The organism is Vogesella indigofera (assembly GCF_003633895.1).
GTDB lineage: Bacteria > Pseudomonadota > Gammaproteobacteria > Burkholderiales > Chromobacteriaceae > Vogesella > Vogesella indigofera.
The window spans coordinates 1-45,591 of record NZ_RBID01000005.1; the positions used below are offsets into that span (position 1 = coordinate 1).

The window sequence follows — 45,591 nt, forward strand, 5'->3', positions numbered from 1 at the left end:
CCGGATACCGCCAGCAGTGTTTGCGGCACGCTACCGCCAGCAGCGGGCCACCGAACTATCAAGCAGTACCACTACCATGCAAACCTAGGACTTCTCTCCTTATCGCTGGTATGGCTGGCGGGGGCAGATCAAGATGTAGCAACTTCCGCAGGATCTATTCAACAACTTTGAAGAAAAGTCAGATTTTTGCAGGAACTCTACGCCTCTTCAGCTTCGTGGCAAGCACACAAAAAGAAGAAAAGCCTTACTTGGCAAGGACAGTAGTTTTCACTAACTTTGCTTCCCTACACGAAGCGGAGATGGTGAAATGCCGCAACTGGCGCACGCTTCATTGCTCCGCATCGAGTTCCAGCTGACCAATCAAGACCAAGCCTCGTTTGGCCCGACGCCAGTTTGAAAAGGCGTCGCGGCAGGCCCGTCACGACCTTTCCCATGCCCCTGAAACCCCGTGCGACGATGACTGTGACCGCGCAGGCTCAGGTTTTTGGCGCGCATCGTGAAGGCCTGCAGGCTGCGATTCAGCGGCGACAACGGCGTTACACGCCAGAGGAAAGCGCCTTTGCACGCTGAATCCGATTCGGGCGACAAGACCCGCCTGGCCCAGGCCGTACTGTGATCGCGCCTCAGACTTCCCAGTATTCCTTTTCCCTGCCCTGCGCGCCCGGGCTGAGCTGCTCGCGCAGACTGCGCAGTTTTTCCGGCTCACCACGCACGCGGAACCAGCTACCGTCTTCCTCGGTACGCTCTTCCAGCACCTGGCAGTGGCTGTAGATGTCACCGCGCAACTGTTGAGCCGACCACGGCAGCAGCAGCTCGTCTTCCACCAGATCCTGCTGGAAGAAGGAGACGATGGCCGCGTGCAGGCTGGCCACTTCCTCCGGACGACGCGCACTCATCACCACGCAGCCCGGATAGCGCTGCTGCAGTTCAGCAGTCCAGGCCGCCTGCGCGGCTTCATCACCGACATGGTCGATCTTGTTGAATACGCGAATGCGCGGCACTTCGTCGGCGCCGATTTCGTGCAGCACTTCGTCGGTCACTTCCAGCTGGCGCAGAAAACCGGGATCGCTGGCATCAATCACATGCAGCAACAGCGCCGCATCCAGCGCTTCTTCCAGCGTCGACTTGAACGAGGCCACCAGTCCGTGAGGCAGGTTCTTGATGAAGCCGACCGTATCGCTGACCAGCACGCGCGGCACGCTTTCCGGGTAGAGGGCACGCACCGTGGTATCCAGCGTGGCGAACAGCTTGTTGGCCACCAGCACCTCGCTGCCGGTCAGCGCCCGCATCAGCGTGGACTTGCCGGCATTGGTATAGCCCACCAGCGACACCCCGCCCAGCCCCAGTCCCTGACGTTCCAGACGCCGGGCGCGCTGGGTCTTGCGCTCCAGCTCCATGGCGATGATTTCGCGCTGCAGCTCGGCGATACGGTCACGCACCTTGCGACGGTCCAGCTCGGTATGCGATTCACCTGCACCACGACCGCCCACGCCGCTACGCTGCCGGCCTTGCGGACCGGCCAGTTTGGCCGCTTCGCGCAGGCGCGGAGCCATATAGCCGAGGCGGGCGATTTCCACCTGCGCGCGTGCCGCGCGCGAGCAGGCATTGCGATGGAAAATCTCCAGAATGACCATGGTGCGGTCCATCACCGGACACCCCACGGCCAGCTCCAGATTGCGCGCCTGCGACGGCGAGATTTCGTGGTCCACCAGCAACACGTCGAACTCGACAGCATCGGAGTCCGGCGCTGGCGATCCGGTTTCCAGATCGTCGCTGCGGACACCGCGATTGACGAAGGTGCTGACTTCTTCCAGCTTGCCCACGCCCAGGTAGGCGGTGCGATCGAAGCTGCTGCGCTTTTGCACAAAGGTCTGCACCACCTGGAAACCCAGCGTCTTGGCCAGTTCGCTCAGTTCGGCGAGTGAGGCCTCGAACTCGACATCACTGACATCCGGCAACTGGACCGATGCCACCAGGGCGTAGCGGGGCTTCTCTTTGACTTCTGTTTGCATGAGCAGATGGCTTCAACTTGATGGCTAACCGAGCATAGTACTCACAAATGGCCCCATCCGTTGCGCGAATGCGTGACCGGCCATCGTCAGCCATCAAATCCGGGTGGTGTGGAGAGAGGTCCGCCCATCGCTGCCGCCGGCTCATCGGCCAGCCACGGCCGGAGGGCTACTTGCCGCGATACTCGATGCGCGCGGCCATTTCCTCGATCGCCAGCGCCAGCGCACCCGCCGCATCGCCGGCGACATCGGCGTAGTCGGTCCATTCGCCGTAACGCAGCTGCCAGCCACCCGCCCCGGCGCCCTCTACCCGCAGGATGTACTCCGGCACGGAGAACTGCTCGCCGGCCGCGGTGGTCAGCAGGCGGTACTGCACCGCATCGCCCCAGCCGTTCATGACCGGCGCTCCGCCGGAACAGGCGCCATGCATGGCAGCCCGAAGAGATTGAAATAGTTCATCGGTCGATTCTAGCAAGCCGCCACCGAGCCGGCTGCCGCGGTGGCGTGATGTCTGTTATGCCGCGACGCGACCCGTGCTAGCGCACTACCGGCAACTCGTCCCAGCAGGTGGTCCAGCGCGGCGAGCGTTGCTCCTGCCGCATCCGCCAGTCCGCGCTGACCGCTTCCGACGCCAGTTTCAGCGTGCCGCTGCCATAGTGGCGGTTTACCTGATCCAGCGTTTGCAGCAAGGCGGCGCGCCGCGGATCGGTGCTGACGGCAAACAGGTCCGGCTGCCGCGCCTGGGCGGCGCCGATTTCCAGCAGCACCACGCCAGCCTTCTTGTAGCCGTAGCCGGGCTGGTAGATCGCCTCCAGTCCGACCAGTGCCGCCTTGACCAGCGCCAGCGTGTCGGCGGTGGGGCCAGGCAACGGCACCACCGTCCAACCGCGTTGCGCTGTCGCATCACCAAACGGGTTGCCACGGATGCTGACGCCGACCAGCTGCGCCACACTGTGCTGCTGGCGCAGCTTCTCGCCAACGCGGGTGGCGTGGTGGGTGATCGCCGCCGCCAGCGTGCACTTGTCGCTCACCATGCGCGCAAACGAGCGCGACGAGATCAGCTGCTGCCGTGGCGCGGCGATGTCGTCTAGTTCGAGACAGGACACGCCGTTGAGCTCGGCCACGGTGCGCTCCAGCACGACGCCGAAATGGCGCTGGATCAACGGCGGCGCGGCCCGCCGCAAGTCCAGCGCACTGTGGATGCCAAGACGGGCGAGCTTGTCCGCGCTGCGCCGGCCCACGCCCCAGACCCGGTTTGCGGCCAACCTTGCCAGCAGTTTTTCCTGCCAGTCGCGCGCAAGCCAGTCCCAGGCGAACACGCCGTTGCAGCGCGGATGGGTCTTGGCCACGCTGTTGGCCAGCTTGGCCAGCGTCTTGCTGCTGCCGATGCCGACACAGGTGGGAATGCCGACACGCTGCAACACGTCGGCGCGCAGGCGGGCCGCGTGATCGCGCAATTCGGGGATGCCGTCGAGTGTGATGAAGCTCTCGTCGATGGAGTAGATCTCCTGCGCCATGCCCCAGCGCGCCACGACCTGCATCATCCGTTGCGACATGTCGCCATACAGCGCGTAATTGCTGGAAAACACCGCCACGCCGTGACGGCGGCACTGCGCCGCGATCTGGTAGTACGGCACAAAAGCATCAATGCCGAGTGCCTTGGCCTCGGCCGAGCGCGCGACGACGCAGCCGTCGTTGTTGCTGAGCACGATGATGGGCTTGCCGGCCAGATCGGGTCGGAACACCCGCTCGCACGAGGTGTAGAAACTGTTGCCGTCGACCAGCGCAAAGGTGCTCATGTGAAGCGCTTGACGCAGGCGGTGACCACGCCCCAGATGCACAGCTCCTGCTCGCCACCCAGCTCCAGCGGCGCATAGGCGGCATTCTCCGCCAGCAGCGCCACGCGGCTATCGCGGCGGTGCAGACGCTTGACCGTGAACGCGCCGTCGATGGCGGCCAGCACGATGTGGCCGTGCTGCGGCGGCAGACCGCGATCGACCACCAGCAGGTCGCCGTGATGGATGCCGGCATCGGCCATGGAATCGCCGGCCACCCGCACCATGAACGAGGACGCCGCATCACGGATCAGGTAACGGTTGAGATCCAGCGAGCTGTCCCTGTAGTCGTCGGCCGGCGACGGGAAGCCGGCCGGCACGCTGGCGCCAAACAGCGGCACGCTCTGAGGCAGCGGCGTGGCGACAGGTAAATAAAGCTGCATGCGAGCTCTCCGTAATCGATATTTTGATTATGTACGATTTCAAATAAACTGCAAAGCCTGCCATTGCCCTGCGTCTCCCCGCCTGCCCGGACAAGCCCGCCGCTGCGCCGGTATCACGCAGCCACCCCCTCCACGACTGCGGCCAACCTTGCACACGGCACAGGTCTCGCACAGCACGTTCTGCCGGGCACCACCCTGCCCATCGCAAACAGCCGCGACAGCACACCACGCCAAAGCGCCTATAAATCAACTATCCAGACCGCAACGGAGACCGACATGAAGCCGGTTCGGCGCAAGCAGTTCGTCAGCTTTGGCAGCAGTTCGCCGTGGCCGCATGTCACGCCGCCGAGTGCCGGCGCGCCGCCGTCGATCGCCCTTGCCCGGCCGCAACTGGGGGCCGAGTATCTGGCGTGGGCGCACTGGCTGGACGCGCTGCACAAGCGCGCGAGCCAGGGCAACGAGGCCGATGCCTGGGCGCTGGCGGAAGGCAAGCTCGCCTTCGTGCTGCGCCGCAGCCTGCTGCTGCGCGAAAAGGTCATGCTCGGCGGCAGCCTGTCGCGGGCGGTAACCGAGGAGACCGCGGCGCTGGTGCAGGAGCTGGAGCAGGTCATCGGCGAGCTGACCGGGCGTGAGATGATGGCGGTGGACGACTGGCCGCTGCCGTACCGCCTCTACCGCCGCCAGGGTGACGCCAACAAGCCGAATCCGGCCCCCGCCGCCAGCCACGACCGCCGCCAGGGCAGCCGCCAGCGCAAGAACCTGCTGTCGGCACAGGCGCAGCAGGATTGCCAGCAGGCGGTGGGCTGCCTGCGGCTGGCGCTGGAGATCCTGCACCGCCAGCCGCCACTGGCCAAATCCGACGCCTGGCAGGCGGCCAACCTCGGGCTGGCACGGGTAATCGTGCTTGGCCACCTCAGCAGCCAGCCCGGCCACAAGCTGGTGGGTAGCTAGCACTGGTACCCTGCAATGACAGCCGCCGGCAAACCCGCGCCAAGACTTGCGCCGCAGGCAAACTCTCCTTGTCATTGCGAGGCTTTATCTGTAGAATGTCTTTCCTCAATGGCGGGTCTCCCCGCATTGTGCGATGGTCAACCTGGTCAGGTCCGGAAGGAAGCAGCCACAGCCGTTTAGCGCAAGTGCCGGGGGTCGGGCTCGCCACCCCAATTTACCCCGTTGCCGATAGCTCACTATCGGCAACGGGCGTTTCGCATAAATTACACTGTCCTTTTTCTCGCAATCCTGCTATCATACCGATGCAAGTCAAATAAGGCTGGGCAAAGACTCGGCCATATGTTTTATTTTTTGCAAAAGTCACGCGGACACTACCCCGTCCATGATTAACAGAACTCATATGCGAGGAACGCCATGAAATTGTTTGATAAAATCCCCAATCCGCGCGAAATCCGCCGCAAGCTTGGCTTGAACCAACAGGAATTCTGGAGCCGTATCGGCGTTACCCAGTCCGGTGGTTCGCGCTATGAAAGCGGTCGCAACATGCCAAAGCCGGTACGTGAATTGCTCCGTCTGGTGCATGTCGAGCAGATCGACCTGGCGAAAGTCCGTCGTGAAGACTTCGAGATCGTTGAATATCTCAAGGAAACCCACCCGGACCTGTACAAGAGCCTGCGTAAAGCGGTTCGCGCCCGCCTTGATACCCAAGGCGAAGCAGAAGGCACCGTTGCCGAAGCCTGAACAAGCGGCTGAAGCAACCATCAAAAAACGCCCCGGGTCTCCGGGGCGTTTTTCGCTGTCTGAAGCACGACAAGGTCGTCAATACCGGCGGCATACCGGTGTCAATCGCCGGTATGCCGCACCAGCAGCACCGGCACATCGGCGATCTTCAGCACCCCTTCGGCGACACTCCCCAGCAGCAGGTGCATCAGCCCGCCAATACCGTGGGTACCCATCACCAGCAGATCCGCCCCCCACTTGCTGGCGTCGTCCATGATGACACTGGCAATGCGATCGCCCCAGCTTTCGATGATGGCGGTCTCCGGCACCACACCCAGCGCCTCGGCGCGCGTTCGTGCCTGCGACAACACCTGCTCACCCGCCTCGCGAATCGAACCCTGCAATTCTGCAGCATCCAGAAACTCGGCACCACCCCAGCCAAACTGCGCCAAATCCACCACGTGCACCATCTTCACCGCGGCACCAACTTCTTTGGCCAGCTTGCACGCTTCAGCCAAGGCCAATGCCGATGTTTCGCTATCATCAACCGGCACAAAAATACGCTGATACATGGTGACCTCCCGTCTCGACACACGATTGAATTGCTGTATTCATACTAGATTACCGGCGCCGAGGAAAGTATTGATAAAGATTAACAGCGGGCGCAGTATGACAAAAACCCTCGCAACAGGTTAACGCATGGCACGCCTCACCTTGCCGGAGATCGACAACCCGGTATTCGACTGTCGGCTCGACATCCGCATTAGCGATATCAACTATGGCGGCCATCTGGGCAACGATGCCGCACTGCGCTTCGCCCACGAGGTCCGGCTGCGCTTCCTGCAAAGTCTTGACTGCACCGAGATGGATGTTTACGGTGCCGGCATCATCATGAGCGACGCCGCGGTGATCTACCGCAACGAGGCCTTTCATGGTGACACGCTGGTCTTCAGCCTCGGCATCACCGACTTTAGCCGCTGCGGCTGCGATTTCATTTACCAAGCCCGACGCTTGAGCGACAATGCCGCAATACTGCATATCAAGACCGGCATTGTCTTCTTTGACTACCAGCAGCGGAAAGCAACCGCTGTACCAGCCGCCTTTGCCGCGCAATTCAGACTGAAACAAGAAGGAGTCGCGACATGAAGAACTACCCCACGAACAGTCCGGAAGCGCTTGCCCGCATCCTTGCCATGTTCATGATTACCGATGGCGAAATGGAAGCGCGCGAGATCGAATCCATGGAAAGCCTGAACGTCTATGAAATCATCGGCCTGTCGCGCAAGCGCTTCATCGAGGTGCTGGCAAAGTACTGCGATGATGTCTCCGACGAAGCCGAAAACGATGGCACCATCCACCTGCTGTCGCCGCAGCGCGTCAACGAGGTGCTGGACGTGATTACCGACCGCAGCAAGCGCCTACTGTGCTGCGCCATCGCGCTGGACATCTGCAAGGCCGACAGCGCGATCAGCGACCCGGAAATGCTGCTGCTGCGTCACATGATGCAACACTGGCAGCTGTCGCTGGAAGACCTGGAAAACGAATTCATCCGCCAGTAACACCCTGGCGCGTCCTGTAGCTGAACCATAATCAGCGCAGGCACTGCTGCACCGCAACGGCCACCCTGAGTGGCCGCTTTCGTTCGGCAACCACCATCCAACACGAGCCCATCAAATGAAGCAGAAATTCACCGGCAGCGAGCAGTACATTGCCACCCCCGACCTGATGACCGCGGTCAACGCTGCCATTACCCTGGAACGCCCGCTGCTGATCAAGGGCGAACCCGGCACCGGCAAGACCATGCTCGCCGAGCAACTGGCCAAAGCGCTGGGCAAGCAGCTGATCGTGTGGCCGGTCAAATCCACCACCAAGGCGCAGCACGGCCTGTACGAGTACGATGCCGTCTCGCGCCTGCGCGACTCGCAGCTCGGCAACGAGCGCGTGCACCACATCAGCAACTACATCGTCAAAGGCAAGCTGTGGCAGGCGTTCGAGGCCAGCGAGGCACCGGTGCTGCTGATCGACGAAATCGACAAGGCCGACATCGAATTCCCCAACGATCTGCTGCGCGAACTGGACCAGATGGAGTTCTTCGTGCACGAGACGCAGGAGCAGATCAAGGCTCACCAGCGTCCCATCATCGTCATCACCTCCAACAACGAGAAAGAGCTGCCCGACGCCTTCCTGCGCCGCTGCTTCTTCCACTACATCCGTTTTCCGGACCAGGACACCCTGCAGCGCATCGTCAACGCCCACTTCCCGACCCTGCGTGACAGCCTGCTGCGCAATGCGCTGGAAAGCTTCTTCGCCATCCGCGAGCTGCCCGGCATCAAGAAGAAACCGTCGACCTCGGAACTGCTGGACTGGCTGCGCCTGCTGCAGGCCGACGGCACGCCGGACAGCGCGATCCACAACGGCGGCGTGCCACCGTTTGCCGGCGCCCTGCTGAAAAACGAGCAGGACATGTCGCTGCTGGAGCGCATCCTCAACGCCACCCGCGCGCGCCGCAACTGACCATGAACGCCGCTTGGACCGCAACGCTGCAGCAGTTCGACCAGCAACTGCAGTTGGCCGCAAGGAGCGAGCACACGCGCGAGGCCTACGCGCGCGATATCACCTATCTCGCCAGGCTGACCCGGCTGGAGCAGCCGGAACAGGTCAACACCCTCGCCGTACAGCGGGCACTGGCGCAGTTGCGCCACCAGGGGCTGTCGCCGCGCTCGCTGGCGCGCATCCTGTCCAGCTGGCGCAACCTGTTCCACTGGATGATCCGGCAGGAGCACATTGCGGCCAACCCTTGCGCCGGCCTGCGTCCGCCGCGGGCACCGCAACGTCTGCCCAAGGCACTCAGCGTCGACGCCACCATGCAGCTACTGGACCAGCCCAGCGAGGGACGGTTGCAATGGCGCGATCACGCCATGTTCGAGTTGATGTACTCCTCCGGCCTGCGCCTGAGCGAAACCACCTCGCTCAATGTCGCCGACCTCGACTTGTCACAACAGCTGGTCAAGGTCAGCGGCAAGGGCAAGCGCGAACGGCTGCTGCCGGTTGGGCGCAGTGCCGCCGACGCCCTGCGCCGCTGGCTGGAAGTACGCGGCAGCACCCAGGATGACGCGCTGTTCGTGTCGGAACAGGGGACGCGACTGTCGTCGCGGCAGCTGGCACGGCGACTGGAAAAATGGCGGCAACAAAGCGACTGCGAGCAGCACGTGCATCCGCACATGCTGCGCCACTCGTTTGCCAGCCACATCCTGCAGTCGTCCGGCGACCTGCGCGCGGTGCAGGAAATGCTGGGCCACGCCAACCTGGCCACCACCCAGATCTACACCAGCCTCGACTTCCAGCATCTGGCCAAGGTCTACGATGGCGCCCACCCGCGCGCCAAGAAGACACCGGACAACTCGTAACGCACTGTGCTCAGTACTGCGCGCCAAGGCTGAAATAGCCGGTCCACTGCCCGCCCTTGGCATTGCCGACGCCGACCGACCACGGCCCCAGCACGGTGTCGGCACCCAGGAACAACGTCATGCCCGGCAACCAGCTGCTATTGCGCTGATCCCATACCGTGCGCCACGCCTTGCCGGCCTCGAACGACACCCCGGCATACAGCCCGGAGCCGAGCGCCGACGGCAAGCCGGCAGCACGCCAGTACAGCATGCTGCGCAGCAAGGCGGTACGACTGGCCAGCAGCTCGCCCGGCTGATAGCCGGACAGGTTGTTGAAGCCGCCCAGCGCGTAGACCATGCCGTCGCCGCGGCCAAAGGAGCCGTCAAACCGCGCGGTGGTGCGCAGCGTGACATCCCGCGGCAGCAGCTGCGCCGCGTCGAGGCGGATGCCGATGCTGTGATAGCGCTCATCGAGCGCCATGGTGTACGGTGCCGACAGCGAGAACTGGGCCGCCATGCCCTGTCGCGGCCAACGTGGATTGTCCAGCTGGTCGTAGTTGAACAGCATCCGCACCCCGCGCGCACTCTCCCGCTCGCGCGCATCGTCGTAGACCGCCGCCCCGGTCTTCAGCCGCAGCGCGGTACGGCTCTGGTACACACCGAGCCGCAATTCGCCGAACTGGCGGAAATCCCAGCCCAGATCGGCATTGGCCTGCGTGGTGCCGAAGATGAAATCCGCCTCGCGCCGATGACCGGGCGAGTACAGCGAATACAGCCGGTCCTCGTAGCGCGCCGACAGGCTGGCGAACAGCTGGCTGTCGGTCGCCAGCGGCTGGTACCACTCGCTGCGCAGCATCGGCTCCTCGCCCAGCCGCAATTCGTTGAGCCACATACCGCCGGCCGCATTCAGCCAGCTGCGCTTGTGCTCACCCAGCAGGGCAAAACTGGCACGGCCATTGGTGGCGCTGCTCAGACTCAGGCCGGCACGCAGGTAATTGGGGCCGACAAAGCGCTCCTCCGCCGTCACCCGCGCCACATTCTGCCCCTGCTCGAACGCGGCGCGGTAGGACAGCCGCTCCAGGTCGCCATCGGCAAACACCTCGGTCAGGCGACGGTGAAAGGTTTCCAGCGGCAGCGCGGTGGTGGCGGCCGACAGCCGCTGCTGCAGTGCCTGCGGATCGACAAAGTCGAAATTGCCGGCCACCTCGACACGGTCGATGCGCGCCGACTGCGGCGCCCGCTGCGTCGCCTGCCAGGCGGCATAGTGCTCAGGCGGCAACGCGAACGGTGCCAGTTGCGCGGCGATGCCCTGCGCCGCGCGCCGGCCGGCTTCGACGATGTCGGCATTGCGCGCAAAATCCGCAGGAGAAAAGCCGTCCAGGGTTGGCCGCAACAGCAAGTCCTGCGGCCGTATCTTCGCCAGCTGCTCCTTGCTGTTGCGCGCCACCATCAGGTAGCTGGTCTGGTCCAGCACATTGATGAAGCTGCGCAGCTGCTCCGCCTTCAGCGGCGGGGTGCCGACATCGATCACCAGCAACACGTCGGCACAGCCGCCGAGCAGCTCTTCCACCGGCAGCTGCCGCGCCAGGCCGCCGTCCACCAGCAGCCGGCCGTCATGCTCCACCACATCGAACAGCCCCGGCACCGCCATGCTGGCGCGCATCGCCAGGCTCAGGTCGCCACGGTCAAACACCACCGCATCGCCGCTTTCCAGGTCGGTGGCCACCGCGCGAAACGGGATCGACAAGCGGTCGAAGCTGGGCTCGTCGCGAGCGCGGGTCAGCTCGCGGATGAACAGGTCGATGGCCTGCGAATTGATCGCGCCGCGCGGAATGCGCAGCTCGCCGTCGCGCACACCAAAGGACAGATCAAAATAGTTGACCAGATCGCCCTGCTTGCGCAGGTAGGGCACGTCCTGCCGCGCCGGCTTGCCCGACAGCAGCACATCCCAGTCGGCGTGGCGAAACAGCCCGGCCATCTCGTCCAGCGCACGGCCGCTGGCGTAGGCGCCACCGATCAGGGCGCCGGCACTGGTGCCCGCAATGCAGGCCACCGGTACCCGCAAGCGCTCCAGCTCCTGCAATACGCCCAAGTGGGCAAAACCGCGCGCGCCGCCACCGCCAAGCACCACCCCCAGCCGCGGCGGAGTGGCGCTGGCGTGCGCCAGCAGCGGCAACAGCAGCAAGACGGCGGCCAGGCGCCAAAATCCGGAAAAAAGCATAGGCAGCAATGACACTTTCGGTTATTGGTCCGAGATACGATAATATAGCGGGATAATCACGTTACCCTGGCCTTCAACCTCGCCGAGTCCGTCTCCACGTAATGATCGACAACATCAAAACCATTCTGGGGTCCCTGGTCGGTAAGCACAAACCCAGCGACAGCACCGTCTCCGCCACCCTGCTGGTGAAAAACCTGCCGGGTGACGAGTATTACACGACGCTGATCGAGGTCATCAAGGCGGTCAGCAAGATCAACAAGGATGCCACGGTCACCCTGAAGGACCGCATCAGCACCCTGCTCTACGTCGACAGCCAGTCCGTGGGCATGCACAGCAAGCTGTGCAGTGAATTCCTGCGCGGTTCGCCGCGTTCAAAATCGTTCCTGCCCAGCATCCTGTCCTACTGGACCGAATTGTCCAACGGCTACCAGCTGTGCCTGCGCCAGATGCACAGCGCCAAGAATTTTGTCGTCGACAGCAATATCGAGCTGGCCACCGCCCGCGCGCTGCACCACCAGCTGAGTCTGGTGAAATGGAGCGCGCTGCGCTACATCTCGGCCGAGGGCAACACCTGGCAGCAAGCCTATCACCTGTACCAGTTTGCCGAGCAGGAACAGTTCCACACCAAGCGCATTGCGCTGTACGACCGGCTGAACAGCAGCATTTCCCCGGAAGAGCTGCTGATCCAGGCGGCGATGCTGCACCTGGCGCAGACCGACAACCTGCTGCCACAGGAAATCGAGGCCATCCACCTGCTGCTGGAGCGACTGGTGGAAGGCGTGCAGCTAGAACTGCAGGCCACGCAAAGCGAATTCCAGTACGTGATCAACCTCGACATGCCCGCCGCGCCGCAACTGCTGCGCCGCGGCGTGCTGGGCAAGGGTTGCCGCTACTGGTCCGGCGACCACGTCGTCAACCGGCTTGCCGACCTGATCCTCGATTTTGACCAGGGCATCCCGGAAGCCTTTGCCCGCGCGCTGCCGGAAATGAGTCTGGAGCTGTGGCGCGACATGCTGCAGAAGCTGTCGACGCGCTGGTCACAGGACGGCGGCAAGTCGATGCGCCGTCACGAACGACTGTCGTCGACCGGCCAGGCGCGGGTGGAAGTCGGTTTTGAGCGCATCGCCCACCACCTGAAAGTCAACCGCACCCTGCCGCTGGGCGACGACAACCTGGTGCCGGAATGGCGGGTCAACGACACCAGCGAAGTCGGCATGGGGCTGATCTACATTGGCCGCGCGGTGGAAAGCCTGATCATCGGCCGCAGCATCTGGGTATCGCAAAAAGACCGCCCCAACCAGCTGGGCATCATCCGCCGCGTGCAGCGCCTGCCGGAAGGCGGCACCCGCATCGGCGTCGAGCTGCTCGGCAGCCTGCCACTGCCGGTGATCCTCAGCGAAAACGAGCGGGAAGCCATTTCCAACCACAACGGCCTGTACATCACGCAGACCAATGCCCAGAAAGGCAAGCGCGTCTTCATCGTGCCCAAGTCCTTTGCCAAACCGGGCAAGCTGCTCAATTTCCTCGCCAACGGCAAGTCCTACCAGATCCGCATCAGCAGCGTGATCAGCCAGTTCGAGGACTGTCACCAGGTTGAATTCGAGACTCTAGAACGGCTCAGCGATTAAACAGGGCTGCACCCGGCAACAAAAAAGGCGGTCACCCCTGGTGACCGCCTTTTTCATGCCCGCCTGACGGCAAACCCGTTCACGCCGCCCGCCCCAGCACCGCGTCCAGCCAGCGCGTCGGCAGCAGCCGCTTCAGCCACCAGAACAGGTGCGTCGGAAAGGTGACCCGGTAGCGCGCCGCCGGCCGCGCGGCCAGCAAGGCCCGCTCCACCTTGGCCAGCACCGCCGTTGCCGGCAAGGTGAACGGCGCGGCGTGGCCCTCCTTCTTCAGCCGCAACAGCTGCTTTTCGTACGAGACACGGTGCGCGCTGTGCGCGATGTCGATATTGGCCAGAAACTTGGCCAGAGCATTGGGGCGAAAGCGGCTCTCGATCGGACCCGGCTCGATCAGGCTGACATGGATGCCGCTACCGGCCAGCTCCAGCCGCAGGGTGTCGCACAGCCCTTCCATCGCGTATTTGCTGGCGTTATAGGCACCGCGATACTTCATCGCGGCAAAACCCAGCACCGAGCTGTTGAACAGCACGCGACCATGCCCCTGGCGCCGCATCACCGGCAATACCGCATTCAGCAGCTCCCAGGCGCCAAACAGGTTGGTCTCGAACTGCGCCCGCATCGCGTGGCGCGGCACATCCTCGGCGGCGCCGGGCTGGCCGTAACCGGCGTTGTTGAACAGTGCGTCCAGCGTGCCACCGGTGCGGCGCAGCACCTCGGCCACCGCGGTATGGATGCTGGCGCTGTCGTCCACGTCCAGCGGCAACGCTTCCAGCCCAAGCTGCTGCAGGCGGCTGACGTCTTCCGCCTTGCGTGCGCTGGCAAACACGCGCCAGCCCTTTGCGGCCAAGCCTTGCGCCACCACCAGACCAATGCCGGACGAACAGCCGGTAATCAAGATGCTTTTGGCCGCCACGCTGCCACCCTTTCGTCAATCGTTGAGGCCGCCACGATAAACAGCCGCCCGCCGGGGGTCAAACGCAAAAGGGCGATTGCCGCCGCGGCTGCACGCGACCGCCACGGCGGCGGCGCGGGCAAACACAGGCGCCACTTTGTGCGGACGCAGAAAACACCTACAATGGCGACCGGTAAACCGAACAATGCATGAGGAATAAGGTAATGGCCAAATCCGCCAAGGCGCCGGCAAGCTTCGAAAGCTCGCTGGCACAACTGGAAGACATCATCCAGGCAATGGAAAGCGGCGACATGCCGCTGGATGCGGCACTCGCCTCCTACAAGCAGGGCATCGAACTGATGAAGTTCTGCCAGGCCAAGCTGGCCGATGCCGAACAACAACTACGGGTGCTGGAAAACGGCGAACTCAAGCCACTGGACATCAGCCATGAGCAATGAAAACCTTGTCGGCTGGATGACCGCCACCCAGCAATACGTCGAAAACGCACTGGAAGCGGCCCTGCCGGACGAACAGCGCGCTCCGCAGCAGCTGCACCAGGCGATGCGTTACAGCACGCTGCAGGGCGGCAAGCGCGTGCGCCCGCTGCTGGCGTTTGCCGCCGGCGAGCTGGTTGCCGCCGATGCGGCCAACCTTGCCCGCGTCGCCTGTGCCGTGGAAATGATCCACGCCTACTCGCTGGTACACGACGACATGCCGTGCATGGACGACGATGTGCTGCGCCGCGGCAAGCCGACCTGTCACGTCGCCTACGACGAGGCCACCGCGCTCTTGGTCGGCGACGCCTTGCAGACGCTGGCCTTTGAACTGCTCAGCCGGCCGATGTCCGATGTCGCCCCGCAGCAGCAACTGGCCATGGTGAGCACCCTCGCCACCGCCTCCGGCCACGCCGGCATGGCTGGCGGCCAGGCCATCGACCTCGCCAGCGTTGGCCGCAGCCTGAACCAGACCGAGCTGGAGTTCATGCACTGCATGAAAACCGGCGCCCTGATCCGCGCCGCGGTGCTGCTGGGCGCCATGTGCGGCCAACCTTTGAGCGCCGAGCAGACCGACAGCCTCGATCATTTCGCCAAGCGCATGGGGCTGGCCTTCCAGGTGGTCGACGACGTGCTGGATGTCGAAGCCGACACCGCCACCCTCGGCAAGACCGCCGGCAAGGACGAGGCCAACGACAAGCCGACCTACGTCAGCCTGATGGGCCTGCAGGAAGCCAAGCAATTTGCCCGCGAACTCTACAACGACGCGCTGGCCGCGCTGGCACCGTTTGGTGACAAGGCGGCGCGTCTGAAACAGCTGGCCGACTACATCGTCGCCCGCTCGTTCTGAACGACAACACAACACAACAACAATATGACCACACTGCTCGACACCATCCACAGCCCGGCGGACCTGCGCCAGCTGAAACGCAGCGACCTGCCGCAGCTTGCGCGCGAGCTGCGCGAATTCATCGTCGAATCGGTGAGCAAGACCGGCGGCCACTTCGCCTCCAACCTCGGCAGCGTGGAGCTGACCGTCGCACTGCACTACGTGTTCAACACCCCGGACGACCGTCTGGTGTGGGACGTCGGCCACCAGACCTATCCGCACAAGATCCTCACCGGCCGCCGCGAGCGCATGGGCAGCATGCGCCAGCAAGGCGGCCTTGCCGGCTTTCCCAAGCGTGACGAATCCGAGTACGACACCTTCGGTGTTGGCCACTCCTCGACCTCGATCGGCGCCGCGCTGGGCATGGCGGTCGCGGCACAGCTACAGGGCATCGAGCGCCACTGCGTCGCCATCATCGGCGACGGTTCGATGACCGCCGGCCAGGCGTTCGAGGCGCTGAACAACGCCGGCGCGATGGACACCAACCTGCTGGTGATCCTCAACGACAACGACATGTCGATCTCGCCCAATGTCGGCGCGCTCAACAACTACCTGGCCAAGATCATGTCCGGCCGCTTCTATGCCGCCGTGCGCCAGGGCTCCAACAAGGTGCTGGGCGGCATCGCCCCGCCGCTGCGCGACATCGCCAGCAAGGTGGAAGAACACGTGAAGGGCTTTTTCACCCCCGGCACGCTGTTCGAGGAGTTCGGCTTCAACTACATCGGCCCGATCGACGGCCACGATGTCGACGTGCTGACCGACACCCTCCACAACATCAAGAGCCTGAAAGGCCCGCAGTTCCTGCACATCGTCACCAAGAAGGGCCAGGGCTACAAGCTGGCCGAGAACGACCCGGTGAAATACCACGGCGTGACCAAGTTCGACCCGGCCAACGGCCTGGTCGGCAGCAAGAGCGGCGGCAAGCCGCAGTACACCCAGGTGTTCGGCGACTGGATCTGCGACATGGCCAAGCTCGATTCGCGCCTGGTCGGCATCACCCCGGCGATGCGCGAAGGCTCCGGCCTGGTACGGTTCGAGCAGGAATATCCGCAGCGCTACTTCGACGTTGCCATTGCCGAGCAGCACGCGGTGACCTTTGCCGCCGGCCTCGCCTGTGACGGTCTGAAGCCGGTGGTGGCGATCTACTCCACCTTCCTGCAGCGCGCCTACGACCAGCTGATCCACGACGTGGCACTGCAAAACCTGCCGGTGGTGTTCGCCATCGACCGCGCCGGTCTGGTCGGCGCCGACGGCCCGACCCACGCCGGCTCCTTCGACCTGTCCTTCCTGCGCTGCATCCCCAACATGACGGTGATGGCGCCCTCCGACGAGAACGAGTGCCGCCAGATGCTGTACACCGCGTTCACGCTGGACGGCCCGAGCGCGGTGCGCTACCCGCGCGGCACCGGCCCCGGCGCCGCCATCGTGCACGAGATGTCGGCGCTGCCGATCGGCAAGGGCCACATCCGCCGCCAGGGTCAGGGCAAGGTGGCCATCCTTGCCTTCGGCAGCATGGTGACGCCGGCGCTGCAGGCGGCCGAGGCGTTCGACGCCACCGTCGCCGACATGCGCTTCGTCAAGCCACTGGACGCGGAGCTGGTGAAACAGCTGGCCGCCAGCCACGAGCTGATCGTCACCGTGGAGGAAAACGCGATCATGGGTGGTGCCGGCAGTGCCTGTGGCGAAGTACTGGCTGCGGCCAACGTGCAGGTGCCGCTGCTGCATCTGGGCCTGCCCGACGACTACGTCGAGCACGGCGACCCCGCCATGCTGCTGGCCGGCTGCGGCCTCGACGCCGCCGGCATCGAAGCCAGCATCGCCGCCCGTCTGGGGCGCTAACCCGCATCGCAGGAGGGCGCGCGCATGAGCAACTGGGATCTGGGCAGCTGGCTGTCACTGGCCGATTCGCCGTATGCCGCGCTGCCAGCCATCGTCACCAGCCTCGGCATCGGCCTGCTGATGGGGGTGGAGCGCGAACGCAAGAAGCGCACGCTGGCCGGCATCCGCACCTTCCCGATGACCGCGGTGTTCGGCTGCCTGCTAGCGGTGCTGTCACAGCACGGCAGCCCGAACTGGCTGCTGCCGGCGCTGGGCCTGCTGGTGATCGCCAGCCTCGGCTTCCTGCCGCTGGGCCGCGAGGCGGAGGAAAACGAGCCGCGCACCACCACCGTGGTGGCGCTGGTCGTGGCCTACGGCTTGGGCCTGCTCTCCGCCAACGGGCTGGAAGAACTCGCCGTCGCCGTCGCCATCATCGTCACCGCCCTGATGTACCTGAAACCGGAGCTGAGCGGCATCAGCCAGCGGCTGGATCGCCGCGACCTGCTGGCGCTGCTGCAGTTCGCCGCCCTCACCTTCATCGTGCTGCCGGTGCTGCCGAATCAGGGTTTCGGCCCCTACGCCGCCTTCAACCCGTACCGGGTCTGGCTGATGGTGGTGCTGATCGTCGGCGTCGGCCTCGCCGGCTACTTCGCGGTGCGCATGCTCGGTGAGCGCGTCGGCACCCCGGTGCTGGGCATCCTCGGCGGCCTGGTCTCCACCACCGCCACCAGCTTGGTCTATGCCCGCGCCGCGCGCGACAATCCGGCCTCGGTGGCGCTGTCGGCACGGGTGATCCTGCTCGCCAACCTGGTGCTGTTCGTGCGGCTGGCGCTGATCACCATGGCGGTGGCGCCGGCGGCGCTGGAAGGCGCCGTACTGCTGATGGCCCCGCCGCTGCTGCTCGGCCTGTTGACGGTGATGCTGCGCCCGCGCCATGCCGCCAATGGCCAGCGCGAGACGCCGGCGCTGCAGCTGAGCAACCCGGCGGAGCTGAAACTGGCGCTCAGCTTCGCGCTGGTGTTCGCCATCGTACTGGTATGCAGCGCATGGCTGAACGACCTGTTCGGCCAGCGCGGCGTGTACGTGATCGCGCTGATCTCCGGCCTCAACGACGTCGACGCCATCACCCTGACCGCGCTGGAAATGCTGGGCAAGCAGCAGCTGGCGCTGATGCCGACGCTGCTGGCGATCAGCATCGCCATCACCAGCAACACCCTGTTCAAGTTCGGGCTGATCTCCAGCCTCGGCGGCCGCCTGCTGGCGCTGCGCTGCCTGCCGACCTTCGTGGTGATGCTGCTGGGGCTGGCCATCGGGCTGTGGCTCAACCTGATTGCCGGCTGAGCCGCCCCGCCGCTCAGAACCTGTTCAAAGTCTCGCGAGCTAGAGCGAGACAAGGCGAAAACGGCTGAGGAAGCGGCGTTGACATGGGGTCAATGAGCATTACGAAGCCGTTTTCAACGCGGTACGCCCCAATTGAGAACAGCCGCAGCAGACATTGAACAGGTTCTCAGGCGTCGGCGCCGACGGCCCGCAGCCGCTCGCGGATCGGCTCCGGAATCGATACCGTCTTGCCGGCCTGGTAATCGACCCACACCAGCGTCGCCTCGCCCACCGCGTACACGGTCTCGGGGTCGCCCTCGACCCTGAAATGGTGGCGCAGCTTCAGGCTGCTGCGGCCAACCTTTTCCACCTCGATGCTGATCAGCACCGTCGCCGGATAGGTCATCTCGCGCTTGTAGACACAACTGGTGCTGCCCAACACCGGGCCGATGCCCTGCGGGTCGATCGGGTAGCCGATGTCGTCCAGCCACTCGACGCGGATCTGCTCCATGTAGCGGAAGTAGCAGGTGTTATTGAGGTGACCGACCGCGTCCATATCGCCCCAGCGCATGCTGATGCGGCGGGTGTCGAGCAGTGGCAGGATTTTTTCCATCGTGGGCTCCGGTGTCTGGTTGCATTGCAGCATGCAATCATAACGCGCCACTGACGTTAACGTCAGTACGCTGCCGTGTAACACAGTGTTCCGCATGCGCTAGAATGGCCGGCTTACCCGCCTCCCGCTCATCATGGCCAAACTCTTCTTCCGCTACGCCGCAATGAACAGCGGCAAAAGCACGCAACTGCTGCAGATCGCCAACAACTACGAATCGATGGCCAAGACGGTGCGGCTGTACACCGCCGCCATCGACGACCGCTTCGGTGTCGGCAAGATCACTTCACGCCTCAACATCCAGCGCGACGCGCTGACCTACGACGACCATTTCGATTTTCTGCCCGCGGACTACGCCGGCATCGCCTGCGTGCTGATCGACGAGGCGCAGTTCCTGACGCCACAGCAGGTACAACAGCTGCACCGGCTGGCGCATACCCGCCACGTGCCGGTGATCTGCTTCGGCCTGCGCAGCGATTTTCGCGGCGAGCCCTTTCCCGGCGCCGCCTGGCTGCTGGCGCTGGCGGAAGACATCGAGGAGATCAAGACCATCTGCCACTGCGGCCGCAAGGCCACCATGCACATCCGCCGCGACGGCAACGGCCAGCGCATCAAGGAAGGGCCGCAGGTGGAGATCGGCGACGAGGCCCGCTACCACGCGGTGTGCGCCAGGTGCTTCTACGCCTGAGCGCCTGCCCTATCACCCCGCCACGCCCGCCAGCGCACAGCGCTGACGTTTTTATTGACCGAGACCGGTCCGCGGCCACACGGGTGGCCGGCCGGCACTGGCACTGATCGCGGGGCGCACCGCCTCGCTTGCGGCCAACCTTGTCCGGCCCCGCAAGCCCGGCCCCGCAAGCCCGGCCTCCCACCCGAACCATCACCGCGCGCCGATGCCGTCGCCATCCGGCTTTTCCTGCCGGCGCCGCAGTCTCGCCTTTCTGTGACACCGGCCTTGGCACTATAAAGAACTGCCAACCCGTTCCCCGTCACAAGGAGCGCCTCATGTTGCCAGCCGGTAGTCAGGATGCGGTCGACAGTTTCTATCACCTGCACGGCGAGGACCCGGCCGCGCTGCCGTGTCAGGGGCTGGCCTGTTTTGCCGCGCGCGCGCAGGCACCGGCGGCGTGGCGCGCGGCGCAGCGACTGGACCGCGGGCTGTACTGCCACGGCCAGTGCCACCAGCCACCGGGGGCGCCACCCGTGCGCCCGCACATCGCCAGCCTGCTGCCGCACAGCGTGTTGCTGGACAACGTGCAGGCCGGTGGCATCCACGACTTCGGCGCCTATCTGGCACGCGGTGGCGGCGTGGCGCTGCAGCAGGCGCGCCGCATGAGCCCACCAGCGCTGCTGCAGACACTGGACGACAGCGGCCTGCGTGGTCGCGGCGGTGCGGGCTTTCCGGCCGGTCGCAAATGGCGCGCCGCGGCGGCGGCCAGCGGCAGCCGCAAATACCTGGTGGTGAACGCCGACGAGGGCGACCCCGGCAGCTTTTCCGACCGTTACCTGCTAGAAGATGACCCGTACTGCCTGATCGAGGCTTGCCTGATCGCGGCACAGGCGATTGGCGCCCGCCATGGCGTCATCTACCTGCGCAAGGAATACCCGCATGCCGCCCGCGTGCTGCAGGTCGCGCTGCAACAGGCACGCGACGCCGACTGGCTGGGGACGGATTTCGAGCTGACGCTGCACATCGGCGACGGCAGCTACCTGTGCGGCGAGGAAACCGCGCTGCTCAATGCGCTGGAAGGCAAACGCCCGGAGGTGCGGCTGCGCCCGCCACAAATCACCGCGCACGGGCTGCACGGCCAGCCCACGCTGCTGCACAACGTGGAAACCCTGTGCGCGGTACCGTGGATCATCCGCCACGGCGCGGCGGCCTACGCCACACTGGGGGTTGGCCGCAGCCGTGGCAGCAAGCTGCTGTCGTTGAACGCCAGCTTCAACCGCCCCGGCCTGTACGAAGTGCCATTCGGCCTGCCGCTGACGGCCATCGTGCACGAGCTGGGACAGGGGCTGCGTCACGGCCAACTGCGCGGGCTGATGATAGGCGGCCCGCTGGCTGGCCTGGTGCCACCGGCGCTGCTGGACACGCCGCTGGATTACGAGGCGCTGCGCGCCATCGGCTGTGCCGTGGGCCACGGCGGGGTGATCGCCTTTGCCGACGACACTCCGCTGCTGGCGATCATGGCCGAGGTGTTCCGCTTTGGCGCGCGCGAGTCCTGCGGCAAGTGCACGCCCTGCCACTACGGCGCCGCCGAGCTGGCGCGGCAGTTTGCCGCCGCGGCCGGCGGCCAGGCCATCGACGGCGCCCGCTGCCAGGCGCTGCTGGACAATCTGGCACAGGCCAGCCTGTGCGGCCACGGCCGCGGCCTGGCCGAGTTCGCCCAAGCCCTGCAACGCCACTATCCGGAGGAGCTGCGCGCATGCCTCGCCTGATACTCAATGGCTTATCCTGCGACGTGCCGGCCGGCACGCTGCTGCTGGACGCGCTGGCCGCCGCCGGTAGCCCGGTGCCGCAGCTGTGTCACGACGCGCGGCTGGCACCCAGCGGCGGCTGCCGCCTGTGCCTGGTTTCCATCGACGGCCAGCCGCTGCCACAGCCCGCCTGCGCCACCCGTGCCGAGGACGGCATGGTGGTGCGCAGCCATACCCCGGCACTGGAAGCGCTGCGCCGCAGCAACCTGCAACTGCTGGCCGAGCGCTACCCGGCCGGCGCGATGGCAGCGCAGCCGGAGCTGCCCTTTCACGCGCTGCTGCGCCAGTACCACATTCAGCCCGGCGGCAACGTGGCCGGCAACGGCTTTCACGACGACAGCCATCCCTACATCGGCGTCGACATGGATCGCTGCATCCACTGCCAGCGCTGCGTGCGCATCTGCGACGAGGTACAGGGCCAGTTCGTGTGGGCGGAATGGGGGCGCGGCGAGCACACCCGCATCGCCACCGCGCACGGCAACAGCATGCTGGCCGATGGCTGCGTCAGCTGCGGCGCCTGTGTCGACAGCTGCCCCAGCGGCGCGCTGTTCGACAAGCCGGCAACGGCCGTGCAGCAATGGACGCGCACCACCTGCGGCTACTGCGGTGTAGGCTGCCAGATGGACGCCGGCAGCGCCGATGGCCGCGTGGTGGCGGTGCGCCCGGCGCAACATCCGGTGAACCGTGGCCACCTGTGCCTGAAGGGCCGCTACGGCTTCGAGTTCAACCACGCCGCCGACCGCGTCACGCAGCCGATGATCAAGCAGCACGGCGAGTGGCAGCCGGTGAGCTGGGACGAGGCGCTGGGCTTTGTCGCCAACCGCCTGCTGGCCATCCGCGGCCAACATGGGCCGGACGCCATCGGCGTGCTGGGCTCGGCGCGCGCCAGCAACGAGGAGAACTACCTGGCGCAGAAATTTGCCCGCGTGGTCATCGGCAGCAACAACGTCGACTGCTGCGCCCGCGTCTGCCACACGCCCAGCGCCAAGGCGCTGAAAACCATGCTCGGCACCGGCGCGGCCACCAACCACTTCGACGACATCGAGCAGGCGCGCACCCTGCTGCTGTGCGGCTGCAACCCCACCGAGAACCACCCGGTGATCGGCGCCCGCATCAAGCAGGCGGTGCGCCGCGGCGCCCGGCTGGTGGTGATCGACCCCCGCCGCACCGAGCTAGCCGCGATGGCCGACCTCCACCTGGCGGTGCGCCCCGGCCATAACGTGCCGTTGCTCAACGCGATGGCCGCCACGCTGATCGAGGAAGAGCTGCTGGACCGCGACTTCATCGCCGCGCGGGTGAGCGGCTACGCCGAACTGGCCGATTTTTTGCGCGACTACCGCCCGGAATGGGTCGCCGCCGGCTGCGGTGTGGCCGCCGCCGACATCCGCGCAGCGGCACGGCTATATGCCACGCAAGGTCCGGCGATGTGCCTGCACGGCCTGGGCGTCACCGAGCACCTGCAGGGCACCGAAGGCGTGATGTGCCTGATCAACCTGACCCTGCTCAGCGGTAATCTGGGCAAACCCGGCAGCGGCATCAACCCCTTGCGCGGACAGAACAACGTACAGGGCGCCGCGCACATGGGCTGCGACCCTGCCACCCTGACCGGCGCACAGTCGTTTGCCGACGCCGGCGAGCGCTTCGCCGCGCACTGGGGCACGCCGCTACCCCAAAGCCGCGGGCTGGACCTGCTGCAGATGATGGACGCGGCCCGCGACGGCCGGCTCAAGGCGCTGTGGGCGATGGGCTACGACATCTACCTGACGCTGGCCAACGAGGCCGCCACCGCCACCGCGCTGGCGCAGCTGGAGCTGGTCATCGTGCAGGACCTGTTCCTCAACGAGACCGCTCGCCGCTTCGGCCACGTGTTCCTGCCGGCGGCCTCCTTCCTGGAAAAGGACGGCACCTTCATGAATGCCGACCGCCGCGTGCAGCACATCCGCCAGGTGGTGCCGCCACCCGGCGACGCGCTGCCCGACTGGCAGATCATCTGCCGCCTGGCCGCCGCCATGGGCCAGCCGGACGGCTTCGACTTTGCCGGCCCGCAAGCCGTCTGGAACGAGATCCGCGCGCTGTGGCCGGCCGGGGCCGGCCTGAGCTACGCGCGGCTGGCGCAGGAAAGCCTGCACTGGCCCTGCCCGAACGAACAGCACCCCGGTACGCCGGTGCTGCACGGCGAGCGCTTTGCCACCAGCCAGACCGCCACGCTGGCGTGCATCCCGTTCCTGCCCAGCAGCGAGCAACCGGACGACGACTATCCGCTGCTGCTGGTCACCGGCCGGGTGCTGGCCCACTTCAACGCCGGCACCATGAGCTATCGCGGCCGCAATGCGCTGCTGCGGCCATCGGACACACTGGACATGGCGCCGGCGGACGCCACGAGGCTGGACCTACAGCAGGGCGAGCATGTACGCATCCACAGCCGCTACGGCAGCGCGGTGCTGCCGCTGAACATCAGCGACGCACAACAGCCGGGACAGCTGTTTGCCAGCTTTCACCGCCCGGACCTGCTCGTAAACCGGCTGACCTCCGCCGTGCGCGACCGGCTGGTGCACTCCCCGGAATACAAGCTGACCGCGGTGCGGGTGGAAAAGCTGGCAGACTGAATCAGAGGAACGGCCATGGCGCTGTACGGTTTTGATGCCTTCTCGCCGGCGCAGATCGCCGAGAAGATCGAGCAGGTCGGCGTCAGCAAGGCGCAGCTGCCGTTGCTGCAGATGGTGCTGCTGGGCATGCTGGCCGGGGCCTTCATCTCGCTGGGCGCGCTGTATTTCGTGCTGGTCGTGAGCGACAACACGCTGGGCTTTGCCGCCAGCCGCGTGCTGGGCGGCGTGGTGTTTTCCTTGGGGCTGTTGCTGGTGGTGGTGGCCGGGGCCGAGCTGTTTACCGGCAACAACCTGCTGATGATGGCCTGGGCCGACGGCCGCATCAGCAGCTACGCGCTGCTGCGCAACTGGCTGGTGGTGTGTACGGCCAACTTTGCCGGCGCCGCTGGCATGGCGCTGCTGGTGTGGCTGTCCGGCCACCCGGCGATGAACGATGGCCGCGTGGCGGCGCTGGTGGTCACGCTGGCCGGCGCCAAGTGCGCGGCACCGTTGGCCGCACTGTTCTGGAAAGGGGTACTGTGCAATATCCTGGTGTGCCTGGCGGTGTGGATGGCGATGGCCGGGCGCAGCGTCACCGACAAGTTCGTTGCCGTCGTGTTCCCGATTTCGGCCTTTGTCGCCGCCGGCTTCGAGCACAGCATCGCCAATATGTATCTGATCCCGCTGGCGATGCTGCTGCAGGACAGCGTGCCGCCGGCGCTGGTATCGCCGGCGCTGGGCGTGACTGGCCTGCTGCGCAATCTGGCAGCGGTGATCGCCGGCAACATCCTCGGCGGCAGCGTGCTGGTGGCGCTGGTCTACCACCTGATCTACCGCCGTGGCCTGCCGCCGCCAGCAGAATAGCGCGCCGGCCGCACGCGATCCGCCGCCATGATCTGGCGCCAGCGTTACCCGGCAACACCCGCTACAAAAGCAAAATGCCATCGCAGTGCGATGGCATTTTGACGACGTGCCGCACGCTTGCGGCCAACCTTGTCAGGCGGTACCGCCGACAGTGAGGCCGCCGTCGATGCGCAGCGTCGGCTGACCGACGCCGACCGGCACGCTCTGGCCTTCCTTGCCGCAGACACCGACGCCCTCGTCCAGCGCCAGATCGTTGCCGATCATCGACACGTAGCCGAGCACGTCCGGGCCGTTGCCGATCAGGGTGGCGCCCTTCACCGGATAGGTCAGCTTGCCGTTCTCGATGCGCCACGCCTCGGAGGCGGAGAACACGAACTTGCCGCTGGTGATGTCGACCTGGCCGCCGCCGAAGTTGGCCGCATAGATGCCGTCCTTGACCGAGGCGATGATCTCTTCCGGTGCCTTGTCGCCGCCGAGCATGTAGGTATTGGTCATCCGTGGCATCGGGATGTGGGCGTAGGACTCGCGACGGCCGTTGCCGGTCGGCGCCACCCCCATCAGCCGCGAGTTCATCGCGTCCTGCATATAGCCCTTGAGGATGCCGTCCTCGATCAGCATGGTGCGGTTGGTGGCGTTGCCTTCATCGTCGATCGACAGCGAACCGCGGCGCGCCGACAGCGTGCCGTCATCGACCACGGTGACGCCGGCGGCGGCCACGCGCTGGCCGATCATGCCGGAGAACGCCGAGGTGCCCTTGCGGTTGAAGTCGCCCTCCAGGCCGTGACCGATGGCCTCGTGCAACAGCACCCCCGGCCAGCCGGAGCCGAGCACCACCGTCATCTGCCCGGCCGGTGCCGGCCGCGCTTCCAGATTGACCAGCGCCTGTTGCACCGCCTTCTGCGCGTGGTGCTCGATCACCGCGTCGGTAAACTGCGTCAGGTCGTAACGGCCACCGCCGCCACTGCTGCCCATCTCGCGACGGCCGTCCTGCTCCGCGATCACCGTCACTGAGATGCGCACCAGTGGCCGCACGTCGGCGGCGCGCACGCCGTCATGACGCGCGACGTAGACCACGTCGTACTCTGCGGCCAACCCTGCCATCACCTGGATCACGCGCGGGTCGATGGCGCGTGCCAGCCGCTCGATGCGTTCCAGGATCGACACCTTGGCCTCGGCCGGCAGGCTGCCGACCGGGTCGATCGCCGGATACAGGCCGCTGCCGCGGCGCAGTGCCACCGCGCCGGCATTGCCGTGGCCGCCGACGGCGCCGATGGCGCGCACCGCATCGGCGGCCTCGCCCAGCGCGAAAGCGCTGATGTCGTCGGAGTAGGCAAATGCGGTCTTGTCACCGGATACCGCGCGCACGCCGACACCCTGGTCGATGCTGAAGCTGCCGGCCTTGACGATGCCCTCTTCCAGGCTCCAGCCTTCGCTGCGCGTGTACTGGAAATACAGGTCGGCATAGTCGACCTGATGCTGCAGCATGCGGCCGAGGGTGGCTTCGATCACCTGTTCGTTGACGCCGTACGGCGCCAGCAGCAGGCTGTCTGCGATGGAAATGGCGTTGCTCATGACTTTTGCTTTCAGGAAAAAACGCGGTGCGACAGCGCCGGCAGCCGGGTGCGCACCGAGTTGATGATTTCGGGGTCGATCTCGGCGATGACCACGCCTTCGCCCTTGTCCAGCTGGGCGACGATGCGTCCCCACGGATCGATGATGAGGCTCTGGCCGTGCGTCTTGCGGCCGTTTTCGTGACTGCCGCCCTGTGCCGAGGCCAGCACGTAGCACTGGTTTTCGATGGCGCGGGCGCGCAGCAGCACTTCCCAGTGTGCCTCGCCGGTCTGCGCGGTGAACGCCGCCGGCAACACCAGCAGGTCAAACGGTGCCATCTGGCGGAACAGCTCGGGGAAGCGCAGGTCGTAGCAGATGCCGAAGGCGATGTCGGCCAGCGGCGTTTGTGCGCGCAGCGGCTGGTTGCCGGCGACGATGCTGTCCGATTCGCAGTAGCGCTCGCCGTTGCCGGTAAAACCGAACAGGTGGATCTTATCGTAGCGGCTGTGCACGCTGCCGTCCGGCACGAACAGCAGCAGGCTGTTCAACACCTTGTTGTCGGCATCGCAGGCCAGCGGCAGCGTGCCACCTACCAGCCACACGCCATTGTCGCGCGCCATCGCCGCCAGCTGCTGCTGGATCGGCCCGTCACCGAACGGCTCGCGCAGGCGCACCTTGTCGCCTTCCTCGCGCCCCATCAGGCAGAAATACTCCGGCAGCACCACCAGTTGCGCGCCGTCTGCGGCCGCCTGCGCCACCAGGCGGGCGGCGGTGTCGAGGTTTTGTTGCGGCTGGGTGGTGGACACCATCTGGATGGCGGCGACCTTGAAAGCTGTCTTCATCTGTGGTCCTCAGGGCGTCTTGGCCGGCGGCACGGGGGTGACATTCTCCCCCACCTTGCTGACCTGCGGATCGGTCAGGCTGCCGCTGATCTGGTATTCAAAAGAAAATACCTGATTAATCGGGTCTTGCAATATTTTTTGCGTCAGCAGCGTCGCCGCACCCAGCAGCGGGTTGACCAGAGTGGCGCCGGCCAGCAGCGACACGCTCTCGGAAATGTGCGGCGTGATGCGGGCGCGCACGTTCTGCTGGTTGCGCGGCAGATCGGCCTCGCCGCGCAGGGTGACCAGCGCCGCCGGCCCGGTCATGCGCACATCGTCGGAGGCAAACACCCCGTCGCGGACGACAGCGCTGCCGGTGATGGCATCAAAGGCGAAGCCGGTGCTGAACACGTCGGTAAAATCCAGCCGGATGCGGCGAGACAGCGACTGCAGGCTGAGGATGCCCAGCAAGCGCGCGACGCCAGGGTTGACCTGGGCAAAGCGGCCGTCGCGCACGTCCAGCCGCAGCTGGCCACCAAGCCGCGCCAGCTCGAAATCGTGCAGGCGGCCCGGCCACGTCAGCTGGCCGTCCAGCCGTCCGCGCCCACCGTACAGCGCATCGGCGATGCCGAAGCGCGTCAGCACGCCGCCGGCATTCTCGGTATCGAAGGCGACATCGACCCGCGTCTGCGGCTGACGGCTGCCCTCGCGCGGCGCCACGCCGGTGACCTGCATGCGCCCTTCCGGCATCTGCAGCGTGACCTTGTCCAGTTGCCACTGCTCACCGCGCGGCTGGGCCAGCAACGTCAGCTGGCCGAGCTGGTGCTGCTCCCAGAACAGCTGCGCCACCGCCAGCTCCAGCGCCGGCACGCTGACATCGGCCAGCAGCGTCCCGGCACTGCTGCCACCGGCGGCCACCGCGGCGCTGTCTTCCGGCAACGGCAGCGTCAGCCGTGACAACTCTGCCTGCACCCGCCCGCCGTCGGCCGCGCGGTAGCGCAGCTGGCCGGCGGCCTCGCGACTGTCCAGCTGCAGCTGCAGCGGCGCATCACCACCGCGCCAGTCGAGGCGGCTGTCGACGTCGTGCAGCCGGTAACTGGCCAGTTGCAACAGCGGCGTCGCCAGCTGCAGTTGCAGCGGCAGGCCGGCGCCCTCCGCCGTGCCGCCGCCCGTACTGATGACCGTACCGAGCTGCTGCACCACGCCCAGCCACGGCAGCAGGTCCAGCTGCGGCTGGCGGATGGCGATGCCGATCTGTTGCGGGCTGGCCGGCACCTCGGTGCCGACGCCGACCCCGACGCCGCGCAGATTGCCGTGGCTATCCAGCGTCACCGTGCCCTGCGCCCGTTCCTGCTGCTGCCAGGCCAGCTGCCAGCCCTCCAAGGTTGGCCGCAAGCGCAGCTGTAGCGGCCATTCGGCGTCGGCCGGCTTGGCCAGCGGCGCCGGCGCCTGGATCGCCACCCCGCGCAGGCTCAGCAGCAGCTGCAGGTCATCGAGATTATTGCTGATGTCGAAATTGGCCTGGTACGGCGTGCGGCCTGACACCAGCGGCGACAGCAGCGGTACATACCGCTGCAGCACCGGGGTGATGGCGGCGTCACCCTGCACCGCAAACTGCATAACGTCGTCGCGGCGCTGCGTCGCGGTCAGCCGCCCCTGCCCGCCAAAGGCGGCAAAGCCGATGCCCGGCGAGCTCACGCCGCGCTCGTTGAACTGCAGCACGCCGCGCACCGCCTGCAACGGCGGCAGCGGCAGCTGGCGGAACTGCAGACTATTGCCGGGCAGGCTCACCTCGCCGCGCACCTTGCTCTGCAGCAGCGCCGACAGCGGAATGTCCAACCCCAGCTTCAGCGCGGCCTCGCCCTGGCTGTCGATGGTCGACAGGAAGCCGCCCAGCCAGCCGTCCACCGGACTGCTGCGGGTGTAGGCCAGCATCTGCGGCAGGGCGCCGCGCGCCTGGCCGTCGATCAGCAGGTGCGCCGGCTGCGTCATCAGGTCCGGCAGGCGCACCTTGACCGCCTGCAGCGCCACACCGGCGGTGCGCGCCGTGGCGGCGTCGACCAGCACGTGGTCGTTGCGCATCGCGAACTTGCCGTCGATGGCGGTGATATCCGGCCAGGCACGGTCGAAGCGCAACACGCCGCCGGCCACCTCGGCATCGACATCGAAGCGGCCGCCGGCATCGTTACCGAACGGGAAGCGGCTGAAATCGCCCTCCACCCGTGCCGTCACATTGCGCGCCGTGCCGCCGACCAGCGCCATGTCCAGCCAGTCCAGCGTGCTGCGGCCGATCACCGCGGGCAGATAGCGGCTGACGCGGGCCACCGCCACCTGTGGCACGCGGATGTCCAGCCGCCCCTGCAGTGCGCCCTGCGCCGGCAGTCGCCCGTCGCCGCTCAGCTCCGCTTTCAGGTCGGGCGTTTGCAGGCGCAGGGCCGGCAGCGTGAACTGCCAGCCCTGGCCCTGTCGCTGCCAGCGCAGCTGGCCGGCCAGCTGCTGCAATGCCAGCGGCTCGGCCAGTTGCTGCGGCCACGCCAGCGTCAGCCCCTGCCCGGACAGCGACAGCTCGCCGCCATCACGCGCCAGCTTCAATTCGCCGTTGACGCCACCCTGCACGGTCGGGCTGGTGCTCAAGGTTGGCCGCAGCTGGCGGAAGGCCGTGCTCAGCCGGTAATCGCGCGGCGCCCGCCACGGCCCCTGCCACTGCCAGCTGGTGTTGCGCAGCTCGCCATCCAGCGCCGTCAGCGGCAGTTCGCGCAGCGCGGTGATGCGTTGCTGCAGCACAGGCCACAGCCCCGCCAGCGACACCCCGGACAACTGCACGCGGCCGCCGCGCTGCTCGTGCCACTTGGCATCGACCGTCGCGTCGCGCAGCAGCGGGCCAAACTCGCCGGACAGCGTCAGATGGCTGGCCTGCAGCTGGTGCTCGCCCGCCGCCGCACTGCGGTAGTCCAGCTCGCCCGCCAGTCGCGGCAAGGGCAGATCGCGCCGCTGCAGTGCCAGCGACACGTCATCCACCTGCCAGCGGCCCTGCAGCGCGGTGATGCGGCCTTCGGCAAACGCAGCCGTCAGCCGCGAGCTGGCGCGCCCCTGACCGGCAAACGGCGCCGTCGGCCAGTAGCGCTTGAGCAGCGACAGCTCGCCGCTGCCGGCCGCCAGCGTCAGTTCGCCCTGCCATTGCCGCCAGTCGGCAACGGCACCGCCCTGCCAGCCGGCGTCCAGCAACAGCCCCGGCAGCAGCGGGCTGTCCGGCCGGCCGTGCAGTTGCAGGCGATGGCCGCGCCAATTGTCCTGCAGCTGCAGGGTCAGCCCTTCCAGCCGCAGCACCGGCAAGGCCAGCAACTGGTCGTGCCAGCTCAGCTGTTTCAGGCTCAGCGTGATGCTGTCCTGGCGCAGCAGCCAGTCCAGCAGCCGGTTGTCGCCCTTGCCGCCGGACAGCGCGATGCCGTTCAGGCTCAGCCGTCCCTGGCGGTCGCGCTGCAGCGCCAGCTGCAAATCGTCCAGCTGCAGGCTGGCCAGCCGCGGTTCGAGATAGAGCCAGCTTTTCCACGCCGGAATCATCTCCACCCGCGACAGGCGGATGGCGCTGGCGCGCGACACTGGCCGCACCTGCACGTCGCGCAGGGTCAGCACCGGCGCCCACCACAGCCACTCGCCATCAATGCGGCCAACCTTGATCGCCATGCCGCTGGCGTCGCCCAGCGATTGTTCCAGGTACGGACGCAAGCGATCCAGATTCGGCAGCAGGATGAAACGGAAACTCAGAAAGGAAACGGCCAGCAGCAGCAGTACCGCGGCCAGTAACCAGGCAGCGGCACGCAGGATGCGACGGGCAGTCCGCAGGATGCGCCAGCTGCGGTCAGGCGGCGTTACATCGGACGGGGAAGTGGGGGTAGAATGGTCAGTCACGATTTCGTCATAGCGTTGAAAGCGCATTATGCCAGCAAATACCGCCGCCATCGCCTCTGCGCGCGCATTCAGTTATTACCTCGACCGCCTGCTGGGCGCCCGTCCCGAACAATTCGAAAGGTTGGCCGCCAGGCTGGATCACTGTTTTGACTTGGCGGAGATGACGGCGTTCGCCGACTGGCTGGCTTTCGACAGCATCGACACGCTGATGCCGGCGCTGCGCCAGCTGCGCGCCGCGGTGATGGCACGGCTGATCACCCGCGACCACGCCGGCCTAGCCGACCTGCACGAAGTCGTCACCACCATCAGCGCGCTGGCCGATTTTGCCGTGCAGCAGGCATTGCCGGTGGCACGGCGCAGCCTGGCGCAGTTCGGCGACCCGATCGGCGAGGAAAGCGGCGAGGTGCAGCAGCTGATCGTGATCGGTATGGGCAAGCTCGGCGGCTTCGAACTGAACGTGTCCTCCGACATCGACCTGATCTTCATCTATCCGGAAGACGGCGACACCAACGGTCAGCGCAGGACCTCCAACCACGAATACTTCACCCGTCTCGGCAAGGAGCTGATCCGCGCCATCAACGACCTCACCTACGACGGCCAGGTGTTCCGCGTCGACATGCGCCTGCGCCCGTACGGCGACTCCGGTCCATTGGTGATGAGTCTGGCGGGGCTGGAAAACTACCTGTTGAGCCAGGGCCGCGAGTGGGAACGCTACGCCTGGATCAAGGCACGGGTGATGACCGGCGACGACAGCTATCTGTCGCAGCTGGTGCGCCCCTTCGTATACCGCAAGTACATGGACTACGGTGCCTACGGCGCGATGCGCGAGCTGCACGCGCAGATCCGCCGCGAGGTGGCGCGCCGCGACATGGCGGAAAACATCAAGCTGGGGCCGGGCGGCATTCGCGAGGTGGAATTCATCGCCCAGGTGTTCCAGCTGATCCGCGGCGGCCGCGAGCGCCGCCTGCAACTGCGCAGCACCCGCGACACCTACGCCGTGCTGGCCGAATTGCGCCTGCTGGAGCCGGAAACGGTCAGCGAACTGCTGGAGGCGTATACCTTCCTGCGCAATCTGGAACACCGGCTGCAGTACCTCGACGACCAGCAGACGCAAAACCTGCCGACCAGCGAGGACAACCGGCAGCGTATCGCCGCCAGCATGGGCTTTGCCGACTGGCACGGCTTCCTCGACGCGCTCAACCAGCACCGCCGCCGCGTCACCCGCCACTTCGAACAGGTGTTCTTCCTGCCGACCGAAGGCGCCGCCGCGCATCCGCTGCAGGCGCTGTGGCAGGAGCTGGCCGACAACGACATCAGCGCCACGCTGCAGCAGCTGGGCTATCACGACGCCGCCGACGTGCAGCGCCAGCTGCGCAGCCTCGCCGCCAGCCAGCGCTACCAGCAGATGCCGGACAGCAGCCGCAAGAAGCTGGACGCACTGATCCCGCCGCTGATCGAGGTCGCCGCCGGTTTCGACAACCCGGACCTGACGCTGTCGCGCATCCTGACCTTGCTAGAAAGCATCAGCCGCCGCGCCTCCTACCTGTCGCTGCTGCAGGAGTATCCGCAGACGCTGCAGCGGCTGGCGTCGCTGTACTCGGCCAGCGCCTGGGTATCGGCCTACCTCAACCGCCATCCGATCCTGCTCGACGAGCTGCTGGATGCGCGCGTGCTATACGCCAGCCCGGACTGGCCTCAGCTGGCGGCGCAGCTGGAACAGCAGCTGGCCGACTGCCAGGGCGACGTCGAGGTGCAGATGGACACCCTGCGCCACTTCCAGCACGCGCAGACCTTCCGCCTGGTGGCGCAGGATCTGGCCGGGATGTGGACACTGGAAGCATTGTCCGACGAACTGTCGGCACTGGCCGACATGGTGCTGGACGCCACGCTGCGCCACGCCTGGCTGGACCTGCCCAAGCGCCACTGCGAGGTGCCGCGCTTCAGCATCATCGGTTACGGCAAGCTGGGCGGCAAGGAACTGGGCTACGCCTCCGACCTCGACGTGATCTTCCTCTACGACGATGACCACCCGGACGCCGCCGAGCTGTACTCGCGGCTGGCACGCAAGCTGACCACCTGGCTGACCAGCGTCACCGCCGCCGGCTCGCTGTACGACATCGACCTGCGCCTGCGCCCCAACGGCACCAGCGGCCTCCTGGTCAGCAGCGTCGACGCCTTCCGCCAGTACCAGCAGAAGGATGCCTGGCTGTGGGAGCACCAGGCGCTGACCCGCGCCCGCTTTGTCTGCGGCGACGCGGCGATCGGCCAGCAATTCGAGGCCATCCGCCATCAGGTGCTGACCCTGCCGCGCGACATCGGCCAGCTGCGCGACGAGGTGCTGGCGATGCGCGCCAAGATGCTGGAAAGCCATCCGGCCCGCGACGGCGACGTCAAGCATGCGCGCGGCGGCATCGTCGATGTCGAGTTCATCACCCAGTTCCTGATCCTGGCGCACGCCAGCCAGTACCCGGAGCTGACCCGCAACAGCGGCAACATCGCCCTGCTCGGCGCTGCGGCCAACGTTGGCCTGATTCCGGCCGAGCTGGCCAATCAGGGGCAGAGCGCCTATCGCCACTACCGGCGACTGCAGCACGCGGCGCGGCTCAACGACAGCCAGACCACCGACGACATCCCGCAGGAAGACTACCGCCATGCGCGGGCGCTGTGGCAGTGCGCACTGCAGGATGAAGCTTGAAAACACAAGCGCAACACTCGGCGCTATAATTGCGCCACATTAAAAACAGGACTACAGCGGAGAATTCACCATGTCGATGGCAGATCGGGACGGTTTTATCTGGTACGACGGACAACTGGTTGACTGGCGCAACGCCACCACCCACGTGCTGACCCACACCCTGCACTACGGCATGGGCGTGTTCGAAGGCGTGCGCGCCTACGAAACACCGAAGGGCCCGGCCATCTTCCGTCTGCAGGACCATACCGACCGCCTGTTCCGCTCCGCCAAGATCCTCGGCATGAACCTGCCGTTCAGCAAGGAACAGATCAACCAGGCGCACATCGACGTGGTGCGCGCCAACCAGCTCAAGTCCTGCTACTTCCGCCCGATGGCATTTTATGGCTCCGGCAAGCTCGGCATCGCGCCGAAAAAGGACGACGTTCAAGTGATCGTCGCCGCCTGGCCGTGGGGTGCCTACCTCGGCGAGGAAGGCCTGGAACAAGGCATCCGCGTCAAGACCAGCTCGTTCACCCGCCACCACGTCAACATCACCATGTGCAAGGCGAAGGCTAACGGCAACTATATGAATTCCATCCTCGCCAACAACGAGGCGACGGCAGACGGTTACGACGAGGCACTGTTGCTGGACGTGGACGGCTTTGTGGCCGAAGGCTCCGGCGAGAACATCTTCATCGTCCGCAAGGACAAGCTGTACACCCCGGACCTGACCTCCGCGCTGGAAGGCATCACCCGCGACACCGTGGTGCAACTGGCGCAGGAGATGGGGTTGCAGATCATCGAAAAACGCATCACCCGCGACGAAGTCTATACCGCCGACGAAGCGTTCTTCACCGGCACCGCCGCCGAAGTGACCCCGATCCGCGAGCTGGATCGCCGCAGCATCGGCGAAGGCAAGCGCGGCCCGATCACCACCGAGATCCAGAAGCGCTACTTCGATTGCGTCAAGGGTCTGGACGCCGGCAAGCGACACTGGCTCACCTACCTCGATTAACCCATTGGCTAGCCGCCCCGGCAAGGGGCACACAAGAAAGTACTGAACATGGCAGAACTGAAAGAAAACACCGCTCGCTTTATCGAAGTCACGGCAAAAGACCTGCCGCTGCACTGCCCGACCCCGGAAATGCTGAAGTGGAACTCGCACCCGCGCGTATTCCTGCCGATCGTGAAAAACGGCGGCGAGGCCCTGTGCCCGTACTGCGGCACCCACTACAAGCTGACCGGCCCGGTTAGCGGCCACCACTAAGCCTTCCTGCCCAATGGACAAAGGTGCGGCTTGCGCTGCACCTTTTTTGCTTGATACATGATCAAAAAGCTACTGGTAATCGGCCCTTCCTGGGTAGGTGACGGCGTGATGGCGCAGCCGCTGTACCGTCGCCTGCACGAGCGCCACCCCGGCCTGGAACTGCACGTCTTCGCCCCCGCCTGGACCCTGCCCCTGCTGGCACGGATGCCGGAGGTGGCCAAGGCGCACCTCAACCCGTTCGGGCATGGCCAACTGCGCCTGCGCGAGCGCTGGCGCGTGGCGCGCGCACTGCACCGAGAAGGTTTCGACCAGGTGGTGGTGCTGCCCAATTCGCTCAAGGCGGCGCTGATCCCGTTCCTGGCCGGCATTCCGCTGCGCACCGGTTTTACCGGTGAACTGCGCTACGGCCTGCTCAACGATACCCGCGAGCTGAACGAGCAAGAGCTGCCGACCATGGTCGAGCGCTTCTGCATCCTGGCCGAGGAGCCGCGCCATGCGCTGCACCGCCCCATTCCGCACCCCAGCCTCCGCTCGCAACCGGCCGCCCAGCAGGCCGTCGCCGCGCGCCTCGGCCTGTCGCTGGACAAACCAGTAGTCGCGATGTGCCCCGGCGCCGAATACGGCCCGGCCAAACGTTGGCCGCCGCGCCACTTTGCCGCCCTGGCGGCGGCACTCGACAGCCGCGGCTACCAGGTGTGGCTGTTCGGCTCGGCCAAGGACCAGGACATCGGCGAGGAAATCGGTCGGCTGGCACAGGGCAAGGCGCTCAATCTGTGCGGCAAGACCGGCCTCGACGAAGCCATCGACCTGATGGCGCTGGCCAGGCTGGCGGTGTGCAACGACTCCGGCCTGATGCACGTCGCTGCCGCCCTGCACATTCCGCTGGTGGCCCTCTACGGCTCGTCCAGCCCGGACTTCACGCCACCGCTCAGCGACCACGCCGAAATCGTCAACCTCAATCTGGACTGCAGTCCCTGCTTCGAGCGCACCTGCCCATACCAGCACATGCGCTGCCTGGAAGACATGCTGCCGGAACGGGTACTGCAGGCCTGCCTGAAACAGCTCGACCCCCGGTCATCCAGCCCCTCACAAGAAACGGCGACATCATAATGAGCAAAGAAAACGCCACCGAAGACAACAGCCGCCGCATGGAACTGGTGCGCGCCGCCGCCCGCCTGTTCCGCGACCAGGGCTACGAGCGCACCACCGTGCGCGACCTGGGCAATGCCGTCGGCCTGCAATCCGGCAGCCTGTTCTACCACTTCCGCACCAAGGAAGAGATCCTGGTGGCGGTCATGGCGCTGGGCATCACCGCAACCACCGAACAGTTGGCCGCAGCGCTGTCCCGCGCCAAGACGCCGCGCGAAAAGCTGGCGGCACTGTTCCACGTCCATCTGCACTCGCTGCTCGGTGACAACCAGGCCGCGCTGGAAGTGATGCTCTACGAATGGCGCAGCGTCTCCGCCGCCGCCAAGCCCGGCCTGATCGTGCTGCGCGACCGCTACGAGGCCTTGTGGCAGGATGCACTGGATGAAGCCGCCGCCGCCGGACTGGTCAAGCCGGATACCCGCCTGCTGCGCCGCACCCTGCTGGGCAGCCTGCACTGGACGGTACAGTGGTATCACGGCAACGGCGAACTCTCCGTCGCCGAACTTGCCGACCGCATGCTGGAGCTGACCGTCATCGCCTGAAACCGGGGCCGCCACGCACTTGCAAATGGTGCGCGGATGGCATTGAATCAAGGCAGGACCTCTTCGGGATCGCCACATGAAACTGCGGTTGCAAAGAATGCTGTGGCTGGCAGCCGGCTGGCTGTGCCTGCTGCTGGCCCTGATCGGCGCGCTGCTGCCGGTGATGCCGACCACCGTCTTCGTGCTAATGGCCGCCGCCTGCTTCGGCCGCAGCAGCCCGGCGCTGCTGCACTGGCTACACCACCATCCGCGACTGGGTCCGCCACTACTGCAGTGGCAGCGCTACCACGGCATGACCGCCAGAACCAAGGCCGTGGCGCTGGGCACCGTCGCCCTGTCATTCAGCTTCAGCCTCTATGCCACGCTACAGCAACCTTGGCTTACCGCCCTGCTGTTACTGGTGTGGGCGGCGCTCAGCCTGTGGATGTGGCGGCTGCCGACAATTCCAGCAACATCAGCATGTTGTGCTATGCTTGACAGCAAATCATAGTCCTTTGTCGTGACGGAGACCCCGCATGGATGCCATTAATTCCGCCGCATCAGCCAGCAGCAGCGCCAGCATACTGCGCGAAGCCGCGGAACAGCGTCGCCTGCAGCAGGAACAGCAACAGGAAAGCCAGCTGGCGCCCGCGCCGGCCGCCGAAGCGGTTGCCGCCAGCACGCTGCCGACCGCCCGTCCCAGCCAGGCCGTCAGCAACACCGAACAGGCACTCCAGGCCCAGTTGCTCGACTCGCGCCGCGTCAACCAGCCAGAGCCGAACACCACGCTCGCCGCCAGCGAACGCAGCCCCGGCAACCGGCTGAACGAGCCGCAAGCGCGCCGTGACACCGCGGAACAGCCCACCCCAGCCGCTAGCACCGAACGCACGGTCCCGGCAGAAGCCCGCGTGCCCGTCAATGCCTCGCAACAGGCCATCACCCAATACCAGGTCAGCCAGTCCTTGCTGCAGGATGCCAGCAGCAGCACACGCATCCGCACCGAAGCCTGAGCCAAGTCATCACGCACACAAAAACGGGAGCCAAGGCTCCCGTTTCTTTATTGCCGCATCAGTCGAGGCATCAGGCCTGCACGTCGATACGGTTACCCAGATGCAGCGGATTGTTGCCCTGTGGCGCGGCGACATCCGTTGCCGTCGCCAGCAAGGCCAGCGCCGCACTCTCGCTGACCTCCATCGTTTTCTTCAGCATCAGGATTTGCGCCACTTGCGCCACCTGATTGTCTGCTGCCGCCGAAACTGCCGCCATCACTCCCCCCGAACACCGATTACCGTAAACTATCCGCCGCGTTGAAACACTCAATCAGAATCGTCATCCATTCCTGATAGAATACGCACTATCGTCTCTGCCAGACAGGAAAAAGACAAACATGAGCCAAACCCGTCACTGCCCTCTGCTTATCCTCGGTTCCGGTCCTGCCGGCTACACCGCCGCCGTCTATGCCGCCCGCGCCAACCTGAAACCGGTTCTGATCACCGGCATGGCTCAGGGCGGTCAACTGATGACCACCACCGATGTCGACAACTGGCCTGCCGATGTGGCTGGCGTGCAGGGCCCGGAGCTGATGCAGCGCTTCCAGCAGCACGCCGAGCGTTTCGGCACCGAAATGATCTTCGATCACATCCACACCGCCAAGCTGGATGAAAGACCGTTCCGCCTGATCGGCGATTCCGGTGAATACACCTGCGACGCGCTGATCATTTCCACCGGCGCCTCGGCCAAATACCTCGGCCTGCCATCGGAACAGACTTTCTCCGGCAAAGGCGTGTCCGCCTGCGCCACCTGCGACGGTTTCTTCTATCGCAACCAGGATGTCGCCGTGGTCGGCGGTGGCGACACTGCCGTGGAAGAAGCGCTATACTTGGCCAACATCGCCAAGCACGTTACCCTGATTCATCGCCGCGACACCTTCCGCGCCGAAAAGATCATGATCGACAAGCTGAACGCGCGCGTGGCCGAGGGCAAGATCAGCCTGAAGCTGAACGCCAACCTGGACGAAGTGCTGGGTGACGACAGCGGCGTGACCGGCGCCCGCCTGAAGTTCAACGACGGCAGCAGCGAAGACCTCAAGCTGATGGGCGTGTTCATCGCCATCGGCCACAAGCCGAACACCGACATCTTCAAGGGCCAGCTGGAGCTGGACGAGACCGGCTACATCGTGACCCGCGGCGGCCGTGACGGCAACGCCACCGCCACCAGCGTACCCGGCGTGTTTGCCGCCGGCGACGTGCAGGACCACATCTACCGCCAGGCGATCACCAGCGCCGCATCCGGCTGCCAGGCAGCCCTGGATGCCGAGCGCTTTCTGGATCACTGAGCCCGGCTGCATTGAAGTCGCTCAAGGAGCAACTTAAGCCAGTCAAAGCACAGGCAAGACCCGCGAGGGTCTTGCCTGTTGCCGTTGCGGCCAACCCTGAACCCGAGCCGGACTTCCGCCAGCTGATGCGGGACGTGCGCCCGCTCAAGCAGGATGGCCGCGTCTGCTACACCCCGCCACTACCCAAGCCACGTCCCCTGCCGCAACATCGCGCCAGCCAGACACCCCTGACGCCGCAAGCGGAGCAGGCGCTGTTCGCCCAGATGATAGGCTGGTTCGAACCGGCACAGATCGACAGCCAGCACCGCAGTCCCGGCACGCCGAGCAACACCCTGAAGAAACTGCGCGCCGGGCACTGGCCGGTCTGTGCCGAGCTGGACCTGCACGGGCTGGACCGCTTTGCCGCGCATGAACAGCTGACCGTATTCCTGCATCGCGCCCGCCACCTGGGCCAATGCGTGCGGGTGATTCACGGCAAGGGACTCAGCTCGCCGGGCGAACCGGTGCTGCCGAAGATGGTCAGAGCCTGGCTCAGCCACCACCCGGATGTACTGGCTTTCTGCGAAACCCGCATCGAACAAGGCGGCAGTGGTGCGGTACTGGCCCTGCTGCGCCGCCCGCACGGCTAAACCCAAGGAACCCACCATGGACACCACCCGCATCACCCCCTTCACCGCCGCCGCCACCAGCGGCGAGAGCGTCACCCTGCCGCAAGGGCTGACCGTGCTCTACTTCTACCCGAAGGACAACACCCCCGGCTGTACCAACGAGGCGATGGCTTTTCGCGACCTGCATCCGCAATTCCTGGCCGCCGGCGCCCGTATCCTCGGCGTATCGCGCGACAGCCTGAAATCGCACGAGAATTTCAGGGTCAAGCACGAATTGCCATTTGAATTGATCAGCGATCCGGACGAAACTGTATGTAACCTGTTCGGTGTCATGAAACTGAAAAACATGTACGGCAAACAGGTGAGAGGGATAGAACGCAGCACTTTTGTCATCAATAGCGATGGCGACATCCTGCGCGAATGGCGCGGACTGAAAGTCCCCGGACACGCCGAAGAAGTGCTGACGTTCGTCAAGTCGCTTTAAGCGCCAGGTCCGGCACCCTGCCGGACCCCGCTTCAACAAGGGGGTCTTTCTCATGGCAAGCCACAGCAAGAGCAACGTCTGCAAACTGTTCGTCCTCGACACCAACGTCCTGCTGCATGACCCGACCTGCCTGTTCCGCTTCGAAGAGCACGATGTGTTCATCCCCATCATCACCCTCGAGGAGCTGGACACCCACAAGAAAGGCATGTCGGAAGTGGCGCGCAACGCCCGGCAAGCCAGCCGCTTTCTCGACGAAATCGTCAGCAGCAGCACCGACGACATCGAGGACGGCATTTCGCTGAAAGCCCCCAGCCGCGACGCCGCCAGCGGCAAGCTACGCCTGCAGACCGAAGCATTGCACGCGGTGCTGCCCTCCTCGCTGCCGGTCGGCAAGGCCGACAACCAGATCCTCGGCATCGTGATGGCGCTGAAGCAGGCGGATACCAGCCGCCCGGCCATCCTGGTGTCAAAAGACATCAATATGCGCATCAAGGCACGCGCACTGGGACTGGACGCCGAGGACTACTTCAACGACAAGGTGCTGGAAGACACCGATCTGTTGTACGGCGGCACCCGCGAGATAGACGTCGACTTCTGGGAACGCAACGGCCGGGATCTGAAGTCGTGGCAGGAAGGCGGCCGCACCTACTACCAGTTCAAGGGTCCGGATGCCCCCAAGCTGCTCTTGAACCAGCTGCTGTGGCAGGAAGGCGAGCAGCCGCTGCAGGCACGGGTACTGCGCCTCGACGGCAAGGAAGCGGTACTGGAGACGCTGAAAGACTACAGCCACCAGAAGAACAATGTGTGGGGCATCGTCGCGCGCAACCGCGAACAGAATTTCGCGCTGAACCTGCTGATGAATCCGGACATCGACTTCGTCACCCTGCTCGGCCAGGCCGGCACCGGCAAGACCCTGCTCACCTTGGCCGCGGGCCTGGCGCTGACGCTGGAGCAGAAGCTGTACAGCGAGATCATCATGACCCGCGTCACCGTGCCGGTCGGCGAGGACATCGGCTTTTTGCCCGGCACCGAAGAGGAAAAGATGCTGCCATGGATGGGCGCGCTGGAAGACAACCTCGACGTGCTCAACAAGAGCGAGGACGACGGTGGAGACTGGGGGCGTGCCGCCACCCGCGACCTGATCCGCTCGCGCATCAAGGTCAAGTCGCTCAATTTCATGCGCGGCCGTACCTTCCTCAACAAATACCTGATCATCGACGAGGCGCAGAACCTGACGCCGAAGCAGATGAAAACGCTGATCACCCGTGCCGGCCCCGGCACCAAGGTGGTCTGCCTCGGCAACATCAGTCAGATCGATACTCCGTACCTGACCGAAGGCAGTTCCGGCATCAGCTACGTCGTTGATCGTTTCAAAGGCTGGGAACACTCCGGCCACATTACCCTGCAGCGCGGCGAACGCTCGCGCCTGGCAGACCACGCAGCGGAAGTCCTTTGACCATCAAACTTGAACTGATCCACACCCCGGCAGCAGGGGCGGCATCGACGATACCCCCCCTGCTTTTTGTTCACGGCGCCTTCAGCAGCGCCAGCTGCTGGCAGCAACACTTCATGCCCTGGTTCAGCGCGCGCGGTTACGACTGCTGGGCGCTGAGCTTCGAGGGGCACGGCGACAGCGACGGCCACGACTATCTCGCCGCCATCAGCATCGATGACTACGTCGGCAACCTGCAGCAGGCGATCCGGCAACTGCCACGACCGCCGATCGTGATCGCCCACTCCATGGGCGGCTTTGTGCTGCAGCAATACCTGACCCGCCACGACCTGCCCGGTGCAGTGCTACTGGCCTCGGTGCCGCCAAGCGGCCTCGCCGGATCCAGCATGCGACTGATGACCCATGCGCCGGAACTGTTCATGCAACTGAACCTGTTCCAGCAGGGCAATTACCAACCGGAGCTGAACGAACTGCGGCACATGCTGTTTTCCGACGACGCCGACCTCGCCGCGGTGGACTGGGTGGCACACCACAGCCAGACCGAAAGCCAGCGCGCAATCATGGACATGACCCTGGTGCCACCATTCCTGCAGCGCCGCATCGCCCCACTGCCCAATCTGGTGCTGGGCGCGGCAGCGGACCAGCTGATCTCGCCACAGGACATCACCGAGACCGCGGCACGCTTCGGCAGCAAGCCGGAAACCCTGCCGCACATCGGCCACATGATGATGCTGGACAATCGCTGGGAGCAGTGCGCGCAACGAATCGAGGCGTGGCTGGCCCGCAGCACCCTCGGATGACAAAAAGGTTGGCCGCATTGCTGCGGCCAACCTTTTTCGCTTCCCGATACCCCTTCAGAAAAACAGCCTACCCACCCGCTCAGGCATACAGCAATTTGAGCGCTTGCGCCTCGCCGAAGAACAGCTCGCCCTCGTGACGCAGGCCGATCGCCTCTAGCACCCGGATCGAGCCTGCGTTGGCCGCATCGACAATGGCGGTGATGCGTGGCAGGCGCAACACATTGCGCCCGTAGTCGAGGCTGGCTTGCGCCGCTTCGCGTGCGTAGCCCTGGCCGCGATATGGCGGCAGGAAGGTGTAACCAACATCCGGATCCGGCAGCCCCTCGCGGCGGATGATGCCGCACAAGCCCATCAGCGCACCATCGGACCTGCGCACCACGCACCACAACGCATGGCCATGCTGCGCGTAGGCCGCTAGCGGCCCTTCCTGCAGGTAGCGACGGGCGTCGTCCAGCGTGCGCACACCGCGATCGATCACCTTGCGCACGAAGTCGGGGTCGTTCAGTGCCGCCAGCACGAATTCGGCATCCTCCAGCGTCAGCTCGCGCAGCTGCAGCCGCGCCGTCTCCGCGATCAGCATGCAACCGCCAGGCCGAACGGATCGTCGATGCTGTGGCTGGGCTGGGTAAACCAGCGCGGCCCCTGCTCCGTCATGTAGAAGTGATCCTCCAGCCGCACGCCGAACTCGCCGGGAATGCAGATCATCGGCTCGTTGCTGAAGCACATGCCGACTTCCAGTGGCGTGCGGTCGCTGGACACCAGGTACGGCCATTCGTGAATATCCATGCCGATACCGTGGCCGGTACGGTGCGGCAAACCCGGCAGTGCGTAGCCGGGGCCGAAGCCGTCAGCCTGCAATTGCCGGCGCGCGGCCAGATCGACCTCGCCGCACGGCGTGCCCAGCTGCGCCGCCGCGAAGGCCGCCGCCTGTGCCGCCTTTTCCGCCTGCCACACCTCGCGCTGGCGCGCATCCGGCTCGCCAAACACATAGGTACGGGTGATGTCGGAAATATAGCCGTGCAGGGTGCAGCCGGTATCGATCAGCACCATGTCGCCCTGCTTCAGCACCTGCGGATTCTTGACCCCGTGCGGATAGGCGGTCGCCTCACCGAACAGCACGATGCAGAAGTAAGAACCGGTGGCACCGACACGACGGTGTGCCTCGGCGATGAACGCTTCGACCTCGGTGGTGGAGATGCCCTCATGCAGGATGCCGGCCGTGGCCTGGTGCACCGCCAGTGTCATGTCCTTGGCACGCTGCATCAGCGCGATTTCCTGCGGCGACTTGCGCATGCGGCAGTGCGCGGTCACCTCGCGGCCGTTGACCAGCTGGTAGCCGTCGGTACACTGGCGGATGCCGTCGGCGATGAAAAACGCCGCACTTTCGTCGATGCCGATGCGCGGCGGCTGCTCAAGGTTGGCCGCAATGCCCAACCGCGCCAGCGTCGCCACAAACAGTGCATACGGGCTTTCGTGTTCGTGCCAGGCGTTCACCTCGCCCTGCAGCTGCATGTAGTCGTGTAGCGTGCCGACCTCGAACCAGGGCGCGATGAATTCCAGCGCGCCATGCGCCGGCAGGATCGCCCCCACCATGCGCTCGCTGGCATACCATTTCAGGCCGGTAAAGTAGTTAAGGCTGGTACCGGCGTTCAGATACAGCGCCGCGATGCCGTTGGCCTGCATATACGCCTGCGCCTTGGCCAGCCGTACACGGTATTCGTCCAGCCCGATCGGCTGCGCACCCTGTGTCATGTCCTGCAAGCCAGCCAGCGCCTGCTCCTTGCTCACCCCACCCACGCCTATCGTCATCGCCTGCTCCCGCTCCGGTTCATCACTGCTGGCCTGTCGCCAGTCCATACCAAAGCAGCAATCTATGACTGCGCCACCACAGGGTCAAGTATTTTTTAGTCACACTAAAATTTTACTGTTCAGCAAGGCAATGATTCTCACGTACAATCAGTCCTCACCATCAGGAACCCGCCCCTATGTCAGAGGAAACTCTCGGCCAGCGCCTGCGCCGCTACCGGCGCGCCAGCGGCAAGACCCTGGTCCAGGTAGCCAAAGAAGCCGGCTTGTCGGCCGGCTTCCTGTCCCAGGCAGAGCGCGACATCACCGGCCTGTCGCTGTCATCACTGGCCAACATCGCCCAAGCCGTCGGCGTAGCGGTGAGCGAGCTGTTCGAATCCCCGCGCCAGGACGCCCCCGACTCGCACGAAGGCCAGCGTCAGAGCTACACCGTCGCCAACATGCCGCAGCGCTACGAACGACTGACCACCACCTACAGCGGCAGCGTGCTGAATGCCGTCAAACTGACACTGCCCCCTGGCTATCGCTCGGAAGTGGTCGCCCACAGCGGCGACGAATTTGTCTATGTGCTGAGTGGCACCGTCACCTATCAGGTCAGCGGCCGTGACTATGTACTGGCCGTCGGCGATTCGCTGCACTTTGATCCGCAGCAGAAGCACGCCATCCACAACGATAGCGACAGCAGCACCGAGGTGATTTCGGTCGGCACGTTGCAATTGTTTGACGATGACGACAAGCAGCACGACTAAACCAGCCTGGGCGATTCAGTGGGCAGGGACAGGCCACATTCAGAGATAGGCACACACCAAAACCAGCGGCTCGTCACGCATCAGGTCAGACGAGGCTGTGCCGAGCGTAGCAGTCAGATAAAGCTTGTCACGGGGAAAGATAATCAAAGAGGCAGAGGCTATCAAGGTTGCCCGCAGTTAGCCCCAAAGCCAAGCCCGCCCAATTGACCGGGCTTGTGTCGTCTACACCGCTTTGCGTTGCACAAAGCACAAAGCCCAGCTTGATGTCTCAAGCTGGGCTTTGTTTAAGGGGGCGTCTGGCGGTGTCCTACTTTCACACAGGTATCTGCACTATCATCGGCGCTAAGGCGTTTCACGGTCCTGTTCGGAATGGGAAGGCGTGGG

Annotated in this window: 42 protein-coding genes, 1 rRNA gene and 1 other RNA gene; 29 read left to right on the forward strand and 15 right to left on the reverse strand. The window is 65.4% G+C overall.

Going from position 1 to position 45,591, the window contains the following annotated elements; genetic code table 11:
- Positions 1-623: 623 nt before the first annotated feature.
- The 4 genes from hflX to C8E02_RS01860 form a co-directional block, all read right to left on the reverse strand.
- On the reverse strand, positions 624-2,012 hold the full coding sequence (gene hflX, locus C8E02_RS01845; protein ID WP_120809431.1) for a GTPase HflX: 1,389 nt from the start codon (positions 2,010-2,012) through the stop codon (positions 624-626).
- A 166-nt stretch (positions 2,013-2,178) separates the two neighbouring features.
- Positions 2,179-2,406: a hypothetical protein gene (locus tag C8E02_RS01850; protein ID WP_147424409.1), complete on the reverse strand. Its 228-nt coding sequence runs from the start codon at positions 2,404-2,406 to the stop codon at positions 2,179-2,181.
- A 139-nt stretch (positions 2,407-2,545) separates the two neighbouring features.
- On the reverse strand, positions 2,546-3,808 hold the full coding sequence (locus tag C8E02_RS01855) for a Y-family DNA polymerase (protein WP_120809433.1): 1,263 nt from the start codon (positions 3,806-3,808) through the stop codon (positions 2,546-2,548).
- On the reverse strand, positions 3,805-4,227 hold the full coding sequence (locus C8E02_RS01860) for a LexA family protein (RefSeq protein ID WP_120809434.1): 423 nt from the start codon (positions 4,225-4,227) through the stop codon (positions 3,805-3,807). Before C8E02_RS01860 ends, C8E02_RS01855 begins: the two co-directional genes overlap by 4 nt.
- 276 nt (positions 4,228-4,503) lie before the next feature.
- Between C8E02_RS01860 and C8E02_RS01865 the strand changes: the two genes are divergently transcribed.
- From C8E02_RS01865 to C8E02_RS01875, 3 genes are all read left to right on the forward strand, one after another.
- Positions 4,504-5,178, forward strand: a complete 675-nt coding sequence (locus tag C8E02_RS01865) for a hypothetical protein (protein WP_120809435.1) — start codon at positions 4,504-4,506, stop codon at positions 5,176-5,178.
- Positions 5,179-5,288: 110 nt separating this feature from the next.
- Positions 5,289-5,387, forward strand: an RNA gene (gene ffs / locus C8E02_RS01870) — signal recognition particle sRNA small type.
- Positions 5,388-5,592: 205 nt separating this feature from the next.
- Positions 5,593-5,919, forward strand: a complete 327-nt coding sequence (locus tag C8E02_RS01875; protein ID WP_047968489.1) for a helix-turn-helix domain-containing protein — start codon at positions 5,593-5,595, stop codon at positions 5,917-5,919.
- Positions 5,920-6,020: 101 nt separating this feature from the next.
- Here the strand turns inward: C8E02_RS01875 and C8E02_RS01880 are convergent, their stop codons facing one another.
- Positions 6,021-6,470: a universal stress protein gene (locus C8E02_RS01880; protein ID WP_120809436.1), complete on the reverse strand. Its 450-nt coding sequence runs from the start codon at positions 6,468-6,470 to the stop codon at positions 6,021-6,023.
- 127 nt (positions 6,471-6,597) lie between these two features.
- On the opposite strand from C8E02_RS01880, the gene C8E02_RS01885 reads away from it, so the two are divergent.
- The 4 genes from C8E02_RS01885 to C8E02_RS01900 all read left to right on the forward strand — a co-directional run bounded on the left by C8E02_RS01885 (position 6,598) and on the right by C8E02_RS01900 (position 9,305).
- Entirely contained in the window at positions 6,598-7,044 is a 447-nt protein-coding gene (locus C8E02_RS01885) for an acyl-CoA thioesterase (RefSeq protein WP_120809437.1), read from the forward strand.
- On the forward strand, positions 7,041-7,457 hold the full coding sequence (locus C8E02_RS01890) for a hypothetical protein (protein ID WP_047968407.1): 417 nt from the start codon (positions 7,041-7,043) through the stop codon (positions 7,455-7,457). Before C8E02_RS01885 ends, C8E02_RS01890 begins: the two co-directional genes overlap by 4 nt.
- Before the next feature lie 115 nt (positions 7,458-7,572).
- The gene (locus tag C8E02_RS01895) at positions 7,573-8,412 is read left to right on the forward strand and encodes an AAA family ATPase (RefSeq protein WP_120809438.1); all 840 of its coding nucleotides are present in this window, start codon (positions 7,573-7,575) and stop codon (positions 8,410-8,412) included.
- Between the two features lie 2 nt (positions 8,413-8,414).
- Complete coding sequence (locus C8E02_RS01900; RefSeq protein ID WP_120809439.1) at positions 8,415-9,305, forward strand: tyrosine-type recombinase/integrase; 891 nt, start codon at positions 8,415-8,417, stop codon at positions 9,303-9,305.
- A gap of 10 nt (positions 9,306-9,315) precedes the next feature.
- On the opposite strand, the gene C8E02_RS01905 is transcribed toward C8E02_RS01900, so the two are convergent.
- Complete coding sequence (locus tag C8E02_RS01905) at positions 9,316-11,469, reverse strand: patatin-like phospholipase family protein (RefSeq protein WP_170152078.1); 2,154 nt, start codon at positions 11,467-11,469, stop codon at positions 9,316-9,318.
- 137 nt (positions 11,470-11,606) lie between these two features.
- Between C8E02_RS01905 and C8E02_RS01910 the strand changes: the two genes are divergently transcribed.
- Positions 11,607-13,133, forward strand: coding sequence for a hypothetical protein (locus C8E02_RS01910; protein WP_047968403.1), 1,527 nt, complete (start codon positions 11,607-11,609; stop codon positions 13,131-13,133).
- Positions 13,134-13,212: 79 nt separating this feature from the next.
- Here C8E02_RS01910 and C8E02_RS01915 read toward each other — a convergent pair whose 3' ends face one another.
- Entirely contained in the window at positions 13,213-14,043 is an 831-nt protein-coding gene (locus tag C8E02_RS01915; RefSeq protein ID WP_120809441.1) for an SDR family oxidoreductase, read from the reverse strand.
- A 203-nt stretch (positions 14,044-14,246) separates the two neighbouring features.
- Between C8E02_RS01915 and C8E02_RS01920 the strand changes: the two genes are divergently transcribed.
- From C8E02_RS01920 to C8E02_RS01935, 4 genes are read left to right on the forward strand one after another with little or no spacing between them, the layout of a single operon-like run.
- Complete coding sequence (locus C8E02_RS01920) at positions 14,247-14,480, forward strand: exodeoxyribonuclease VII small subunit (protein ID WP_047968401.1); 234 nt, start codon at positions 14,247-14,249, stop codon at positions 14,478-14,480.
- On the forward strand, positions 14,470-15,366 hold the full coding sequence (locus C8E02_RS01925; RefSeq protein ID WP_120809442.1) for a polyprenyl synthetase family protein: 897 nt from the start codon (positions 14,470-14,472) through the stop codon (positions 15,364-15,366). The genes C8E02_RS01920 and C8E02_RS01925 overlap by 11 nt, the downstream gene beginning before the upstream one ends.
- A gap of 24 nt (positions 15,367-15,390) precedes the next feature.
- The gene (dxs, locus tag C8E02_RS01930) at positions 15,391-17,244 is read left to right on the forward strand and encodes a 1-deoxy-D-xylulose-5-phosphate synthase (protein ID WP_120809443.1); all 1,854 of its coding nucleotides are present in this window, start codon (positions 15,391-15,393) and stop codon (positions 17,242-17,244) included.
- A gap of 24 nt (positions 17,245-17,268) precedes the next feature.
- Positions 17,269-18,564, forward strand: a complete 1,296-nt coding sequence (locus C8E02_RS01935; protein WP_120809444.1) for an MgtC/SapB family protein — start codon at positions 17,269-17,271, stop codon at positions 18,562-18,564.
- A gap of 166 nt (positions 18,565-18,730) precedes the next feature.
- Here the strand turns inward: C8E02_RS01935 and C8E02_RS01940 are convergent, their stop codons facing one another.
- Positions 18,731-19,156 (reverse strand): acyl-CoA thioesterase, encoded by a 426-nt coding sequence (locus tag C8E02_RS01940; RefSeq protein ID WP_047968397.1) that lies wholly within the window; start codon positions 19,154-19,156, stop codon positions 18,731-18,733.
- 133 nt (positions 19,157-19,289) lie between these two features.
- Here C8E02_RS01940 and C8E02_RS01945 point away from each other — a divergent pair, with 133 nt between their 5' ends.
- The 4 genes from C8E02_RS01945 to C8E02_RS01960 all read left to right on the forward strand — a co-directional run bounded on the left by C8E02_RS01945 (position 19,290) and on the right by C8E02_RS01960 (position 25,080).
- On the forward strand, positions 19,290-19,841 hold the full coding sequence (locus C8E02_RS01945; protein WP_120809445.1) for a thymidine kinase: 552 nt from the start codon (positions 19,290-19,292) through the stop codon (positions 19,839-19,841).
- Positions 19,842-20,158: 317 nt separating this feature from the next.
- Positions 20,159-21,592 carry a complex I 51 kDa subunit family protein gene (locus C8E02_RS01950; RefSeq protein WP_120809446.1) on the forward strand — a complete coding sequence of 478 codons (1,434 nt, stop codon included), beginning with the start codon at positions 20,159-20,161 and terminating at the stop codon, positions 21,590-21,592.
- A complete protein-coding gene (gene fdhF / locus C8E02_RS01955; RefSeq protein WP_120809447.1) occupies positions 21,580-24,237 on the forward strand; it encodes a formate dehydrogenase subunit alpha in 2,658 nt (885 codons plus the stop codon). Before C8E02_RS01950 ends, fdhF begins: the two co-directional genes overlap by 13 nt.
- A gap of 15 nt (positions 24,238-24,252) precedes the next feature.
- Positions 24,253-25,080: a formate/nitrite transporter family protein gene (locus C8E02_RS01960; protein WP_120809448.1), complete on the forward strand. Its 828-nt coding sequence runs from the start codon at positions 24,253-24,255 to the stop codon at positions 25,078-25,080.
- Between the two features lie 132 nt (positions 25,081-25,212).
- Here C8E02_RS01960 and tldD read toward each other — a convergent pair whose 3' ends face one another.
- The 3 genes from tldD to C8E02_RS01975 are packed head-to-tail and all read right to left on the reverse strand — an operon-like array spanning position 25,213 to position 31,361.
- A complete protein-coding gene (gene tldD / locus C8E02_RS01965; RefSeq protein WP_120809449.1) occupies positions 25,213-26,652 on the reverse strand; it encodes a metalloprotease TldD in 1,440 nt (479 codons plus the stop codon).
- A gap of 11 nt (positions 26,653-26,663) precedes the next feature.
- Positions 26,664-27,473, reverse strand: a complete 810-nt coding sequence (locus tag C8E02_RS01970; protein WP_120809450.1) for a carbon-nitrogen hydrolase family protein — start codon at positions 27,471-27,473, stop codon at positions 26,664-26,666.
- A gap of 9 nt (positions 27,474-27,482) precedes the next feature.
- The gene (locus C8E02_RS01975) at positions 27,483-31,361 is read right to left on the reverse strand and encodes a YhdP family protein (RefSeq protein ID WP_170152079.1); all 3,879 of its coding nucleotides are present in this window, start codon (positions 31,359-31,361) and stop codon (positions 27,483-27,485) included.
- 28 nt (positions 31,362-31,389) lie between these two features.
- On the opposite strand from C8E02_RS01975, the gene glnE reads away from it, so the two are divergent.
- The 7 genes from glnE (at position 31,390) to C8E02_RS02010 (ending at position 37,982) form a co-directional block, all read left to right on the forward strand.
- Positions 31,390-34,056, forward strand: coding sequence for a bifunctional [glutamate--ammonia ligase]-adenylyl-L-tyrosine phosphorylase/[glutamate--ammonia-ligase] adenylyltransferase (gene glnE / locus C8E02_RS01980; RefSeq protein WP_120809452.1), 2,667 nt, complete (start codon positions 31,390-31,392; stop codon positions 34,054-34,056).
- Between the two features lie 70 nt (positions 34,057-34,126).
- A complete protein-coding gene (locus C8E02_RS01985; protein WP_120809453.1) occupies positions 34,127-35,050 on the forward strand; it encodes a branched-chain amino acid transaminase in 924 nt (307 codons plus the stop codon).
- A gap of 48 nt (positions 35,051-35,098) precedes the next feature.
- Complete coding sequence (locus C8E02_RS01990; RefSeq protein WP_047968282.1) at positions 35,099-35,302, forward strand: zinc-finger domain-containing protein; 204 nt, start codon at positions 35,099-35,101, stop codon at positions 35,300-35,302.
- A 57-nt stretch (positions 35,303-35,359) separates the two neighbouring features.
- A complete protein-coding gene (gene waaF, locus C8E02_RS01995; protein WP_120809454.1) occupies positions 35,360-36,412 on the forward strand; it encodes a lipopolysaccharide heptosyltransferase II in 1,053 nt (350 codons plus the stop codon).
- The gene (locus C8E02_RS02000; protein WP_120809455.1) at positions 36,412-36,993 is read left to right on the forward strand and encodes a TetR/AcrR family transcriptional regulator; all 582 of its coding nucleotides are present in this window, start codon (positions 36,412-36,414) and stop codon (positions 36,991-36,993) included. Before waaF ends, C8E02_RS02000 begins: the two co-directional genes overlap by 1 nt.
- A 76-nt stretch (positions 36,994-37,069) precedes the next feature.
- Entirely contained in the window at positions 37,070-37,483 is a 414-nt protein-coding gene (locus C8E02_RS02005; protein WP_120809456.1) for a YbaN family protein, read from the forward strand.
- Positions 37,484-37,508: 25 nt separating this feature from the next.
- Complete coding sequence (locus C8E02_RS02010; protein ID WP_047968286.1) at positions 37,509-37,982, forward strand: hypothetical protein; 474 nt, start codon at positions 37,509-37,511, stop codon at positions 37,980-37,982.
- Positions 37,983-38,052: 70 nt separating this feature from the next.
- Here C8E02_RS02010 and C8E02_RS02015 read toward each other — a convergent pair whose 3' ends face one another.
- Complete coding sequence (locus tag C8E02_RS02015) at positions 38,053-38,238, reverse strand: putative motility protein (RefSeq protein WP_120809457.1); 186 nt, start codon at positions 38,236-38,238, stop codon at positions 38,053-38,055.
- Between the two features lie 121 nt (positions 38,239-38,359).
- Between C8E02_RS02015 and trxB the strand changes: the two genes are divergently transcribed.
- The 5 genes from trxB (at position 38,360) to C8E02_RS02040 (ending at position 42,652) form a co-directional block, all read left to right on the forward strand.
- Positions 38,360-39,307, forward strand: coding sequence for a thioredoxin-disulfide reductase (trxB, locus tag C8E02_RS02020; protein WP_047968288.1), 948 nt, complete (start codon positions 38,360-38,362; stop codon positions 39,305-39,307).
- 71 nt (positions 39,308-39,378) lie between these two features.
- Positions 39,379-39,936, forward strand: a complete 558-nt coding sequence (locus C8E02_RS02025; protein WP_238377368.1) for a Smr/MutS family protein — start codon at positions 39,379-39,381, stop codon at positions 39,934-39,936.
- Between the two features lie 16 nt (positions 39,937-39,952).
- Entirely contained in the window at positions 39,953-40,399 is a 447-nt protein-coding gene (locus tag C8E02_RS02030; protein ID WP_047968290.1) for a peroxiredoxin, read from the forward strand.
- Positions 40,400-40,451: 52 nt separating this feature from the next.
- Positions 40,452-41,855, forward strand: coding sequence for a PhoH family protein (locus C8E02_RS02035; RefSeq protein WP_120809458.1), 1,404 nt, complete (start codon positions 40,452-40,454; stop codon positions 41,853-41,855).
- On the forward strand, positions 41,852-42,652 hold the full coding sequence (locus C8E02_RS02040) for an alpha/beta hydrolase (protein ID WP_120809459.1): 801 nt from the start codon (positions 41,852-41,854) through the stop codon (positions 42,650-42,652). The genes C8E02_RS02035 and C8E02_RS02040 overlap by 4 nt, the downstream gene beginning before the upstream one ends.
- Before the next feature lie 79 nt (positions 42,653-42,731).
- On the opposite strand, the gene C8E02_RS02045 is transcribed toward C8E02_RS02040, so the two are convergent.
- Positions 42,732-43,232, reverse strand: coding sequence for a GNAT family N-acetyltransferase (locus C8E02_RS02045; protein ID WP_211329135.1), 501 nt, complete (start codon positions 43,230-43,232; stop codon positions 42,732-42,734).
- Positions 43,226-44,509, reverse strand: coding sequence for a M24 family metallopeptidase (locus C8E02_RS02050; RefSeq protein ID WP_281268902.1), 1,284 nt, complete (start codon positions 44,507-44,509; stop codon positions 43,226-43,228). Before C8E02_RS02050 ends, C8E02_RS02045 begins: the two co-directional genes overlap by 7 nt.
- Positions 44,510-44,637: 128 nt before the next feature.
- Between C8E02_RS02050 and C8E02_RS02055 the strand changes: the two genes are divergently transcribed.
- Complete coding sequence (locus C8E02_RS02055; protein ID WP_120809460.1) at positions 44,638-45,207, forward strand: helix-turn-helix domain-containing protein; 570 nt, start codon at positions 44,638-44,640, stop codon at positions 45,205-45,207.
- A 294-nt stretch (positions 45,208-45,501) separates the two neighbouring features.
- On the opposite strand, the gene rrf is transcribed toward C8E02_RS02055, so the two are convergent.
- Positions 45,502-45,591 (reverse strand): 5S ribosomal RNA (gene rrf, locus C8E02_RS17790); the annotation flags it as partial.

Bases quoted from the DNA above. Each gene is read 5' to 3' on its own strand.
- hflX (WP_120809431.1), bottom strand. From the start codon at position 2,012: ATGCAAACAGAAGTCAAAGAGAAGCCCCGCTACGCCCTGGTGGCATCG.
- C8E02_RS01850 (WP_147424409.1), bottom strand. From the start codon at position 2,406: ATGAACGGCTGGGGCGATGCGGTGCAGTACCGCCTGCTGACCACCGCG.
- C8E02_RS01855 (WP_120809433.1), bottom strand. From the start codon at position 3,808: ATGAGCACCTTTGCGCTGGTCGACGGCAACAGTTTCTACACCTCGTGC.
- C8E02_RS01860 (WP_120809434.1), bottom strand. From the start codon at position 4,227: ATGCAGCTTTATTTACCTGTCGCCACGCCGCTGCCTCAGAGCGTGCCG.
- C8E02_RS01865 (WP_120809435.1), top strand. From the start codon at position 4,504: ATGAAGCCGGTTCGGCGCAAGCAGTTCGTCAGCTTTGGCAGCAGTTCG.
- C8E02_RS01875 (WP_047968489.1), top strand. From the start codon at position 5,593: ATGAAATTGTTTGATAAAATCCCCAATCCGCGCGAAATCCGCCGCAAG.
- C8E02_RS01880 (WP_120809436.1), bottom strand. From the start codon at position 6,470: ATGTATCAGCGTATTTTTGTGCCGGTTGATGATAGCGAAACATCGGCA.
- C8E02_RS01885 (WP_120809437.1), top strand. From the start codon at position 6,598: ATGGCACGCCTCACCTTGCCGGAGATCGACAACCCGGTATTCGACTGT.
- C8E02_RS01890 (WP_047968407.1), top strand. From the start codon at position 7,041: ATGAAGAACTACCCCACGAACAGTCCGGAAGCGCTTGCCCGCATCCTT.
- C8E02_RS01895 (WP_120809438.1), top strand. From the start codon at position 7,573: ATGAAGCAGAAATTCACCGGCAGCGAGCAGTACATTGCCACCCCCGAC.
- C8E02_RS01900 (WP_120809439.1), top strand. From the start codon at position 8,415: ATGAACGCCGCTTGGACCGCAACGCTGCAGCAGTTCGACCAGCAACTG.
- C8E02_RS01910 (WP_047968403.1), top strand. From the start codon at position 11,607: ATGATCGACAACATCAAAACCATTCTGGGGTCCCTGGTCGGTAAGCAC.
- C8E02_RS01920 (WP_047968401.1), top strand. From the start codon at position 14,247: ATGGCCAAATCCGCCAAGGCGCCGGCAAGCTTCGAAAGCTCGCTGGCA.
- C8E02_RS01925 (WP_120809442.1), top strand. From the start codon at position 14,470: ATGAGCAATGAAAACCTTGTCGGCTGGATGACCGCCACCCAGCAATAC.
- dxs (WP_120809443.1), top strand. From the start codon at position 15,391: ATGACCACACTGCTCGACACCATCCACAGCCCGGCGGACCTGCGCCAG.
- C8E02_RS01935 (WP_120809444.1), top strand. From the start codon at position 17,269: ATGAGCAACTGGGATCTGGGCAGCTGGCTGTCACTGGCCGATTCGCCG.
- C8E02_RS01940 (WP_047968397.1), bottom strand. From the start codon at position 19,156: ATGGAAAAAATCCTGCCACTGCTCGACACCCGCCGCATCAGCATGCGC.
- C8E02_RS01945 (WP_120809445.1), top strand. From the start codon at position 19,290: ATGGCCAAACTCTTCTTCCGCTACGCCGCAATGAACAGCGGCAAAAGC.
- C8E02_RS01950 (WP_120809446.1), top strand. From the start codon at position 20,159: ATGTTGCCAGCCGGTAGTCAGGATGCGGTCGACAGTTTCTATCACCTG.
- fdhF (WP_120809447.1), top strand. From the start codon at position 21,580: ATGCCTCGCCTGATACTCAATGGCTTATCCTGCGACGTGCCGGCCGGC.
- C8E02_RS01960 (WP_120809448.1), top strand. From the start codon at position 24,253: ATGGCGCTGTACGGTTTTGATGCCTTCTCGCCGGCGCAGATCGCCGAG.
- tldD (WP_120809449.1), bottom strand. From the start codon at position 26,652: ATGAGCAACGCCATTTCCATCGCAGACAGCCTGCTGCTGGCGCCGTAC.
- C8E02_RS01970 (WP_120809450.1), bottom strand. From the start codon at position 27,473: ATGAAGACAGCTTTCAAGGTCGCCGCCATCCAGATGGTGTCCACCACC.
- glnE (WP_120809452.1), top strand. From the start codon at position 31,390: ATGCCAGCAAATACCGCCGCCATCGCCTCTGCGCGCGCATTCAGTTAT.
- C8E02_RS01985 (WP_120809453.1), top strand. From the start codon at position 34,127: ATGTCGATGGCAGATCGGGACGGTTTTATCTGGTACGACGGACAACTG.
- C8E02_RS01990 (WP_047968282.1), top strand. From the start codon at position 35,099: ATGGCAGAACTGAAAGAAAACACCGCTCGCTTTATCGAAGTCACGGCA.
- waaF (WP_120809454.1), top strand. From the start codon at position 35,360: ATGATCAAAAAGCTACTGGTAATCGGCCCTTCCTGGGTAGGTGACGGC.
- C8E02_RS02000 (WP_120809455.1), top strand. From the start codon at position 36,412: ATGAGCAAAGAAAACGCCACCGAAGACAACAGCCGCCGCATGGAACTG.
- C8E02_RS02005 (WP_120809456.1), top strand. From the start codon at position 37,070: ATGAAACTGCGGTTGCAAAGAATGCTGTGGCTGGCAGCCGGCTGGCTG.
- C8E02_RS02010 (WP_047968286.1), top strand. From the start codon at position 37,509: ATGGATGCCATTAATTCCGCCGCATCAGCCAGCAGCAGCGCCAGCATA.
- C8E02_RS02015 (WP_120809457.1), bottom strand. From the start codon at position 38,238: ATGGCGGCAGTTTCGGCGGCAGCAGACAATCAGGTGGCGCAAGTGGCG.
- trxB (WP_047968288.1), top strand. From the start codon at position 38,360: ATGAGCCAAACCCGTCACTGCCCTCTGCTTATCCTCGGTTCCGGTCCT.
- C8E02_RS02030 (WP_047968290.1), top strand. From the start codon at position 39,953: ATGGACACCACCCGCATCACCCCCTTCACCGCCGCCGCCACCAGCGGC.
- C8E02_RS02035 (WP_120809458.1), top strand. From the start codon at position 40,452: ATGGCAAGCCACAGCAAGAGCAACGTCTGCAAACTGTTCGTCCTCGAC.
- C8E02_RS02045 (WP_211329135.1), bottom strand. From the start codon at position 43,232: ATGCTGATCGCGGAGACGGCGCGGCTGCAGCTGCGCGAGCTGACGCTG.
- C8E02_RS02050 (WP_281268902.1), bottom strand. From the start codon at position 44,509: ATGGACTGGCGACAGGCCAGCAGTGATGAACCGGAGCGGGAGCAGGCG.
- C8E02_RS02055 (WP_120809460.1), top strand. From the start codon at position 44,638: ATGTCAGAGGAAACTCTCGGCCAGCGCCTGCGCCGCTACCGGCGCGCC.